We start from the raw sequence: 51,103 nt of genomic DNA on the forward strand, positions 1-51,103 counted from the left end.
CCCGCTCCCGCCCCCCCCCCCCCCCCCACCGCTGCGCGCGTCTCGCCGCGGCCGATGGGCCGCAGCGACGTCCACATGGCGTGGAAGCTCTGGCTCACGCGGAGGCCTCGTCCTCGGAGCCCTCACGCATCGGGATGCGGACCCCGCGCTCGTCGGCGACCGACTCGGCGATGTCGTAGCCGGCGTCGACGTGGCGGATGACGCCCATGCCGGGGTCGTTGGTGAGCACGCGGCGGACCTTCTCGCCGGCGAGCTCGGTGCCGTCGGCGACGGTGACCTGGCCGGCGTGGATGGAGCGGCCCATGCCGACGCCGCCGCCGTGGTGGATGGACACCCAGGAGGCGCCGGAGGCGACGTTGACCATGGCGTTGAGCAGCGGCCAGTCGGCGATGGCGTCGGAGCCGTCGAGCATGGCCTCGGTCTCGCGGTACGGGGAGGCGACGGAGCCGCAGTCGAGGTGGTCGCGGCCGATGGCGAGCGGGGCGGCCAGCTCGCCGGAGGCGACCATGTCGTTGAAGCGCTCGCCGGCCTTGTCGCGCTCGCCGTAGCCGAGCCAGCAGATGCGGGCGGGCAGGCCCTGGAAGTGGACGCGCTCGCCGGCCATCTTGATCCAGCGGTGCAGGGACTCGTTCTCCGGGAAGAGCTCCAGGATCGCCTTGTCGGTCTTGGCGATGTCGGAGGCCTCGCCGGAGAGGGCGGCCCAGCGGAACGGGCCCTTGCCCTCGCAGAACAGCGGGCGGATGTAGGCGGGGACGAAGCCGGGGAAGGCGAAGGCGCGGTCGTAGCCGGCCAGCTGGGCCTCGCCGCGGATCGAGTTGCCGTAGTCGAAGACCTCGGCGCCGGCGTCCATGAAGCCGACCATGGCCTCGACGTGCCTGGCCATCGACTCGCGGGAGCGCTGGGTGAAGCCGGCCGGGTCCTTGGCGGCGGCGTCGGCCATGTCCTCGAAGGCGACGCCGACGGGCAGGTAGGCCAGCGGGTCGTGGGCGGAGGTCTGGTCCGTGACGATGTCGATGGGCGCGCCCTCGGCGAGCATCTGCGGGAGCAGCTCGGCGGCGTTGCCGAGGAGGCCGATGGAGAGCGGGCGGCGGGCGTCGCGGGCCTCGGTGGCGAGCTGGAGGGCGTGGGCCAGGTTGTCGGCCTTCACGTCCAGGTAGCGGTGCTCGATGCGGCGCTCGATGGCGCGCGGGTCGCAGTCGATGCAGATGGCGACGCCGTCGTTCATGGTGACGGCGAGCGGCTGGGCGCCGCCCATGCCGCCGAGGCCGGCCGTCAGCGTGATGGTCCCGGCCAGGGTGCCGTTGAACTTCTTCGCGGCGACGGCGGCGAAGGTCTCGTAGGTGCCCTGGAGGATGCCCTGGGTGCCGATGTAGATCCAGGAGCCGGCGGTCATCTGGCCGTACATGGTGAGGCCGAGGTGCTCCAGGCGGCGGAACTCCTCCCAGTTGGCCCAGTCGCCGACCAGGTTGGAGTTGGCGAGGAGGACGCGCGGGGCCCACTCGTGGGTCTGCATGACGCCGACCGGGCGGCCGGACTGGACCAGCATGGTCTCGTCCTGCTTGAGGGTCCGCAGCGTGCGCTGCATGGCGTCGAAGGAGCGCCAGTCGCGGGCGGCCTTGCCGGTGCCGCCGTAGACGACGAGCTTGTCGGGGTGCTCGGCGACCTCGGGGTCGAGGTTGTTCTGCAGCATCCGGAGGGCGGCCTCCTGCTGCCATCCCAGGGCGCTGAGTTCCGTACCGCGCGCGGCCCGTACGGGGCGGGGTCCTGACATGGCGATGCCTCCTCGGAGTGGGGATCGGGACACGACACAACATGTGGTCCAGATATTCACATCCTGACCGGCTGAATAGAGTTAGTCAACAGCTGCGCGACGGCTGCGCCCGCGCCGCACCCGGTGGTGCCATGGATCCATGACCGCGACCCTCCGGGAAGACACCCGCGACCAGGCCGTCCGCGCCGCCGTCGAGCAAGGACTCCTCGACCCCGCGCAGCCCGTCGTCGCCCTCCTCGACACCGCCGGCATCCGCGCCGCCGCCACCGCTCTGACCAGCGCTTTCGCCGCCGTCACCGAAGCGCCCGTGCTGCACGCCTTCGCCGTGAAGGCGTGCCCGCTGGTGCCCGTCCTTCGCCTGCTGCACGACGCGGGGCTCGGCGTCGAGGTCGCCAGCCCCGGCGAGCTGGCCCTCGCCCGAGCCGCCGGGGTGCCCGCGGCCCGTACCGTCCTCGACTCCCCCGCCAAGACCACCGCCGAGCTGCGCCAGGCCCTCGCGCTCGGCGTGGCCGTCAACGCCGACAACCTCCAGGAGCTGGCCCGGCTGGACGGCCTGGTCGGCCGGACGCCCACCGCCTCACCGCTCGGGCTCCGGGTGAACCCGCAGGTCGGAGCCGGTTCCATCGGCGCGCTCTCCACCGCGACCGCCACCTCCAAGTTCGGCGTGGCACTGCGCGACGAGGGCGGCCGGGCAGCAGTCGTACAGGCGTATCTGGACCGCCCCTGGCTCACCCGGCTGCACACCCACACCGGCTCGCAGGGCGTGCCGCTCGCCCTCATGGCCGAGGGCGTCGGGGCGGCGTACGCGCTCGCCGAGGAGATCAACACCAAGGCCGGACGGCAGCAGATCGACACCCTCGACATCGGCGGCGGCCTCCCGGTGAACTTCGGCTCCGACGACGACACCACCACCTACGCCGACTACGCGCGGCTGCTCGCCACGACCGTGCCCGGACTGCTCGACGGGCGGTACGCGCTGGTCACCGAGTTCGGCCGCTCGCTGCTCGCCAGAAACGGCCTGATCCTCGCCCGCGTCGAGTACACCAAGACCTCCGGCGGCCGCCCGATCGCCGTCACCCACGCCGGCGTCCAGCTCGCCACCCGTACCGTCTACGCGCCCGAGTCCTGGCCGCTGCGGATCCTCGCGTACGACTCCGAGGGCCGCCCCCGGGCCGGCGAACCGGCCGTCGTCCAGGACGTCGCCGGGCCCGCCTGCTTCGCCGGGGACATGCTCGCCACCGGGCGGGCGCTGCCGCTGCTGCGCCCGGGTGACGTGGTGGCGGCACTGGACACCGGCGCGTACTACTTCGCCCACCACTACGCCTACAACAGCCTGCCCCGGCCCGCCGTGCACGGATTCACCCCGACGGAGGACGGCCGGATCGCCTTCACGACCGTGCGCCGGGCCCAGACCCTCGACGAGATCGTCGCGGAATCGGGCGGCGACCGCCCCGACGCGCTCCTGCGGGACACGGCGGACGGTGCTCCCATGGAGCCATGACAGGACTGGAGCCATGACAGGAACCACCTCCGTGGTCGTGGAGCGCAAGGTCGCCGCCTCCCCCGGGCGGGTCTGGGAGTCGATCACCGACCTGCGCGACCTGCCCCGGGTGCTCTCCTCCGTCGAGAAGGTCGAGGTGCTCACCCCGGGCGTCTTCGGCGTGGGCACCCGCTGGCGCGAGACACGCCGGATGATGGGCCGGGCGGCCACGGAGGAGATGACGGTGACCGTCTGCGAACCGGTCGAGCGGTACGTCACCGTCGCCGACTCGCACGGCATGCACTACGTCTCCGAGCTCTCCCTCGCCCCCGACGGCCCGGCCCTCACCGCCCGGTCCACCACCCTCCGGATGACCTTCACCGCCCGCCCCTCCTACGACCGCCCACCCGGTCTGCTGACCCGGCTGCTCAGCCGGCTCGGCGCGCGGGCGGTGGCGCGGGCGCTCACGAAGGACCTGAACGAGATCGCGCGGGCGGTGGAGCGGCGGGGGTGACCCGGCGGGGGTAAGGGTGTCCTGTCGCAGAGCAGCTGACAGATCGTGGGCCGCTGACCTGCTGGGTTGCCATGTCGTTTGAGAACGCCGCGGGCCGGCGTTCTCAAACGACATGGCTTTCACGGAAGCGCGCTGGTGGTGGGTAAGGGCAGCTCAGCCGCCTCGCTCTTCGGCAAGGCTGCCCGTGGCCGTCCGGAGACGGTGCCGGGCCGCTTCCAGACGTTCGGCGTGGTCGGCGGCGAAGATCCCAGGGAGCGCTTTGTCCAGTGTTCCCGCGATCTTGTGGATCGGGGCCCAGGCGGCCGGATCGTCGACCAGACGGCCGAGATCTGTCATCTGTACTCGCTCCAGCCAGTCCGAGAGGACCAGGGCCTCGTCGGGAGTGAGCTTGATCGTGATGTCGCTCTTCTCCATGACCGGAATCCAATTAGTCGCGCTTGGGCCAGATCGGGCCCTGGTCGGTCCAGATGACGCCCTTGTTGCGGCACAGGCAGAAGGGGTGGCCGATCGGGTCGGTGTAGACCTGCCAGCCGTAGCCGTTGGGGCCGATGAAGTCCTGCCTTAGCGTCGCGCCGAGGTCCAGGACGCGGCGCTGCTCGGACTCGATCTCGTCCACTTCGAAGTCGAGGTGGAACTGCTTGGGGTGCTCGCTGTCGGGCCACTGCGGAGCGCGATAGTCGTCCACCCGGATGAATGCCAGCTCGATCTCGCCGAACTGGATGCCAGCCCAGTCCTCGGAGCTGTCTTCCTTGATCGGACGGCCCGTCACCTCGGAGTAGAAGGCCGCCAACTTCATCGTGTCCGGGCAGTCGATAATGAAATCGGTGAGTCGCAGCATCCCGCGATCTTGTCACAAGCTCACACCCGACTGTCCTGTCGAAGCGCACCTGTCAGCTGACCAGCCGTTGACCTGGCGGTATGCCAGGTAGTCTGAGAAGTCGGCGGCTCCGGGTTCTCAGACCACCTGGCTTTCGAGGAAGTCGCGCTCTCGATGGAGGCAGAACCTCCGGTACGTGCCCTGGTGTCCTACCACGGTGCAAGGTGGCTGAGGCTGATCATGGTCCCGGGCTACCGAGGTTGAACTCGTGGTGTCGTAGGGGATGACCGACTCCAGTACGGTCAGGAGTACAGGATCCAACTCCGCGAGCCCCCGGTCGAGCACGTGTTCATGCCGACACGGTGATGGTCGTCGGATCCCGCGACCAGACACGTCTTCGTCGCCTTGTTCACCAGCTGCCACCCTGCCCCGCCGCCATCATGCAACGTCCACAGCGCCGCCTGGTCCCCGGCGATACAGTCCCGCATCACCGGCACCCCGTTGCGCGCCACCAGACACAGCCGCGCCCCGGCATTCTGCCGCAGCTCCGTCTCCGTCTCCGCGTACGGGGACATCAGCCACGTCTGGTACGCGCCCTCGTTGCACGTCGTCGTGTACGGCCCCCAGTCGGACCGGTAGTCCAGGCACTCACCCACGTCCGCGACGCTCTCGATGTGCACGTACTCCATCGACGTGGCCGCCGCGCTCGCCGGAGCCGTATTCAGCCCCCAGCACAGCACCCCAGCCGCCCCCATGGCTGCGATCTTCTTCAGCATGCGCCCTCCCCAGTGTCGACACACGGCAACCTACCCAGGAGAGGGGAAACGACTACACGGCACGACGGGGGCGTGCGCGAGTGCGACAGTCCCCGCACAACGAAGCCCCCTCCAGGGCCAGGAGGACGGGGCTCAAACCCCACGTACGGGGCAGACGTCGTCGCTCAACGCGCGATGCAGTGAGAATCCGACAGCACGAACGAGAAGCGGTGAGAATCCGACAGGCTCACTGCGACAGGACAGAGGGCAGGCCTGGTTCCGGGCGGTTGTACCACCCACTCGACAAATTCCACTGGAAAATGCCAGAACTCCTGCCCGCGCAGGCGACGTTGAGTAGCGTCACCGTTACTGCCACACGTCCGCACGCCGCGCTCGGGAGGGGATGACGCGTGCCCGGAATCGACGAGTGTCTACTGGAGGCGATGAGCCTGCCGGGGGCACGCGGGGCCTGGCTGGTCGACTGGACCAGTGGACTGGCCCTCGGGGCAGCGGGCGAGTCACCGGTCGGCGACCACGAGACGACGGCCGCGGAGAGCGCCGAACTGGCGCGCGCGGCTGCCGAGTTCGAGTCACCGGACCTGACGGAGGCGACCGGCGGCCCGCCCGTCGAGGACCTGATCGTCACCAACCGCGCCGGCTACCACGTGATCCGCTTCGTGGAGACGGCCTTCGACAGCAGCGTCTTCCTCCACCTGTGGCTCGACCGCTCCGTCGGCAACCTCGCCCTCGCGCGCATCAGGCTCGCCGATCTCGCCGAGAGGCTGGTCCTCGGATGACCGCGATACCGGCCCCGCCCGAGGCCCCGCCCGGAACGGCGCCCCTCGCCGCCCCCGTCTCCCCCATGCTGATCCGCCTCGCCGCCGAGCGGGCCACCGGCGCCCTGCTCCGCGACCACGGCACGCTCTACCTCGTCGACGGCCGGGTGGTGCACGCGGAGAGCCCCAGCGCCCCCGGCGTCGACGTCCTCCTCACCGCGGGCGGGCGGCTGCCCCGCGAGGGCTGGGAGGAGGCCGTGGACCGGGCCGGAGCCCAGGGAGCCGTCGGCCGCTTCCTGGTCGACAGCGGCCGGCTGCACGGCGGCGAGCTGGAGATCTGCCATCTCGGCGCCGTCTTCGACGCGGCCTTCTTCGCCCTCGCGCCCGCCAGCGGCCCGACCCGCTTCCGGTACGGGGTCGGGCACTGGTTCGGCGCGGTGCGGCCGGTCGACACCGGGGCCGTCGAGCGCGAGACCCGGCGCCGGCGCGACCTCCTCGACTCCGTCTGGCCCTACCCCGCCGTCGACACCGCGCCCGTCGTGCCCCGCCCCGCCGCCCCCGGCCAGCCCGTCGGCGCCCGCCAGCGGGCGCTGCTCAGGGCGGCCGACGGCGTCCGGACCCCGGCGGACCTGGCCCGGCTGCTCGGCCGGCCCGCCTTCCACACCCTGCTCGACGTACGGCGGCTCGCCGCGGCCGGCCTGGTCGAGACCCCCTACGAGGCACCGCCGCCCGCACCGCCGCCCGTACCGGCCTGGGTCGGCGCGGCGGCGGCGACCCAGGACCCCGACATCGCCCTGCTCCGCCGGCTCCGTGACGCCCTGGAGGCAGCTCTGTGATGAGGCGTGCTCTGCGCATGCGCGCCGAGAGGAGACAACTGATGACCGCAGAAGCCGACGTGCTCGGCGAGCTGAGACGGCTGCGGGCCCGGCTGCCACAGCTCACCGGGGCGCTCGCGGCCAGCGCCGACGGACTGGTGCTCGCCCAGGACGCCGTGGACGGCGAGGCGGAGAGCGTGGCCGCGCTGACGGCCGCCGCGCTCGGTGTCGGGCAGCGGCTCGCCGACACCACCGGCCAGGGCGGCTTCCGCGAGCTGCTCGTACGCGGCGAGCACGGCTATGTGGCGACGTACGCGGCGGGCGGCTCGGCCGTCCTCACCCTGCTCGCCGAGCCCCGCATCAACGTCGGCCGGCTCCACCTGGAGGCGCGCCGGTCCAGCGCCCGGATAGCCGAGCTGGTCGACGGCGCCCTGGACCGCGGCAACCAGAACTGACCCGTAGAGAAGCCCCACAGAAGCCCCAGAAACGCCCCAGAGAAGAAGGAAGAACCATGGCGAACACCGAGACCTCCCTCAAGGAAGCCGCCCAGATCGAAGGCGCGATCGGCGCCGCGCTCGTCGACTACACGAGCGGCATGGCCCTCGGCACGATCGGCGGCAGCAAGGACCTCGACCTGAACGTGGCCGCGGCCGGCAACACGGACGTGGTCCGCGCCAAGGTCCGCGCGATGGAGATGCTGGGCATCAAGGAGGAGATCGAGGACATCCTGATCACCCTGGGCAGTCAGTACCACCTGATCCGGCTGCTCAGGACCCGCGGCGCGGGCGGCCTCTTCCTCTACCTGGCCCTCGACAAGAACCGCGCGAACCTGGCGATGGCCCGCCACCAGCTGAAGAAGATCGAGTCCGAACTGGAGATCTGATCCCGGCCGGACGTCGGAGGGCCGGGCTCAGTCCACGAACAGGCCGCGGGCGGCCGCCTTCGTGTCGAACTCCTCCAGGCGCGCCTGCGCGTCCGGGAGCTCGTCCGCCATCGCCTCCAGGAGCACCCGGCCGAGCAGCATCGGCGCGCACGCCGTGTCGAAGGCGAGGCCGGTGCCGACGGCGGCCGGGATGAGCAGGTCGCTGTGGGCGGCGACGGGCGCGAAGGCGGACTCGGCGACGGTCACCACGGTGAGCCCGGCCCGGCGGGCGTAGGCGAGCGCGTCCACGACCTCGCGCGAGTGGCGGGGCAGCGCGAAGCAGAGCAGCGCCGAGGCGCCGGCCCGTACGGCCGCGTCGATGCGGTCGTCGAGCATCGTGCCGCCCTCGTCGAGCAGCCGGACGTCCGGGTGGACCTTGCCCGCGAAGTACGCGAAGCCGCGCGCCTGCGAGGACGCGGCCCGCAGCCCGAGCACGGGCAGCGGCCGGGACGCGGCGAGCAGCCGGCCGGCGCGCTCGACGGGCGCGGGGTCGGCGAGCAGCTCGGCGAGGTGCCGGAGGTTCTCGATCTCGCCGAGCACGGCCTGCTGGTACTCGTTGTACGCCGCGGCCTCCTCGGCGGCCGCGGGCACGCTCTCGCGCAGGTGCCGGCGCAGCGCCGGGTAGCCGTCGAAGCCGAGCGCGACGGCGAAGCGGGTGACGGAGGGCTGGCTCACGCCGGCCAGCTCGGCCAGCTCCACGCTGGACAGGAACGGCACGTCGGCGGCGCGCCGCACCATGCAGTGGGCGATCCGCCGCTGCGTCGGCGTGAGCCGCTGCCCTTCGAAGAGCGCCTGCAGCCGTCCGGCCGGGCTGTCGTTCATGCCTGCCGTCCCCCTTCCACCTCACCACCGGCTATTCATTAACCGCGAACTCTGCATGAGCATATGCAGAGGGGCAAGAGCGGGGCGACGGGAAGGACTGCGCGGGGACCGCCGCACCCCCGTTTCCGGGGGGCGGGACGACGGCGGTCCCCGCGGGGGACACGGGCCCGGGTCAGGGCCGGTCCGCGTCCAACGGCGTGGCCTGGAGGTCCGGGAGCCGCTCCGGAGGTCCGTGACGCCGACGGGGACTACTCTGCCGCCGCCTTGTTAAGGGGGTGCTGCGGGTACGTGACGCGCTCGTACCGTTTGCGCGAACGTACCCGCGGCACCTGCCCCGACCCCGAGGGGTCAGTGCTGCTTCGTGCCGCCGCTCGCGGCGAGGAAGGCCAGCAGGTCCTGGCGGCTGACGACGCCGGTCGGCTTGCCCTCGACCAGCACGATCGCCGCGTCCGCCTCACCGAGCACCGACATCAGGTCGGCGACCGGCTCGCCCGAGCCGACCTGCGGCAGCGGGGCGGACATGTGGTCCTCCAGCGGGTCCTCCAGGGCCGCCTTCTGGGTGAACAGGGCGCCGAGGAGCTCGCGCTCCACGACCGAGCCGATGACCTCGGCGGCCATGACGTCGGGGTGGCCGGCGCCCGGCTTCACGATCGGCATCTGGGAGACGCCGTACTCGCGCAGCACCTCGATGGCCTGGCCGACCGTCTCGTCCGGGTGCATGTGGACGAGCGAGGGCACCTCGCCGGACTTGTGGGTGAGGACGTCGGCGACGGTGGCGGAGCTGGTGTCCTCCAGGAAGCCGTAGTCGGCCATCCACTCGTCGTTGAAGATCTTGGACAGGTAGCCGCGGCCGGAGTCCGGCAGCAGCACGACCACGACGTCGTCCGGGCCGAGCTCCTTGGCGACCTCGAGGGCGGCGACGACCGCCATGCCGCAGGAGCCGCCGACGAGCAGGCCCTCCTCCTTGGCGAGGCGGCGGGTCATCTGGAAGGAGTCCTTGTCGGAGACCGCGACGATCCGGTCGGCGACGTTCTGGTCGTAGGCGGTCGGCCAGAAGTCCTCGCCGACGCCCTCGACCAGGTACGGACGGCCGGAGCCGCCGGAGTAGACCGAGCCCTCCGGGTCGGCGCCGATGACCTGCACCTTGCCCTTGGAGACGTCCTTCAGGTAGTTGCCGGTGCCGGAGATCGTGCCGCCGGTGCCGACGCCCGCGACGAAGTGGGTGATCTTCCCGTCCGTCTGCTCCCACAGCTCGGGACCGGTGGTCTCGTAGTGCGAGCGCGGGTTGTTCGGGTTGGAGTACTGGTCGGGCTTCCAGGCGCCCGGCGTCTCCCGGACCAGCCGGTCCGAGACGTTGTAGTACGAGTCGGGGTGCTCCGGGTCGACGGCCGTCGGGCAGACGACGACCTCGGCGCCGTAGGCGCGCAGCACGTTGATCTTGTCCGTGGACACCTTGTCCGGGCAGACGAAGATGCACTTGTAGCCCTTCTGCTGGGCCACGATCGCCAGGCCGACGCCGGTGTTGCCGGACGTGGGCTCGACGATGGTGCCGCCGGGCTTGAGCGCGCCGCTCTCCTCGGCCGCCTCGATCATGCGCAGGGCGATGCGGTCCTTGACCGAGCCGCCGGGGTTGAAGTACTCGACCTTGGCGAGGACGGTCGCCTGAATGCCGGCCGTGACGCTGTTGAGCTTCACCAGCGGGGTGTTGCCGACGAGGCTGATCATCGAGTCGTGGAATTGCACCGTAATCTCCGGGGTCTCCGTAATGGTGCTGCCAGCGTATTCCGTGGAATGCGTAGGCGGTGCCGCTTACGGGGCAGTAGACGGCAAGACGGCTTGTTACACCGCTTGGATGCGACGGACTGGAGGTGACCGTTCCGATGTCCAGAGCGAGGGTGGCGCGGCGGATCGCGGCGGGGGCGGCGTACGGCGGCGGGAGCATCGGACTGCTCGGCGTCGCCGCGGTCGGGGTGCTGCTCGCCGAGGCGGCACTGGCCAGGCGGTCGGTGGGCGGCGGAGTGGCGCCGCTGCCGCCGGGCGCGGACGGGCGTTACGGGCGGGAGTACGGCGGCCCGGAGGAGCCGCTGCGGCTGGCCCTTCTGGGTGATTCCACGGCGGCCGGACAGGGCGTGCGGCGCACCGGGCAGACGCCGGGCGCGCTGATCGCCTCGGGCCTCGCGGCGGTGGCCGAGCGCCCGGTGGACCTGCGGAACGTGGCGCTGCCCGGGGCGCGCTCCGACGACCTGGACCGGCAGGTGTCGCTGCTGCTCTCCGCTCCGTCCGGCGCCCCGGACGTCTGCGTCATCATGATCGGCGCCAACGACGTCACCCACCGGATGCCCGCCACCCAGTCGGTGCGCTGTCTGACGGCGGCGGTGCGGCGGCTGCGCACGGCCGGCGCGGAGGTGGTGGTCGGCACCTGCCCTGATCTCGGCACCATCGAGCCGGTCTACCAGCCGCTGCGCTGGCTGGCCCGGCGGGCCTCCCGGCAGCTCGCCGCCGCGCAGACGATCGTGGTCGTGGAGCAGGGCGGGAGGACGGTGTCGCTCGGCGACCTGCTCGGGCCGGAGTTCGCGGCCAATCCGCGCGAGATGTTCGGCGTGGACAACTTCCACCCGTCGGCCGAGGGGTACGCGACGGCGGCGATGGCGATCCTGCCGACGGTCTGCGCGGTGCTCGGCGTCTGGCCGGAGCCGGACCGGATCGACGTCGCGCGGAACGAGAACTGGCTGCCGGTCGCGAAGGCCGCGGCCGAGGCGGCCCGGGAGGCCGGTACGGAGGTCACGGCGGCCCGGGCGCCGTGGGCGCTGCTCAAGCACCGCAGACGGCGCCGGCTGCCGGTGCCCGGGGTCTCGCTCGTACGGGAGCAGGATGGAGAGAGGGAGACGACCGTGCCCCTCCCCGAGGACGAGGTCGCGACCCCGCGGGACGAGGCCGCCGCGGCACCGGACGAGGCCGCCGCGCCGCGCGACTGAGCGAGCGCTTAGAAAAGAGGTCCGCATCACACGCCGCGGCCGGTGACCCACGCGGTACGTGCAGGTAACTTCCCTTTCTGTCCGCCCACTCCGCACCCTTCTGGAGCCGTGATGCCCGAAGCCGTCATCGTCTCGACCGCCCGCTCGCCGATCGGCCGGGCCTTCAAGGGCTCCCTCAAGGACCTGCGGCCCGACGACCTGACCGCCACGATCATCCAGGCCGCGCTCGCCAAGGTCCCCGAGCTGGACCCGCGCGACATCGACGACCTGATGCTCGGCTGCGGTCTGCCCGGCGGCGAGCAGGGCAACAACCTGGGCCGCATCGTGGCCGTGCAGATGGGCATGGACCACCTCCCGGGCTGCACGATCACCCGCTACTGCTCCTCCTCGCTGCAGACCTCCCGCATGGCCCTGCACGCGATCAAGGCGGGCGAGGGCGACGTCTTCATCTCGGCCGGTGTCGAGATGGTGTCCAGCTTCGCCAAGGGCAACTCCGACTCGTGGCCGGACACCCACAACCCGCTCTTCGCCGAGGCCGAGGCCCGCACCGCCGCCGTCGCCGCCTCCGAGGGCTCCACCTGGCACGACCCGCGCGAGGACGGCCTGGTCCCGGACGCGTACATCGCCATGGGCCAGACCGCCGAGAACCTGGCGCGCTGGAAGGGCATCACCCGCCAGGAGATGGACGAGTTCGGCGTCCGCTCGCAGAACCTCGCCGAGCAGGCCATCAAGAACGGCTTCTGGGAGCGCGAGATCACCCCGGTCACGCTGCCCGACGGCACCGTCGTCTCGACGGACGACGGCCCGCGCGCCGGCGTGACCATGGAGGGCGTCTCCGGCCTCAAGCCGGTCTTCCGCCCCGACGGCCTGGTCACCGCCGGCAACTGCTGCCCGCTGAACGACGGCGCCGCCGCGGTCGTGATCATGTCCGACACCAAGGCGCGCGAGCTCGGCCTGACCCCGCTGGCCCGGATCGTCTCCACCGGCGTCTCCGGCCTCTCCCCCGAGATCATGGGCCTCGGCCCGGTCGAGGCGTCGAAGCAGGCCCTGCAGCGGGCCGGCCTCACCACCTCCGACATCGACCTGGTCGAGATCAACGAGGCGTTCGCCGCGCAGGTCATCCCGTCCTACCGCGACCTGGGCTTCGACCTGGACAAGGTCAACGTCAACGGCGGCGCCATCGCCGTCGGCCACCCCTTCGGCATGACCGGCGCCCGCATCACCGGCACGCTGATCAACAGCCTCCAGTTCCACGACAAGCAGTTCGGCCTGGAGACCATGTGCGTCGGCGGCGGCCAGGGCATGGCCATGGTCATCGAGCGGCTCTCCTAACCGCGCCGCGTCCAAGCCGTGACCGAATCTCCCCCAGGATGTGACATACATCCCGGGGGAGAGTCGTTTTCCCAGGTCACAGCCGTTTCGGGACCAAACACCCGGCCGAAATACCTGTCCATTTCGTGACGTAATGCACTGACAGGCGGTGCGCCCCCACGACAAGCTGATGTAGGAAGTCGGGGGATCGACTCGGAATCGGGAGTACGTCAGTGAGCGCACTGTCCATTGCCCTGCTGGTGAGCACGGCCGCTGCCACGGTCGTGGGCGCCGCCGCCCTGCACGCTGCCCACGGTCTCCGCAAGCAGGTCACCGCGCTGCGTGGCGAGCTCGCCACCGCGCACGGCCTCACGGTCCCCCAGGCCCGGCAGACCCCGGCCGCCGAGATACGGGCCGCTGTCGCCGAGGCCCTGGCCGAGGAGCGCGAGCGCGAGCTCGCCGAGGCGCGCGCCTTCTGGGCGGCGCAGGAGGCCCGGGACGCGGCCGACGCCCCGTCGCTGCTCGGCGGCCTGACCGGCCCGGCCGAGGAGGGCCCGTACTTCGTGCCGCGCCAGTCCGACTTCGTCGGCCTGGAGGCGATGGCCCTGGAGGCCATGGAGGCGGAGGCCGCCGCGCTCGAGAACCGCGAGCCGCGCGAGACCCGGGACGCGCTCGACGCCGTCGACCCGCTGGACGTCTTCGACACCTTCGACACCTTCGAGGAGTTCCCGGAGCCGGCCGCCGCCGGCGAGTACCCGGAGGACTCCCCCGAGCTGGCCGCGGCCCGCCGCCGCCACCCCTCGCACCCCGACTTCGTGCCGGTCCAGACCCCTGTGGTGACCGACCACGAGCGCACGGTGGCCCGCCTGGAGGAGCTGGCGGACACGCAGACCGCGCTGACCGACGTGCGGCCCGGCCCGCTGGGCACGCTCGACGTGTACGTGTTCGCCGACGGCACCACGCTCTGCATGACCCCCGGCCACCGCGAGACCGCCGAGCGCCTCGCCGAGGCCCTGCGCGCGGGCCGCACCCCGGTCCTGCTCGGCGGCTCGGGCGTCTCCGGCGCGTACGCGCTGACGTTCTCCTGCGGCGAGGCGGTCGAGGACAACGTGTACATCCTCGCGGACCGCGTGATCGCCAGCCTGTGACCCTCTGACGCCCCGTGAAGCGGGGCTAAAGCCCGGAGCGCGCCTCCGCCTCCCGTACCAGTCTCACGGCCTCGTGCAGCGCCCCCTCGGTCCCCGGGGCGTCCGCCGGGGCCGTTCGCAGTGTTTCGGCCAGATCCGTGGCGGCCACGACGAGTTGGTCGGCGACCACGAAGACGCCCGCGTCCGGCATGGGCGCCGGCTCCCGGCCGGGGAACTCCGCCCGCTGCGCCCGGTCGGCCAACTCCCTGGCCAGCGCCAGACCTTCGGCGGCGGCACCGCGCTGGAGGCGGCTGTGCGGGGCGGCCCGCAGCCGGTCGGCGAAGCGCTCGGCGGCGGCGGTCAGTTCAGTCGTATCAAGCACTCCGCGAGCCTATGCGTCCGCCGGGGACCATTGCCAACGGGCGAACGCTCGGGCACGGTGACGTGAAGGAGCACACGGCACAACGCGTCCGGAGGCGCCGATGTCCCACACATTCTCCGAAGAGACCCACCGCAACCTGCTCGCCCGCATCCCCCGCTGCACCGGTCGTGAGATCGCCGACTGGCTGAGGGCCGTGGAGGAAGGTCCCTCCCTGATCCGCTTCGAGGAGAAGGTCAGCTGGCTGCGCGGCGAGCACGGCCTCGCGTACGGCCACGCCAAGGCGATCATCCACGAGTACGACCTCCGGCGGGCCGCCCGCCGCATGCTCTGACGGGAGTCCCGCCGTAGAGTGGGAGAACGATGGTTCTCCCACTCTGGACCCACGGGTGATCGCCATGGTGGAAGCGGAATCCGCCGAGCTCAGGCTCCTGGAGACGGCCGAGGCGCTGTTCGACGAGAAGGGCGTCCAGGCCGTCGGCATGGACGCCATCCGCAACGGCTCCGGGGTCTCCCTCAAGCGGCTCTACCAGCTCTACCCGTCCAAGGACCATCTGGTCTGGGCGGTCCTCAAGCGCCGTGACGAGGCGATGCGCGCCGCCATCGCCGCCCACGGCGACACCCACGCCACCAACCCGTACCAGCGGGTCCTGGCGGTCTTCGACTACCTCGGCACCTGGTTCGCCGACCCCGGCTTCCGGGGCTGCGCCTTCATCAACACCTTCGGCGAGATGGGCGGCATCTCCCCGGACGTCGCCGAGATCGCCCGCGGGCACAAGCAGGCCCTGCGGGACTACTTCGCCGAGCAGACCGACGCCATGAACGCCCCGCCCGGCCTCGCCGACCAGCTGGCGCTGCTGGCCAACGGCGCGATGGCCGTCGCCGGCATCAACGGCACCTCGGAGCCGGCCGCGCAGGCGAAGGACGCGGCGCGGGTGCTGCTCGACGCCCACGTGGACTAGAGAAGCGGGAAGGGCCCGCCCGGCTGCTGCCGGACGGGCCCTTCCCGTCGGATCACTCGGTGGCGTCAGTCGTCGCCCTGGAGGATCGACAGGAGGCGCAGCGCCTCCAGGTAGATCCACACCAGCGTCATCGTCAGACCGAAGGCCGCCAGCCACGCCTCCTCGCGCGGGGCACCGTAGGTGATGCCGTCCTCGACCTGCTTGAAGTCGAGGGCCAGGAAGCAGGCGCCGATCACAATGCCGACGATGCCGAAGACGATGCCGAGGCCGCCGGAGCGGAAGCCCAGGCCGTCACCGCCGCCGAAGACGGCGAACAGCAGGTTGACCGCCATCAGGATCATGAAGCCGATCGCGGCCGCGATCACGAAGCCGTAGAAGCGGCGGGTGACGCGGATCCAGCGCATCTTGTACGCGACGAGCACGCCGGCGAAGACCGCCATGGTGCCGAGCACGGCCTGGGCGACCACACCGTCGGCGATGTACGTCGACACGGCGGCCGAGATGACGCCGAGGAAGACGCCCTCGAAGGCCGCGTAGCCCAGGATCAGCGCCGGGGTCGGGCGGCGCTTGAAGGACTGGATCAGCGACAGGACCATCGCGACCAGACCGGCGGCGACGCCGATGCCGTACGACTTGCCGAGGTTGGCCGGGTCCACCGGCAGCAGCAGCCAGGACAGCACCGCCGTGACGACGACCGTGCCGAGCGTCATGGCCGTGCGGCTCACGACGTCGTCGATCGTCATGGTGTTGGTGCGGACCTGCTGCGGGGCGCCGAACTGGGTGCCCTGCTGCGCGTACGGGTTGGTCGCGTACGGGTTCGCCGCGCCCTCGGCGTACGGGTTGCCGGTCGCGTACGGGTTCGTTCCGACGGCGGGGCCCCCGGCCTGCGGCTGCTGCGCGTTGAAGCCCGCGTAGCCGTTGTCGCGGCTGAACCCCCGTCGCGAGAAGACCGGGTTGCTGCTCCTCATCTCACTCCTCCATGGACGGCCGCACTGGCACGGCCTCGCGTCAAGAGTAATGCGACGGCAAAAGAATCTCCCTCGTGCGCAGGGAGGATCCTTTATAACGATCAGGTGAGCGGTGAGGAGGAGCCTGAATAGCGCTTGGTACGTCTGGTGCCCGGAGCCGGACTCGAACCGGCACGACCCGAAGGCCAGCGAGGTTTAAGCTCGCCGTGTCTGCGTTCCACCACCCGGGCGTGGCGCGAAGCTCCGCGTTGGCACAGGAGCCTATCTGGGCCCGTTCGCCCGATCAGTCGAACGCTGGCCCGATGTTGTCTTATTTTATTGACACCTGAGGGTGCGTCAGTGCAGGTGGGGGCCCCTCGGCCGAAGTGTGACGGGGATCGCGGCAGCAAAGCCCCCGGGGCCGGATTGACGGAAACTCGCCGCCGGATCGGGCGATGGTTCGTCACCTCGCCACCACGGGGCCGCCACGGCACCGCCACCGGCCGCCACCCTCCGCGCCAGGAATCTCCTCAGGGTCGCCGTCATACCTCAGGATGACGGCCCGCCGGCCCGGTCCGACTCCAGTCGCCCTCAGGAACGGGCACGTGGACGGACGATCCGCGCCGTAACGCTCGACACGATGGAGTGGTTCCCGAACAGACGTAGTGACAGGAGTCCACCTCGTGACCACCTACTCCACCGTGCCCCGCACCACCGCCGCGGTGGCCGCCCGTGCCACCGACCTCTCCAAGGTCTACGGACAGGGCGAGACCCAGGTGGTCGCCCTCGACCGGGTCAGCGTGGACTTCCGGCAGGGCGAGTTCACCGCGATCATGGGCCCCTCCGGCTCCGGCAAGTCGACCCTGATGCACTGCGTCGCCGGCCTCGACTCCTTCTCCTCCGGCTCCGTCCGGATCGGCGAGACCGAGCTCGGCACCCTGAAGGACAAGCAGCTCACCCAGCTGCGCCGGGACAAGATCGGCTTCATCTTCCAGGCGTTCAACCTGCTGCCGACGCTGACCGCTCTGGAGAACATCACGCTGCCGATGGACATCGCGGGCCGCAAGCCCGACAAGCAGTGGGTGCAGCAGGTCATCGACATGATCGGCCTGTCCGGCCGGCTCTCCCACCGTCCCTCGCAGCTCTCCGGCGGCCAGCAGCAGCGCGTGGCCGTGGCCCGCGCCCTCGCCTCCAAGCCGGAGATCATCTTCGGTGACGAGCCGACCGGAAACCTCGACTCGCGCTCCGGCGCCGAGGTCCTCGGCTTCCTGCGCAACTCGGTGCGCGAGCTCGGCCAGACCGTGGTGATGGTGACCCACGACCCGGTCGCCGCCTCCTACGCGGACCGCGTCGTGTTCCTGGCGGACGGCCGGATCGTCGACGAGATGCTCCAGCCGACGGCGGACGGCGTGCTCGACCGCATGAAGGCGTTCGACGCCAAGGGCCGCACGAGCTGAGCCGCCGGGCCCCCTCGCGGGGCCCCGCCCCGGCCCCCGGCCCCGTCCTCCGGCCCCGTCCTCCGTCCCACCTTCCGTTCAGGACCTCCCATGTTCCGTACCGCCCTGCGCAATGTGCTCGCGCACAAGGCCAGGCTGCTGATGACCGTGCTCGCCGTCATGCTCGGCGTGGCCTTCGTCTCCGGCACCCTCGTCTTCACCGACACCCTCTCCAACGCCTTCCGCAACCAGTCCGCCAAGAGCTACGACGACGTCGCCGTGGCCGTCACGGCCGCGCCGAACCAGAAGGACCCGAACGCCACTCCGGGCCTGTCCGAGCAGACCCGGCAGAAGATCGCCGCGCTCGACGGCGTCGCCTCCGCCACCGGCCGCGTCAACGGCTTCGCCGGCGTGCCGGACAAGGGCGGCAAGCTGATCGGCGCCGGCTGGTCCAACAAGGGCACCAACTTCTCGCCCGGCAAGGACGGCAAGGACTCCGCGTACGCCTTCACCGCCGGCACCGGCCCGGTGAAGGACGACGAGATCGCGCTCGACAAGGAGACCGCCGACAAGGGCGGCTACCAGGTCGGCGACCAGGTCCGCGTGGCCACGAACGGCCCCGTCCAGACGTACACCCTGGCCGGTGTCTTCACCACCGAGGACGGCGCCGTGAACGCCGGCGGCAGCCTGGTCCTGTTCGACACCGAGGTCGCGCAGAAGCTGTTCCTGAAGCCGGGTCACTTCCTCGACATCACCGTGACCGCCAAGCCGGGCGCGGACGCCGACAAGATCCTCGCCGAGGTGAAGCCGGTCGTCGGCGACACCGCGGACGCGCAGACCGGCCAGGAGCTGGCCGACCAGCAGGCCAAGGACATCGAGGCCGGGATGAGCGCCGTCAACCAGATGCTGCTCGGCTTCGCCGGCATCGCGCTCTTCGTCGGCATCTTCCTGATCTCCAACACCTTCACCATGCTGGTCGCGCAGCGCACCAAGGAGCTCGCGCTGATGCGCGCCGTCGGCGCCTCGCGCAAGCAGATCACCCGCTCCGTGCTCGCGGAGGCCGGTCTGGTCGGTCTGGTCGCCTCGGCGATCGGCTTCGGCCTCGGCATCGGGCTCGCGGCGGCGCTGCGCTCCGCGATGAGCACCTTCGGCCTGAAGGTCCCGGCCGGCGACCTGGTCGTCACGGCCACCCCGCTGCTCTCCGCGCTCGCCGTCGGTGTCCTCGTCACCATGCTGGCCGCCTGGCTGCCGGGCCGCCGCGCGGCCAAGATCCCGCCGGTCGCCGCGATGAGCAGCGTCCACGCGGTCGCCACCACGAAGTCCCTGGTCGTGCGGAACACCATCGGCGCGATCATCACCGCCCTCGGTGTGGCCGGCATCGCCGGCGGCGCGTCGAAGGGCGGCGACGACGGCCGGATGCTGATCGCGGGCGGCGCGTTCCTCGCCCTCATCGGTGTGATCGTGCTGATCCCGCTGCTGTCCCGCCCGGTGATCGCGCTCGCCCGGCCGCTGCTCAAGCCGTTCGGCGTGGCGGGCGCGCTGGCCGGCCAGAACGCGGTCCGCAACCCGCGCCGCACCGGCGCCACCGCCTCCGCGCTCGCCATCGGCCTCACCCTGGTCACGGGTCTGTCGGTGCTCGGCGCCACGGTCGGCTCGGCCGTGGACCGGATGACGACCGACCAGATCAAGGCCGACTACATGATCACCATGGCGAGCGGCGAGGGCCTGAGCCAGGCCGCGCTCGACGCCGTGGAGAAGACCCCGGGCGCGACGGCGGTCTCCCCGCAGCAGGCCGGATACGTCGACGTGAAGGGCCCGGGCTTCAAGTCCGTCTCCGGTGTCACCCCCGGTGACGTCGAGAAGGTGCTGAACCTCAAGGTCGTGGACGGTTCGCTCGGCTCGCTCGGCGGCGGCGAGGTCGCGGTCGGCGAGAAGACCGCGAAGTCGAACGGCTGGAAGGTCGGCTCGGAGCTGCGCGTGACCTACTCGGACCACAAGAAGGGTGCGCTGAAGGTCGGCGCGCTCTTCGAGGAGAGCGAGTTCGTCTCGGGTCTGGTCATGGACGCCAAGATCCTCAACAGGCACGACCCCAAGCCGTACATCCCGCAGATCTTCGTGAAGATGGACGGCGGCCCGTCGGCCTCCGCCGAGAAGGCCGTGCAGAAGTCGCTCGGCGACAACCCGGCGATCACGGTCATGGACCAGAAGGACATCCGCGACCAGTTCGGCGGCGCCATCAACATGATGCTGAACATCATGTACGGCCTCCTTGCGATGGCCCTGATCATCGCGGTGCTCGGTGTCGTCAACACGCTGGCGATGTCGGTGTTCGAGCGGCAGCAGGAGATCGGCATGCTGCGGGCGATCGGTCTCGACCGGCGCCGGGTGAAGCGGATGGTCCGGCTGGAGGCCGTGGTCATCTCGGTGTTCGGCGCGGTGGTCGGCATCGGCCTCGGCTCGTTCCTGGGCTGGGCGATCGGCGAGACGCTGCGCAGCAGCCTGCCGGACTACGCGCTGGTCCTGCCGTGGGGCCGGATCGGGCTCTTCCTGGTCCTGGCCGGTCTGGTCGGCGTGCTGGCCTCGCTGTGGCCGGCCCGCAGCGCGGCGAAGCTGAACATGCTCCAGGCGATCAAGGCCGAGTAGGACCGTACGAAACGGCGAAGGGCCGGTGTTCCCACGGGAACACCGGCCCTTCGCCATGCGTGGGTACGGGTCAGCTGCCCGCGCAGTAGGTCATCAGCTGGTCGTGGTTGGCCCGGTACAGGTCGTAGAGCGCCGGGACGTCGATCTTCAGCAGCGTCTCGTCGCCGGACCGCAGCGCCGGGTAGGTGTAGTTGTGGCTGCCGGTCCACACCAGCTTCTTGCCGGCCACCCCGGCGTACGTGCCCTCCACGAGCAGGTACTTGGAGTGCAGCCCCGCCTTGGCGACCCCGGTGCCCCGGTCCTCGTAGCACTGGACGCGCTTGCTGAGCCGCCCGTACAGGATCGACTCGACGTCCGAGCTCATCGAGCCGGGGGCGCCGTCCTGGGCGAGGATCACCGTGCAGCCGGCGTTCTTCAGCTCGACGAGCCGGGTCGCGACCTCGCGGCGGGTGAAGAGGTTGGCGGCCATCCGGACCTGGGTGGTGCCGCCGGCGCAGTCGACGTTGTCGAGGATCAGCTTGACGGTGTCGGTGCTCGCGTCGGCGTCGTAGGAGCCGCCGGCGGTCTCCTTGCGCGGGAAGAAGTACGCCTTGTACGGGCCGCTGGCCGGCGTCCGGTAGTAGTCGTCGAGGCCGGTCGGCGAGGTGCCGTAGGCGAGCAGGTCGGCGAAGTAGCTCTGGTAGATGCCGTAGAGGCCGGTGTCGACGATCGTGACGGCGTTGTTGAAGAGGTCGGTGCGCTGGAGGCCGGTCAGGTTGGCCGAGGTCTGCACGACGACGTCCTTCGCCCCGCCGGTGGACGAGAAGAGGAAGAACTTGTTGTGGTTGATGGCCCCGTCGGGGTCGTCGGGCAGCTGCCGGGTGCCGATGCAGCCGCGGCCGGCCGGGCAGGCGTAGACCCAGGAGCCCTGGGTGCGGTCGGTGCCGAGGTCGCGGGCGAGGTTGTCGTACTCGTTGCCGGACGTGGTGAGGGTGGTGTGGTCCAGGATCACCCGGACGTTCACGCCGCGGGTCTTCGCGGCGGCGAGGGCGGCGGCGACGGTGTCGTCGGTGAAGTTGTACATGCTGACCGAGATGGTGGAGCCCGTCTCGGCGCGGCCCACCAGGTCGGCGATGTGGTCGCGGATGCGGTTCTGGGCGGTCGTGTCGCCCGAGGGGTCGTTGAAGGTGGCGGTGGTGGTCACGGGGGCGGGCGCGGCGCCGGCGGGGGCCGGGGCGGCGGTGAGGAGGCCGACGGCGGCGGCCAGGGCGAGCAGGGGGCGGGTGAATCGGCTGCGCGGGCGCAAGGGTTCCCCTCCGGGGCGTAGCTGATCGTCATATGCATGACAATCCGGACACGTTGAAGAACGGGGCGCCGGTGAGAACACCGGCACCCCGTCCGCCGAAACGTATCCCTAACCGCTACGACTCGGTCCACTCCCGTGTCCGCAGCGGCAGCCCCGAGTCACCCGGACCCGGCGTCCGCACCGCCAGGAACTGGTTCACGCCGATCCGGTTGCGCTCGAACGACACCGCCGACGCCGCCATGTAGAGCCGCCAGATCCGCGCGCGGCCCGGCGAGGTGAGGCGGACCGCCCGGTCCCACTCCCGCTCCAGGTTGGCCACCCACTGGCGCAGCGTCAGCGCGTAGTGCTCGCGGATCGCCTCGACGTCCCGCACCTCGAAGCCCGCTTCCTCAAGGGTCGTCAGGGTGCTGCCCATCGGCGACAGTTCGCCGTCCGGGAAGACGTACGCGTCGATGAAGGCGTCCACCTCGTACGCCTCCTCGTCGGCCTCCGGGCGGCGCGCGATCTGGTGGTTCAGCAGCCGCCCGCCCGGCTTCAGGAGCCGGTACAGGATGTCCGCGTACTCCCGGTACCGGACCGCGCCGACGTGCTCGGCCATGCCGATCGACGAGATGGCGTCGAACGGGCCGTCCACGACGTCCCGGTAGTCCTGCACCCGGATCTCGATCCGGTCCGTCAGGCCCTCGTCGGCGATGCGCTTGCGGGCGTACGCGGCCTGCTCGCGCGAGAGCGTGATGCCGACGACCCGGGCCCCGTACTCCTTGGCCGCGTGGATGGCCATCGAGCCCCAGCCGCAGCCGACGTCGAGCAGCCGGTCGCCCTCCTTCAGGCGCAGCTTGCGGGCGATCAGGTCGAGCTTGGCGCGCTGGGCGTCCTCGAGGGTGCCGCCCTCGGTCCAGTAGGCGCACGAGTAGACCATCGACGGGCCGAGCACCAGCTCGTAGAAGTCGTTGCCCACGTCGTAGTGATGGCTGATCGCCTGCTTGTCCCGGCGCTTGGAGTGCCGGGTGCCGCTGCGGCCGCGGATCTCCTCGACGGGCGGCTTCGGCGGCGGGAACGGGCCGGCCAGCTTCAGGAGGGCCTTGGCGGCCGCCCGCACCTTCGGGTCGCGCACGGTCTCCAGGGCGCTCCGCGACTCCTCGCCGCGCTCCCAGATGAACCCGGCGAGCTTGTCCAGGACCTCGTACAGATCGCCCTCGACGTCGATCTCACCGGCCACCCAGGCCCGCGCGAGGCCCAGCTCCCCGGGCTTCCACAGCAGCCGGCGGAGGGCGCGGCGCTCGCGCACGATCAGTACGGGGCCGCCCGCAGGGCCGGCTTCGCTGCCGTCCCAGGCCCGCAGCCGCACCGGGATCCTCGCTCCCAGCACGTCCTCGGCCAGCGCGGTCAGCCGCGACGCGGCGTCGGCCATGGTGCAACACCTCCGTGATCTCGAAGCCCCAGAAATGCCTGTCACCAAGGGAACACCGTCAGTGGCCGATCCAGTCCCACGACGTCGAAATCAGTGCCGAAAAACACGCGAAGGGCCGTCCGCACCACGGATGGCGGACGGCCCTTGCGGGGGTACTGCTGGGTGCTGCGGGGTTACGAGGCCTTGGCCTTCTCCTGCGCCGGGGCGGCCGGCGCCGGGGCGGGCTTGGCCGCCTCGTAGAACTCCTCGCGCGGCGTCTCCATGGCACCGAGGGAGACGACCTCACGCTTGAGGAACATGCCCAGGGTCCAGTCGGCGAAGACGCGGATCTTGCGGTTGAAGGTCGGCATCGCCATGCCGTGGTAGCCACGGTGCATGTACCAGGCGAGGCGGCCCTTGAGCTTGATCTTCATCTTGCCCATGACGATCATGGCGACGCCCTTGTGCAGACCGAGTCCGGCCACCGCGCCCTTGTTGGCGTGGCTGTACTCCTTCTGCGGGAAGCCGCGCATGCCGGCCACGACGTTGTCGCCGAGGACCTTGGCCTGACGCAGCGCGTGCTGGGCGTTCGGCGGGCACCAGGCGCGCTCGCGCGGGACGCCGGCCTTGATCGAGGCCAGGTCCGGGACCTGGGCGTTGTCGCCCGCGGCCCACACGTAGTCGAGGCCGTTGACCTGGAGCTTCTCGTTGCAGTCCACGTGGCCGCGGGGGCCGAGCGGCAGACCGAAGCGGGCGAGCGCCGGGTTCGGCTTGACGCCGGCGGTCCACACGATCGTGTTGGCGTCGACCTCGAGGCCGTTCTTCAGCACGACGTGGCCGTCGACGCAGGAGTCCATCGACGTCTCGAGGTAGATCTCGATGCCGCGGCTCTCCAGGTGCTCCTTGCCGTACTGGCCGAGCTTGGGGCCGACCTCGGGAAGGATCTTGTCGGCGGCGTCGACCAGGATGAAGCGCATGTCCTCGCGCTTCACGTTCTGGTAGTACTTCGCCGCGTCGCGGGCCATGTCCTCGACCTCGCCGATGGTCTCCGCGCCGGCGAAGCCGCCGCCCACGAAGACGAAGGTCAGCGCCTTGCGGCGGACCTCCTCGTCGGTCGTCGAGTCGGCCTTGTCGAGCTGCTCGAGGACGTGGTTGCGCAGGCCGATGGCCTCCTCGATGCCCTTCATGCCGATGCCCTGCTCGGCGAGGCCGGGGATCGGGAAGGTGCGGGAGACGGCACCCATCGCGATGACCAGGTAGTCGAACGGCAGCTCGTACGCCTCGCCGACGAGCGGCGCGATCGTGGCGACCTTGCGGTCCTGGTCGATGGTGGTGACCCGGCCGGTGAGCACCTCGGCTCCGCGCACGACGCGTCGCAGCGGGACGACGACGTGGCGCGGCGAGATGCTGCCGGCGGCGGCTTCGGGGAGGAAGGGCTGGTAGGTCATGTACGACCGCGGGTCGACGACCGTGACGGTCGCCTCGCCGAAGCGCATCTTCTTGAGGATGCGCCGTGCCGCGTACAGACCTACGTACCCACCGCCTACTACGAGGATCCTGGGACGCTCCGTGGTGCTCATGCATCCGAGTATCCACCCCCTCAGGAGGGGTGGCTCGTGCGCCCCTTCACAAGCTTGGCGGGCACCTCTGCTACACTCCGCCGCCCACGTGACCCACGTCATGTTCGTGCAAAGGAACCAAGGGGTCGGCGCGAACGTTGTTCACCCCTTGTGAACTGGCCCGGAGAGCCTTCCTTAACGCCGAACCGCAGGGCGCGTTCACACGATGGAAACTTCGAGCGAAGTGGCCTCCGTGCCTGCGAAAGGACCGTGGGGAGCCCCTCGGAGGGACCAAAGGCCCTCCAGGAGGGCTCCTGGAGGGCCTTCCGAGCCCATTCTCTTGTGAAGAACTTCACGAAGCTTTTCGCCGGACCGCTCCAGAAGGTGCCCCGGAGGGGTATCGGAGGATCCTCAGAGGCTGTCTCACAGGGGCTTATAGGCACGCACTATGCGACGGATAGCGCGATCCCATCGAGGATGTCGTGCTCGCTGACGACGACCTCGGCGGCGCCGGTCCGCTCCATGATCTCCTCCAGCACGAGCGCGCCCGCGATGATGACGTCGACCCGGCCGGGGTGGATCACCGGGATCGCGGCCCGCTCGTCGTGGGTGGAGCCGAGCAGCCGGGCCACCACCTCGTCGACCTGGGCGCGCGAGATCCGTGAGTGGTGGACGCGCTCGGAGTCGTACTCCGGCAGGCCGAGCGCGATCGCGGCGACCGTGGTGACCGAGCCGGCCAGGCCGACCAGCGTCTCGGCCTCGGTGACCGGCACGGTCTCGGCGGCCAGGTCGAGCGCGGCCCGCACGTCGGCGCGGATCGCGGCGACCTCCTCGGCGGTCGGCGGGTCGTGCCGGACGTGCCGCTCGGTCAGGCGTACGCAGCCGATGTCGACGGACCGGGCGGCCTCGACGTGCTTGTTGCCGACCACGAACTCGGTCGAGCCGCCGCCGATGTCGACGACCAGGCGGCGGTCGTCGCCGTGCAGTTCGCCGGTGGCGCCGGTGAAGGAGAACTCGGCCTCCTGGTCGCCGGTGATGACCTCGGGCTCGACGCCCAGGATCCCGACGACCCCGTCGACGAACTCCTCGCGGTTCTCGGCGTCGCGCGAGGCGGAGGTGGCGACGAAGCGCAGCCGGTCGGCGCCGACGCCGTACTCCTTGACGACCTCGGCGTAGGCGCGGCAGGCGGCGAAGGTCCGCTCAAGCGCCTCGGGCGCCAGCCGGCCCGTCTTGTCGACGCCCTGGCCCAGCCGGACGATCGTCATCCGCCGGTCCAGCTCGATCAGCTCGCCCGTCACCGGGTGCACGTCGGCGACGAGGAGGCGGATGGAGTTCGTACCGCAGTCGATTCCGGCGACCCGGGTCACTTCTCGCCTTCTTCCTTGTCCGACTCGTCCACGCACGGCGTTACGCAGGGGCCCTTCGCCCACCACTCGGGCAGCATCGCGAGGGCCTCGTCGCCGAACGGGTTCACGCCCGGGCCGGCCACCAGCGAGTGCCCGACGAGCACGTGCAGGCACTTGACCCGGTCCGGCATGCCGCCGGCGCTCGGGAAGCCCTCCAGGACCTCGATGGCGTCGCGGCGCGCGATGTAGTCCTCGTGCGCGGCCCGGTAGGCGGCGGCCAGCTCCGGGTCGGTGGCGAGCCGGGCCTGCATCTCCTTCATGACCCCGTTGGCCTCCAGGGTGCCGATGGCGGAGGCGGCGCGCGGGCAGGTCAGGTAGTACGTGGTCGGGAACGGCGTGCCGTCGGGGAGCCGGGGCGCGGTCTCGACGACGTCCGGGTTGCCGCACGGGCAGCGGTGCGCGATGGCGCGCAGGCCGCGCGGCGGCCGGCCGAGCTGGGCCTCGAACGCGGCGACGTCGGCGGCGGTGGGCTCGGTGCGTTCGGTCTGCGGAGGGGGCGTTTCCATGTCTGCCTTGGTCGTCGGTGGTACGGGTGGGTCAGCGGCGGTCGGCGTTGTCGACGCCGCCCCACAGGTTGTCGTACCAGGGGCGGTCCGTGCCGCCCTGGTCGGTGCGCGGCCGGGCCTGCGCGTCGGGGTCGTTCACGGTGAAGCCGGTCTCGCCGGGCATCACGTAGTGCAGGTGCTCGCGGGCGAGCCGGCGCACATAGGCCGGGTCCTGGAGCCGGGCCTTCTCGTCCCGCAGCTCCTCGACCCGGCGGGCGGCGTCGGCCGCCTTGCGTTCCTGGTCGGCGATCTCGCCCTGCTGGGAGACGTACTGCCGCATCGGGTAGGCGAGCGCCACCACGAGCGAGCAGACGACGAGCGCGAGGAAGGCCGCGCGGCCGGTGAGCCGGGAGCGGGCGGCCTGGCGGCGGGTCTGGGAGCGGTAGACACGGGCAGCGGTCTGCTCGCCGAGCAGCCTGATCCGGGTCGCGGTCGAGAACCGGTCCCGGTCCTTCACGGCCATGTCCAGCGGCTCCCCTGCGTCGCGTGTCCTGATCAAACGTGCGTCCCCGCACACGGTACGGGACCGAGTGCGGGGACGTCCGTAACTACAGCGTCAGGGCAGGTCAGCCCGTGAAGCTCAGCCCTTGAAGCGCGGGAAGGCGCTGCGGCCGGCGTAGACCGCGGCGTCGTCGAGGATCTCCTCGATGCGCAGCAGCTGGTTGTACTTGGCGACGCGCTCGGAGCGGGCCGGGGCGCCGGTCTTGATCTGGCCGCAGTTGGTGGCGACGGCGAGGTCGGCGATGGTGACGTCCTCGGTCTCGCCGGAGCGGTGGGACATCATGCACTTGAAGCCGTTGCGCTGGGCGAGCTCGACGGCGTCCAGGGTCTCGGTCAGCGAGCCGATCTGGTTGACCTTGACCAGGAGGGCGTTGGCGGTGCCCTCCTCGATGCCGCGGGCGAGGCGCTCCGGGTTGGTGACGAAGAGGTCGTCGCCGACGAGCTGCACCTTGGCGCCGAGCTTCTCGGTGATGACCTTCCAGCCGGCCCAGTCGTCCTCGAACAGCGGGTCCTCGATGGAGACGAGCGGGTACGCGGAGACGAGCTCCTCGTAGTACTCGGTCATCTCGGCGGCCGAGCGGGCCTTGCCCTCGAACTCGTACGAGCCGTCCTTGTAGAACTCGGAGGCGGCCACGTCGAGCGCGAGCGCGACGTCCTTGCCGGGCACGTAGCCGGCCTGCTTGATGGCCTCGAGGATGAGGTCGAGGGCCTCGCGGTTGGAGCCGAGGTTCGGGGCGAAGCCGCCCTCGTCGCCGAGGCCGGTGGACAGACCCTTGTCCCTCAGGACCTTCTTGAGGGTGTGGTAGACCTCGGTGCCCCAGCGCAGGGCCTCGGAGAAGGACTCCGCGCCGATCGGGGCGATCATGAACTCCTGGATGTCCACGTTGGAGTCGGCGTGCGAGCCGCCGTTCAGGATGTTCATCATCGGAACGGGCAGCAGGTGCGCGTTCGGGCCGCCCAGGTAGCGGAAGAGCGGGAGGTCGGACGCCTCGGAGGCGGCGTGCGCGACGGCGAGCGAGACGCCGAGGATGGCGTTGGCGCCGAGCGAGCCCTTGTTCTCGGTCGCGTCCAGGTCGAACATCGCCTGGTCGATCAGGCGCTGCTCGGTGGCGTCGTAGCCGACGAGCTCCGGGCCGATCTGCTCGATGACGGCGAGGACGGCCTTCTCGACGCCCTTGCCGAGGTAGCGGTTGGGGTCCCCGTCGCGGAGCTCAATGGCCTCGAACGCACCAGTGGAGGCACCGGAGGGAACGGCAGCACGGCCGGTGCTGCCGTCGTCGAGGCCGACCTCGACCTCGACGGTGGGGTTGCCTCGGGAGTCCAGGATTTCCCGGGCTACGACGACGTCGATGGACGGCACGAGCATCTCCTTCTGGGATGTGACGCTGGTTGTGACGCATGCGGCAAGGTCTCGTTCGCCTTGCGACAAGAGCCTAACCGGCCCGGGGGCTCCGGCCAGCCGGGCGCCCGCCCCCTGGGACGAAAAAGGACCCAACGGCATGCATTGAGGGACGAAAGACCTCGGTTACCGATCGGTACGAAACGGGCCCGGAGCGCAGGCTCCGGGCCCGTTCCAGGGTCACCGCGGGGGGACAGTCGTCAGGCTCACTTGAGGTGGAGCTGCTGGCCCGGGTAGATCAGGTCGGCGTCCTGGACGATGTTCTTGTTCAGCTGGAACAGCTTCTGCCAGCCACCCTTGACGTGGTGCGTCTGGGCGATCTTGCTCAGCGTGTCGCCGGCCTTGACCTTGTACTCGCCGTCACCCTTGGCGACCTTCTTGCCGGTCGGGGTGGTGACGGTCTTCGCGGCCTTCGGCGCGGTGCGCTTCTCGCTGCGGGTGGTCGGCTGCTCGGCGGCGCGCTGGGTGGTGGTCGTCGGCGCGGCCGGCTTCGGGGCCGGGGCCGGGGCCTCGGCGGAGCCGCCGTCGTACGAGGCGCTGGACAGGCCCACGCCGCAGCTCGGCCAGGCACCCTTGCCCTGGCCCGCCAGGACCTTCTCGGCGACGGCGATCTGCTGCGACTTGGAGGCCAGGTCGGCGCGGGAGGCGTAGGCGGTGCCGCCGTAGGCGGCCCAGGTGGAGTTGGTGAACTGCAGGCCGCCGTAGAAGCCGTTGCCCGTGTTGATGGACCAGTCGCCGCCGGACTCGCACTGGGCGACGGCGTCCCACTCGGAGGCGGTGGCGGCCGAGGCGGTGCCCGCGGTCATCAGCGGGGCGGCGACGGCGACGCCGGCGACACCGGCGAGGGTGACGACGCGGGTGGCCTTGGACGGACGACGGTGTTTGCCCTTGCCGGAAAGCAGCATGGAAGTTCTCCTCACCGACGCCTACGAGGTGAGCTGTCGGGTTCGGGCGAGTGAGTTGCCCGGCCGCGTGTCCTTGCACGCGGCTCCACCCCAAGCCGGTCGTCGGCCGTCTGTCTCAACGGCCGGGGCCGGCACTTACCTTGGGTCCCCCGCTCCTGCCTTCGGCGCTTGCGCGACGACTGTTCCCGGCGTCCGGCGGCAGGATTCGGCGTACCGGTCGGCGGGGCCCGCGGTGGCGAGCGGTCACGACCGTAGACACACCGCCGGGGGAAGTTCAAAGCCCATCAACCCGGAAAAATCGCCCCTACTTGCACTCCGTCAGGTGACGTTTGTGCAGGTGAGGGGCGAAACGCGCAAAGTTTGCGGACGTGACACGGCCGTTCGGCAAGAGAGACTCATGTCTCACTTGCACAGAACCGGACATTCAGTCCCTAACTACCCCTCAGGCGTGGCCTCGGGCGCGGTCTTCCCGAGGCTCAACTCAAGGCTCTGACCAGGGATGATGAGGTCGGGGTCGGTGCCGACCGTCTTCTTGTTGGCGTCGTAGAGCGCGGTCCAGCCGCCGGGCAGGGCGTTCTGCTGTGCAATGTCCGACAGGCTGTCACCCGGCTTGACGGTGTATTCGTCCGTGCTGGGCGTGTTGTCCGTGTTGTCCGTAGCCGTGTCACCGGTCGCGTCGCCGGTCGGAGCGGCATGCCGTCCGGATTCGGACGTACTGTCCGTCTCGCCCGGTTCCTCCGTCGCGGCGTCACCGCGGTGCTTGCCCGTGCCGGCGGGGGCCGTCTCGGACGCACCAGGCGTACCGGACACACCGGACTCATCGGGCGTACCGGAAGTCCCGGGCGTCACGGGAGTGGTGGGCGAGGCGGGCGTGGTCGGCGTGGTCGAGGACGACGGGGCGGCCGGGGTGGTGGGCGCGGCGGGCGTCGTGGCGCTCGACGAGGGCTCGGTGGTCTTCGTGCCCGACTCGGTGGGCAGGCCCTCGGTGCGGTTCGACTCGTGGACGGGCGCCGTGGACTGCGTGGGCGTGGTGGCCGGGCCCGGGTCGACGGCGGGCTTCTTGCCGTCGTTCTTCAGGCCGGCGATCGGCGCGCAGGTGGCCCACTGGGTGTCACCGGCGGCGAGGGCCTTGTCGGCGATCGCGATCTGCTGGGCGCGGCTGGCGAGGTCGGCGCTGGGCGCGTAGGCGAGGCCGCCGTGCCGCTCCCAGCTCTCCTGGGTGAACTGGAGCCCGCCGTAGAGACCGTTGCCGAAGTTGGCGCTCCAGGCGCCGCCCGACTCGCACTCGGCGACCCGGTCCCAGGTCGGTGCGTCGGCGGCGGAGGCGGAGCCGGTGGCGAGCAGCGGCAGCGCCATGGCCGAGCCGGTGACTCCCGCGGCGACGACGATCGCGGGGGCCTGGCGGGGTCTGCGGTGACGTCCGTTCCCGGAGCGCATGCGGAGTGCCTTTCGCGTGACTGCTGAGACTGCGGGTGAACGTAGCGGCATTCGAACGCACGTCACAAGTCGATGCAGCGCAGATCACGCGAAGATCACAGTATTGACGCTCCGTCAGTTCCGGACGGTTTTGTGGGAAGCGCTGAACTCGACCGGAAGCGTGCGCAGGCCACGCATGATGAGCCCGCCGCGCCACCGCAGTTCCGCCGGATCGGCCCCAAGTCGCAGGTCTGGCAGGCGAGTCAGCAGCGTCGCGAGGGCCGTCTGTCCTTCGAGGCGCGCCAGCGGGGCCCCCAGGCAGTAGTGGATGCCGTGCCCGTATCCCAGGTGCTGGTTGTCGCGGCGCGCCAGATCCAGCGTGTCCGGCTCGTCGAAGCGCGCCGGGTCGCGGTCCGCGGCCGCGAGGACCACCAGGACCGGGTCGCCGGCCGGGATGTCCTGGCCGCCGATGGTCAGTGCCTCGGTGGCGAAGCGCCAGGTCGCGAGCTCCACCGGTCCGTCGTACCGCAGCAGCTCCTCGATGCCGGTCTCCAGGAGCGCCGTCTCGCCCGCCGCGATCGACTCCTGGAGGCGGCCGCGCTGCTCGGGGTTGCGGAGCAGGGCGTACACCCCGTTGCCGATCAGGTTGACCGTGGTCTCGAATCCGGCGAAGAGAAGGATGAAGGCCATGGCGGCGGCCTCGTTCTCGGTGAGGTGCTCGCCGTGGTCCGACGCCTTGATCAGCCCGGAGATCAGGTCGTCCCCCGGCTCCTCCCGCTTCTTGTGGATGAGCTCGGCGAGGTAGCCCCGCATCTTCTTCACCGACCGCGCCACCCCGCCGCGCGGCCCGCCGCCGTGCCGGATCATCATCCCGGCCCAGTCGCGGAAGTCGTCCTGGTCCTCGGCCGGCACGCCGAGCATGTCGCAGATCGCGTAGATCGGCAGCGGGAACGCGAACTCGTGGATGAGGTCCGCGCTCCCCCGCTCCACGAAGCCGTCGATGAGCCGGTCGGTCAGCTCCTGCACCCGCGGCGCGAACTCCGCCACCCGGCGCGGCGTGAACGCCTTCGACACCAGCCGGCGCAGCCGGGTGTGGTCCGGCGGGTCGATGTTGAGCAGATGCGTCATCAGCTCGGCCTTGCGCTCGCCCGGAATCCCCGTCTTGCCCTTGGCGTGCGCCGGCTCGTCGTGGTGCGCCGGGTTCTTCGAGAGCCGCTGGTCCGCCAGCGCCTGCCGCGCGTCCGCGTACCGCGTCACCAGCCACGCCTCGACCCCGCTCGGCAGCGTGGCCTTGTGCACGGGCGCGTGCTCGCGCAGCCAGGCGTACGCCGGGTACGGATCGGTGGCGAACTCCCAGGTGAAGAGCTCGGGGGCGGGCGAAGGAGCCGGGGCGGCGCCGGAGGGCGGGACGGGGGACGTACTCACGTCTCCGACCGTACAAGGCCCCTCGGCGCGGCCGCTCGGCGGCAGGCTGCCCGGTGAGCATGGACACGTCTACCCAGGACTCGCCGAACGGCGCGCGTGCGCGGTATCGCGTCGCCTAGATTCAGCACGTGGATGCCCAGTTGCCCCAGTTGCTCAGAAGCTCGTTCGCGGTCGTCGAGAGACGGGCGGAGCACGCCGTCACCTTCTTCTACTCGCACCTCTTCTGGCACAACCCCGGCATGCGCGGGCTGTTCCCCGAGAACCTGGCCCCCCAGCGCGACCGCCTCTTCGCCGCGCTCGCCCATGTGGTGACCCACCTGGAGGACCCCGAGCTCAGCGGCTACCTCGGGCAGCTGGGCCGCGACCACCGCAAGTTCCTGGCCACGCCCGCGCTCTACGCGGCGGTCGGCACCAGCCTGCTCGCCGCCTTCGCGCACACGGCGGGCGCCGCCTGGACGATCGAGGCGGAGAAGGCGTGGACGGAGGCGTACGCCGTGGTCGCGGGGGCGATGCAGGCGGGCGCCGAGGAGTCGGTGCGGGCCGGGCAGCCGGCCTGGTGGGACGCGGACGTGATCGGGCACGAGCGGTACGGGGACGACCTGACGCTGCTGACCCTGCGCCCGCGCCGGCCCTATCCCTACCTCCCCGGGCAGTACGTGAGCGTCAGCACCCTCCACGTCCCGCGGGTCTGGCGCACCTACTCGCTGGCCAACGCGCCCCGCGCCGACGGCACCGTGGAGCTGCACGTCAGCCGCGTCGAGGGCGGTCTGATGAGCACCGCGCTCACCGAGCTGCTCCGCCCGGGCGAGACGCTCCGGCTCTCCGCCCCGGGCGGCGCGCTCACCGCCCGGACCCCGCCCGGCAAGCCCCGCACCTACATAGCGGCGGGCACCGGCTGGGCACCGGTCCGGGCGCTGCTCGAAGAGGCGGCGGTGGACGAGCCGGACCTGGAGGGGCGGCTCTTCGTCGTGGCCCGCGCCAAGGAGTACCTGTACGGGCGGGCCGACGCCGAGCAGTTCCGAGAACGGATACCCGGGCTGCACGTCACCTACATCACCGCGGCCCCGCGCCGCCCCCGCGACCAGGCCACCGAGCGGCTCGTCCAGACGCTGCGCGCGACGGTCAACTGGCCGGCCCACGACGTCTACCTCGCCGGACCGCCCGGCTTCCTCAACGAGGTCGCCGAGGAGCTGGAGGATCTCGGCGCCGCCCCGGACCGGGTCTTCCACGACCGTCTGCCGAACGTGGGCCGCTTCACCACCCGCCCCGGCTCCCGCGCCGAGTGGCTGATCGAGCCGCCCCAGCTCCACTGGCACGACCCGGACGCGCGCGCCCCGCGGACGTACTAGAGCCTGGGGCTACGCCAGCCCCTCCGCCGCGCGGATCGCGTCCCGGTAGATCCGGCCCGCCGCGCGCAGCGCCGCCTCCGGGTCGATCCCGGCGGCCTCCGCCCGCACGGCCAGGGCGAGCAGCTCGTAGCCGATGCCGTCACCGGCCGGCGGCGCCACGTCGAGCCCGGCCGTCCGCACCCGGCCCGCGAGCTTGGCCGCGAGCGCGAGGCCCGGCTGGCCGAGCGGCACCCCGTCCGTCACCGAGTCACGCTGCTTCTCGGCGGCCTTGGTGCGCAGCCAGTGCGCCTTGACGTCCTCGGGCGTCTCGGCCGTCGCGTCGCCGAAGACGTGCGGGTGGCGGTGGATGAGCTTCTCGACGATCGTGCCGGCGACGTCGTCCACGGAGAACGGCTCCTCGGCGTCCTCCTCGGCGATCCGCGCGTGGAAGACGACCTGGAGCAGGACGTCGCCCAGCTCCTCGCGCAGCGCCTCGCGGTCGCCCTCCTCGATGGCCTCGACGAGTTCGTACGCCTCCTCGATGCCGTACTTGGCGAGCCCCTTGTGGGTCTGCTGCGAGGTCCACGGGCACTCGCGGCGGATCCGGTCCATGACCTGGACGAGGTCGAGCAGCCGGGCCCCCGGCAGGTCGTACGAGCCGGGCAGCAGCTCCAGGTCGGGCATGGCGAAGCGGCCGGAGCCGGCCATCCGCGCGAGCCCGTCGGTCAGCGCCTGGTCGCCCTCGCCGGACGGCAGCACGACGACCGTGCGGCCGCCGGCGCACGCCTCGACCAGCTCGTCGGCGGCGGGCCGGAGGATCTCGACGGCGACGCCGGCCTCGCGCAGGTACGGCAGCTGGGGGTGGCCGGCGTCGGGGCAGAGGACCCGGTCGGCCGCGTGCAGCGCCTGCCACGCGGGCCAGGACAGCAGTCCGGGCGCCACGCGGTGGCTGGCGGTGAGCAGGACGATTCGACCGGGGTTCTCAGCGTTCACCCCTCGAACCTACCTCGGTCTACGCACCGGCCTCGGGGGTGGACCGGCTGATCTGCCGCAGCCACGGCGGGGTGTAGGCGGCGAGCTGGATCTTGGTGTCGTCCCAGGTGCCGTAGCGCGGGTTCACGTCGATCCGCAGCTCCTTGGACGCCTTGCCGAAGGCTTCCTGGAGCTTCTTCTGGCCCTCGGGGGTGTTGGTGACGCCGAGCTTGGCCGCGATCTTGTTCATGAGGACGGCCCGGCGGGCGACGCCGTCGATCTGGTCGGGTGCCACGCTCTGCTGCTGGAGCAGCACGGCCGCCATCTGCGTCTCGCCGCCGCCCTGCCGGGCGAACTCCTGGCGGGTCTGCCGGATCTCGCCGCGGCTGGCGCTGATCCCGTTGTCCTCGGCGACCTGGTCGACGACGCGGTCGAAGATCATGCCGTGCAGCTTCTGCCGGCTGAGGTCGCCGGTCTCCTTGACCAGGCGCGCGGCCTCGGGCGACGCGGCCTGGGCCGCCCGCACGTCCTCGACCTGCGCCTGCAGGCTGGACACCTCGATCCGCCGGCCGCCGACGACGGCGGCCGTCCCCGGGTGGGCGTCGCTGCCGCAGGCGGTGAGGAGCGGGGCCGCGGCGAGCAGGGCAGCGGCGGCGGAGACGGAGAGCGCAGTGCGGCGGTGCAAAGGAGCCTCCCGGCGTGGGTCGTGCGTCAGTGGGACGACCGTGCGGTGATCGATGTTAGGCAGTCACCGTGGCGCGGGCCACTACTTGGCGGCGACTGTCTCGGTTGATTCCGATGTTCCGGTCAACGACTCACGCGTTCGGGTGGTGTCGGGTCCCAGCATGATCGTCCGGGAGAGGACGAAGGTGACGGGGATCGCGGCCGCGGCGGCGATCAGCGGCGCGTAGGTGCTGTCGACGCCCACGAGGCCGACGAGGACGTACACGCCGACCGTCGTGATGACGAAGTTCGCCGCGTTGGTGAGCGGGAAGAGCAGGAACTTCTTCCAGGTCGGGCGGGTGCGGTAGGTGAAGTACGAGGTGAGGAAGAAGGACCCGACCATCGACAGCGCGAACGCGAGCACGTGCGCGACGATGTACGGCACCCAGCGCCCGAAGAGCAGGTAGAGCCCGTAGTACGTACCGGTGTTGACGACGCCGACCAGGCCGAAACGCACCACCTGCCAGGTCGTCCTCATCGACGCAGGAGCTCCTTGTCCGTGCTCGTACGGGGTCGCGGCACGGCCGCGTTGGTGGCCTTCACCAGGTAGTGCGGCCGCCGCTTCACCTCGTAGTAGATACGGCCGACGTACTCGCCGACGAGTCCCAGCATCACCATCTGTACGCCGGCGAGGGCCGTGACCGTCACGAGCAGCGTGACATATCCGGGCGTCTTCACGCCGTTCACCATGGCGTCACCCACGATCCAGGCGGCGTACGCGAATGCGACGGCGACCAGGATCATTCCGAGGTAGACGGCGGCACGAAGTGGCTTGTTGTTGAAGGAGAGAAGGCCGTCGAGACCGTAGTTGAGGAGCTTTCCGAAGGTCCATTTCGAACGGCCCTCCTCGCGCACCGCATTCTCGTACTCGAAGGTCGTCGTCCTGAATCCGACCCAGGCGAAGAGGCCCTTGGAGAAACGGTTGTATTCGGTCAGTTCGAGAATCGCGTCGACCGTGCGGCGGGAAAGCAGCCGGAAGTCGCCGACGCCGTCGACCAGCTCGACGTCCACCAGGCGGTTGATGGCCCAGTAGTAGGCGCGGGCGGTGACGGTTCGGGTGACCCGGTCGCCGGCGCGGGTGCGGCGGGCGATGACCTGGTCGTATCCCTCGGCGTGCAGGGCGAGCATGCGGTGCACGAGCTCCGGCGGGTGCTGGAGGTCGGCGTCCATGATCACGACGGCGTCGCCGGTCGCGTGCTGGAGACCGGCCAGCATGCCGGCCTCCTTGCCGAAGTTGCGGCTGAAGGAGACGTAGCGCGCCCGGGGATCCTTTGCGGCGATCTCCTCCAGGAGCGGCAGTGTTCGGTCACGGCTTCCGTCGTCCACGTAGACGATCTCGAATTCTCCGTCGATGCGGGAGAGTTCCTTCGTCACATGGTCGTGGAAGCGACCGATGATCTCTTCTTCGTTGAAGCACGGGACCACGATCGAGAGCAGCACGCACGACACGACAACGGCTGTGGATGTCGGTGCCGGATTCGCGTGGTGAAGGGCAGACGACCATTGCGTGAACTGCCCAACGCCGGCTCCTGATTCGACATCTTCCCTGTCATATTCGACCCGAGATGAAGACCAGGACCAGATGAAGACCAGGATCATTCGTGCCGAAGGCCGGCCGCCGGCCGTGGCGGCGCTGCTCGTCGCCCTCGCCGTGTGCGCCGGGGACGCCGTCGCCACCACCTTCCCGTTCGGTCACCACCGGCGCAGCGTCAACGACCTGGGCAACCAGTTCCTGCCGTTCCACGCCCGGCTGTGGGACCTGCTGCACGGCCGTGCGGACGGCGGGCTGCTGCTCAACTGGCAGTCGGGCTGGGGCACCAGCTTCCTGCCCGACCTGGGCACGTACCTGACCAGCCCGTTCGCCCCGCTCGTCGCCCTCTTCCCGCGCGCGGACCTGGACTGCGCCCTCTACGTCGTCACGGTCCTGAAGATGGCGGCCGCCGCGGCCGCCATGGCCTTCGTGCTGCCGAGGCTCCGGCCGGCCGCCGACCCTCGCATGCGGTGGGGCGCGGGGCTGCTCGGCGCCGCGTACGGGCTGTGCGGCTGGGCGCTCCTGGAGGCCGTCTACAACCCGATGTGGCTGGACGGCCTGATCGCCTTCCCGCTGCTCTGCCTGGTGGGCGTGTGGGTACGGGAGGGGCGGCGGCCGCTGCTCGGCCCGCTGGTCGTCGCCGTCTGCTGGGTCGCCAACTTCTACACCGCGTACATGGCGACGCTCGGCGCCGCGCTCGTCCTGATCGTCACGGTGCGGCAGTGGCGGGTGGTGCTGCGGGGCGCGGTGACGGTGCTGCTCGGCGTGGCGCTCGCGTCGCCGCTGCTCGTCCCGCTCTTCCTGGGCACGCGGTACGCCTATCCCGGCGTCGTCCGCGACTTCGCACCGGCCGGCGGGGCGGACCTGGCGGCCCGGCTGATGCCGGCGACGTACGGCTTCTCGACGCCGGCGCTGTTCGTCGCCACGGCGGTGCCGGTGCTCGCGGCCTCGCTGCTCTTCCGGCGGCAGTGGCTGTGGCCGTGCGTGGTGGCGGGCGTGGCGCTGTCGTTCCAGTTCACGCCGACGCACCTGGTGTGGCACATCTTCGCGACGCCGAACGGCAGCCCGTACCGCCAGACCTTCGTCCTCACCGGCGTGCTCGTCATCGCCGCGTGGACGGCGATCGCCGACGGCGTCCCGGACTGGCGGTCGCTGCTCGGCGGCGCGGGTGTGGTGGCCGCGCTCGGGCTGTTCGCGCTGGGCAGCGGGGAGGCGACGCCGGTGGGCTGGGCGCTGTTCGGGCTCGGCCTCGTCGCGGTGGCGGCGGTCGTCTCCGCTCGCCGGGCGACGGTGCTGGTCCTCGCGGCGGTCCTGGTGGCGCAGGCGGCCGCGACGACGGCGTGGGGCGACAAGGAGCGGCTCGCCCGGCTCGACGACTATCCGGCCTGGAGCGCCGCCGACACCCGCAAGGCCGCCGCGCTCGCCGAGGCCGACGGCTGGCCCGCGTACCGCACCGACTCCGGCCGCCCCCAGGTCACCGGCAACGAGCCGATGTACCTCGGCGGCCAGGGCGGCTCCTACTACAGCAGCCTCACCCCCGACGTCCTCACCCACACCATGGCCGCCCTCGGCGTCGGCTGGACCTCCCGCGGCCGCAACCTCCAGAGCCTCGACAACCCGGTCACCGACGCCCTCTTCGCGGTCGGCGCGCGCTGGCGCGACGGCAGGGTGGTCCGCACGGACCGGCCGCCGCTCCCGCTGGTGACGGTACGGCCGCCCGGCCCCGCCCCGGTCTACGGCCCGTCCCCCTTCCGCAACCAGGAACTCCTCCTCGGCGCCCGCGTCTACGAGCCCCCGGCCGCGAACGGCGCCTGCCGCGTCGGCACCGAGGTCTTCCTCTGGTCGCCCGACTACACGGGCACGGTCCGCTTCGGCGACCGCACGGTGAAGATGCGCGGCCAGTTGCTGAAGTGGCGCGCCACGCTCACGTCGCTCGGCGTGCAGCGCGTCCCGGGCCTGCGCCCGCAGCTCCCGCCCAAGGGCGAACTCGCCTGCCTGGACCACGCGCGGCTCGATTCCGCGGTGGACGCCCTGCGCGCCCAGGCCCCGGCCTCGATCGACGTCACGGACACCGGCGTCCGCGCCACCCTCCGTCCGGGCACGACCGGCACGGTCGTCCTGTCCGCCCCGCGGATCCCCGGCTGGACCTGCGACGGCCATCCGGCGGCCTCGTACGGCGGCCTGGTCGCGACCACGGTCACGGCCGGCCGGCGCGAGGTCGGCTGCGCCTTCCGGCCGCCGGGCCTGAAGGCGGGCCTGGGCGGCGGCGCGGCGGCGGTGCTGCTCCTCGCGGTGTGGGTGGGGCTCGACCGGCGTCGCCGGCGCCCGGGTCCCGCACCCCGCGCCACGCCGGGCCGCAACCATGCGGTCGCGGAGGCGCCGTCGTTGCATGCTCGTTGATCAGTTGGATCATTGCGATCCGTGATGACGAGCGGCCGGGGGGAACGCTGTGTGGTCAGTGGTGTCGTCGGGAGGTCTCCTGCCGAAGGAGCGGTTCGAGTGGTTCTCGGACCTCATCTCGCGGGAGGTGATCCCCACCGTGCTCAGCACCGAGTGCCCCGCCGCCTTCGAGGCGGAGGCCGCCGTGCTGGAGCTGGGGGACGTCCGGGTGGCGAGGTTCGCGTTCTCGCCGCTGCGGTCGCGGCGCACGCCGGCCCTGATCCGGCGGGGTGACCCCGAGCAGTACCAGCTGGGGCTGATCCGCGCGGGCACCGCGTCCTTCTCCCAGCACCGCAACGACTGCAGCGTGTCGGCCGGGGACCTCGTGTTCTGGGACACCTCGCGGCCCTCCGACGCGGAGATACCCGTCCAGGCCCGCTCGATGGAGCTGCTCATGCTGCAGCTGCCCCGGCACGCGCTCCCGCTGGGTGAGCGGCACGCCGACCGCCTGCTCGCCAGCCGTATTCCAGCGGACCGGGGAACGGCGGCGGTCCTGGCCGGCTTCCTGCGGTCCCTCGAAGCGCACGCCGCCCAGTGCGCGTCGCAGCGGGAGCTCGGGCGGCTCGGCTCGATCGCCGTCGACCTGCTGGCCGCCGGCCTCGCGCAGCAACTGGCCGTCGAGGAACAGCTGCCCGCCGAGGTGCGCACCCAGGCACTCCTGCGCCACGTCCACACCTTCGTCGACGACCACCTCGGCGATCCGGGCCTGACCCCCGCCACGATCGCGGCCAGGCACAACATCTCGTTGCGGACGCTCCACCAGCTCTTCCAGGGGACGGGCGAGACCGTCCAGGCCCGCATCCGCCGACGCCGTCTGGAGCAGTCCCGGGCCGACCTCGGCAAGGCCGGTTCCCTCGGGCATCCGGTCGCGGTGATCGCCGCCCGGTGGGGGTTCAGCGGCCCGACCGTGTTCAGCCGGGCCTTCCGTGAGGCGTACGGGATGAGCCCGACCGAGTTCCGCGCGCTGAGCGTCCGGGAGCGGGGACCGAGCTGATCGGCGGCGGAGCGCTGCGGCCCCGCACCGCCACAGGGGCAGTGCGGGGCCGCGGGGGGGGAGGGGCGAAGGGGCGCGTCAGTCGCTGATGGTGAACCAGTCGGAGTTGGCCTGGTACTCGGGGACCGGGCCGTCGGCGGGGTGGGTGAAGATCAGGTGCCCGCCGCTTCTGCCGCAGTTCGCGTCGCTGTATCCGCCGACCGCGACATAGCCCTTCCACCACCAGCCGCCTATGCCGTTGTCGATGTTGGGGGTGGAGAAGCAGCCCGAGACGTACTGGCCGTTCTGGTTGGACCCGGCGATGTCGACGGAGTACACGGTGCCGAGCCGGTCGTGGAAGTTGATCTGCTGGCCGTTGCCGCCCGCGAAGGCGGCGCCGGAGCCGAGGGTGAGGGCGGCGGCACCGAACGCGGTGATCACACCGGCCTTGGCGAGCTTGGTCTTCATGCTCATGGAAGAACTCCTGTTCAGTCGCTGAAGGTGGTCCAGTCGCCGGACTGGCTGAGGGGGACCCAGACGGACGTGGCGAAGGTGACGCCGCCGGTGGGCTTTCCGTCACTGCCGCAGCCACCGCTGTAGCCGGTGACGTCGACGTTGCTCTGCCACCACCAGCCCGAGAGGTAGTTGTCGGTGTTGGGGGTGTTGAAGCAGTGGGCGACGGCCTGGCCGTTCTGGTTGTGGCCGTCCACCCACACCGAGTAGGTGTTGCCGAGCCGGTCGTGGAAGGCGAGCTGCTGGCCGTTGGTCCCGGCGAACGCGGAGCCCGAGCCGAGCACGGTGAGGGCGGCGGCGGTGGCGAGGACGCCGGCGGCGGCGCCCGTCTTCCTGCGGAGTTTCACAGCGCACTTGAAGGTCATGGGGCTTCCATCAGAAGTCGTAGATCTTGTACCAGTCGGATGCCTGCGAGACGGGGATGGTGAAGGTCTCCGGGCTGGGCTCGATGGCGGTGCCGTTGCATCCGCTCTGCGGGTACCAGGTGATGCGCAGGTCGCCCTTCCACCACCAGCCCGAGAGGTAGTTGTCGGTGTTCGGGGTGTTGAAGCAGCCGGCGACCGTCTGCCCGTTCTGGTTGGTGCCGTAGAGGAAGACGGAGTAGACGTCGCCGCGCTGGTCGTAGAACTCGATCTGCTGACCGTTCGATCCGGCGGAGGCCGTCCCGGAACCCAGGACGCACAGGGCCGCACCGGCGACGGCCGCGGCGCCGGCCCGGGTGAGCCTGGACCTCAGGCTCGTGTTCGTCTCCCCGACGAGGCGACGGATCACAGGTCTCTCCTCTCGACGTGAGGGCAGGTGGCCCGGCCCGTTCGGACTTCGTGAGGGAGCCTAGGCATCGGCGAGAGACGCCTGTTTACGGTGCGTGCGGCCCTTCTTGACGATGCGTGCAGCCGCGGCGCGGCGGCAGCGCCGTCACAACAGCACGACGCAGCCCCGGCGCTCCAGCGCGGCCACCAGCCCGTCCTGCGGCTCACACCGGTTCCAGCGCAGGTCGAGCTTCTCCAGGGACGGCAGTCCGTCCACGACCCACTCCGGGATCCGCTCGATCCGGTTCCCGCGCAGGTCGAGCCGGCGCAGCAGCGGCAGCCCGGCGAGGGCGGCGGGCAGCGCGGCCAGGGCGTTCTCGCGGAGCTCGAGGACGCGCAGCTCGCGCAGCTCGGCGACGGAGGCGGGCAGGCCGGTGAGCGCGTTGCCGCGCAGCCACAGCTCCCGCAGCCGCGCCAGCCTCCCGATCGAATCGGGCACCGCGGTCAACTGGTTGTTCTGCGCCCGCAGTTCCACGAGCCCGGCCATCCGCCCGACCTCGTCCGGCAGCGCGGTCAGCCCGTTGTCCCCGACGTTGAGGTACCGCAGCCGCGTCAGCCGTCCCAGCGACCCGGGCAGCTCGCGCAGCTCGTTGTCGTGCACGTAGAGGTAACCGTCGAGGCCGACCAGGTCCCCCAGCGCCTCGGGGAGAGACGCCAGGCGGTTGTGCCCGAGGTCCAGCGTCGACAGTCCGCGCAGCCGCCCGATCGCCGCCGGCAGCTCCGTGATGCCCGTGTCGGCGAGGATCAGCACCCGCAGATCCCCGCCACGCTCCCACACCGATTCCGGCACGGCGTCCAGCGGCTGCCGCCAGAGGTTCAGTACGTCGTCGGTCACTCCGCTCCGGCCCTCGCCAGCGTCACCAAGACCTCGCCAAGGGCCCGCTTCACGTCCCCGTCCGCCGGCACCCGCACGCACGCCGCGTCCACGATCCGCGCGCCCGTGTACCCGAGCACCGTCCGCAGCGTGGCCCCCGCGCCCTCGCCGCGCCCCGGCGCCGCCGCGTTCACCCAGGCGGTCGGCTTGTCGCTGATCTCGACGCCCCCGACCGTCCAGTCGAGCAGGTTCTTGAAGGAGCCGGGCAGCGTCCCCGCGTACTCCGGCGTACAGATGAGGAGGGCGTCCGCCTTCTCGATCGCCGAGCGCAGAGCGGCGACGGCGGGCGGCAGCGGATCACGGTCGTCGTCGGGGTTGAAGTGCGGCAGATCGGCGAGACCGTCGAAGCGGACGGCCTCCACGCCCACCGTCGGCGCCACCTCGTACGCGGTGCGCAGCACGGCCTCGTTCGTGGAGGCAGCGCGCAGGCTGCCGGACAGCAGAAGGACCACCGGTCGCGTCGTCGTCATGCGCCCAACGTACGTGACGGGGCGGGTGACGCAGGTCACTTCCAGGGCTGTCACAACTCGGCGGGCTACGCCGTCGTATGGGTGGAAGCGAACGCAGGACAACGGCAAAGGAGCCCGCCATGGAACCCCGCCTCAACCCCCTCGGCAACCCGGCCGTCGCCAAGATCTTCAAGCACTTCGCCGGCGCGGGAATGGCGCTGGCGGACACCACCCTGCCCATGTCGACGCAGGAGCTCGTGAAGATCCGCGCCAGCCAGATCAACGGCTGCGCCGGCTGCCTCGACATGCACACCAAGGAGGCCGCGGCGGCCGGTGAGACCGCGGTCCGCCTCGCCCTCGTCGCCACCTGGCGCGAGGCCACCGTCTACACCGACGCCGAACGCGCGGCCCTCGCCCTCACCGAGCACGGCACCCGCCTGGCCGACGGCTACGGCGTGCCGGACGACGTCTGGGAGAACGCGGCCAAGCACTACGACGAGGACCAGCTCCTCGCCCTCACCTCGCTGATCGCCCTCATCAACGCGTACAACCGCCTGAACGTCATCCTCCAGGTGCCGGCGGGCAACTACGAGGTCGGCCAGTACGCCCACATGCACTGACGCTCACCCCTTCACTCCCTCCCTTCCCCCTCCGACGTGCTCCTCCGCCACATGACGGCGGAGGAGCACGTTCGCGTCCGTCTCCGCGCTCCCGTCGTACGCGAGGCGCGCCGCCCGGCGGCGTTCCGCCAGCCCGTCACACACCGCACACCCCGGTACGGGTACGGGCGGAGCCGGCACCTCCACGTCCAGGAACGCCACCGCCGCGGCGCGCGCCCGCTCGTTCACGGCGCGCACGCCCGCGCTCAGCCGTTCCGCCTGCGTCGCGAGCCGTACGTGCACGGGATCGGCCTGCCACTCGCGCCCGCCGCCGATGGGGCGGAGCATGGCGTAGGGCCCGGTGTGGCCGCGGAACTCCCCTACCACACAAGCCACTTCGTCGTACGCGAAATCACCGCGCTCCATGACAACCCTTCCTCTCGCTGGCTACCCTCCGTGATGGGGCATGTCGAGAATGGACCCGGGGCAGATTGGGACAGCCGGATTCGTGGTTGTAGTTCCCGCACTCGTTCCGGTACTTCCACACCTTCCACGAAGGAGTGCGCTTTGCCACCGAGACGGGTGATCACGGGCCGCAGCCAGGAACCAAGGAAGCGGTTCGCGGAGGAGCTGAAGAGGTTAAGGCTGGAGCGCAGGCTGAGCTTCCGCGCGCTGGGGGCGGCGGTGGGCTGGGACGGATCGCTGTTCTCCAAGATGGAGAAGGGCGAGACGCTGGGCGGGCCGGAGGTCGTCCAGGCGCTGGAGACGTATTACGGCGTGCCGAAGGACATGCTGCTGGCGCTGTGGGAGCTGGCGGTCGGGGACACGACTCAGTTCAAGGAGCGGTTCCGCAAGTACATGAGCCTGGAGGCCGAGGCGCAACGCCTCTGGCACTACGCGGTGGGCATGCTGCCGGGCCTGCTCCAGACGCGGGCCTACGCCCGAACCGTTCTTGCCGCGAGCGGCATGGTCGACGAGGAGCTGGAGACGCAGGTCGATGCCCGCATAGGGCGACGCGAGCTGCTGACGTCGGAGGTCGCACCGACGTTCCGCACGATCCTGTCCGAGACGGTCCTGCGGACCGCGCTGGCTGACGAGGCCGAGTGGCGTGAGCAGTTGGAGTATCTGCTGACAATGTCCGAGCACCGGAACGTCACCATTCAGGTCATGCTGCACAGCGCGGGTCACCACGCACTGATGAGCACGGATGTGATGTTCCTGTCGCTCCCGGACGGCCGGGATGTGGCCTGGGTTGAGACCTCGAACTCGGGCACGCTGGTCCAGGACGCGGCCGACCTCCTTGCCCTCCAGCTCAAGTACGATCGGGTCCGTGATCTGGCCCTTTCCCCGGGCGAGACACGGGAGTTCATCCTGGAGATGCTGAAGGAGAAGCCGTGCGATCTGTCGACCTAAGCCATGTCACTTGGCGGAAGAGCTCGTACAGCAGCTCTGAGGGCGGGCAGTGCCTCGAAGTCGCCGACAACCTTCCCCTCGTCCCCGTCCGCGACAGCAAGAACCCCACCGGTCCCGCCCTCGTCTTCGCCGCCACCGCCTGGTCCGCGTTCGTCGACGAGGTCAAGGCCGGTCGCTGAGGGACGTATCCCGCCGGGCGGCCTCTCGTTGGTCACGCCGTATCCCGTCGTGACTCTCGGAAGGCTGTCCCATGAAGTCCAAGCTCGTCAGTGGCGTGCTGTTGGCAGGGGCCATGGCCCTCGGCTCCGCCGGAGTGGCCTCGGCCGACGGGCCCGGCGACGGGGACGCGCCCGCGCCGCGTCCTGCCGTGGCTCCGGATGCGGTGCCGTCGGCGGCGCAGGGCGTGCCCGCCCTCGACGGGCTGCCGCTGTCGGGCAACCAGCTGTCGCCGCTCGGCACGCTGCTCGGCGCCTGAGGGCTCAGCCGAAGATCGCGGTGGGGTCGCCGGTGTACCAGGTGTTCTCGATGCGCAGGCGCCGGATGACCCACCGCGCGCCGTCACGGACGAGGTCGACCTCGTAGGGGTTCTTGAGCAGCGCGTGGGTGGCGTGGTCGGCGGTCAGCAGGTGCTGGGCCTCGACGAGGGCGGTGGCGTGGGCGGTGTCGCCGTCGACGGCGATGCGGACGTTGGTGACCTGGTGGGTGGTGTCGACCCGGCCGGTGAACATGGCCAGGATGGTCGTGACGATGGTGTCGCGGCCGGACATCACCGGCGGCGCGGCACCCCATTTGGCGGCGGCGGGGCGGAAGTCGAGCTCCGCGTCCGGGGCGAAGGCGGAGGCGAAGAGGTCCTTGTCCTTGAGGTCCTGGCCGAGGCCGAAGCGGTAGAGGGCGTCGGTGATCTCGGCGCGGTCCTTGAGCTCGGCAACGGCGGTGGCGAGGGCGGCGACGTCGGTCATGATGTTCTCCCGTTGCAGGTTCGGTGGGGGCTTTCGGTTCGTCTGATCCTGCTGCGGGCGACAGGAGGCATCAACGCGCACCTGCGCAACGATCGTGAAGCCTCGATTAACGAATGACGGGGGCGGGCCGGGATGCTGGAGCGGCACGAGCTGGAGGCGTTCCTGACGCTCGCCGAGGAGCTGCACTTCGGCCGCACCGCCGAGCGGCTGCACGTCTCGACGGCCCGGGTCAGCCAGACGATCGCGAAGCTGGAGCGCCGTATCGGCGTTCCGCTGTTCCAGCGCACCAGCCGCCGCGTCGCGCTGTCACCTCTCGGGCGGCAGTTGTACGAGGAGGTCCGGCCGGCCTGGTCGCGGATCACCGACGCGGTCGAGCGCGCGGTCGAGGCCGGACGGGGTGTGACCGGGGTGCTCAGGGTCGCGTTCACGGGGCCGGCGGCCGGGCAGTTGCTGATCGGCGCCACGCAGGCGTTCCGGGCCCGGCATCCGGAGTGCGAGGTACAGATCAGGGAGGCGCGGCCGTCGGACGTGCTGCCGTGGCTGCGCGCGGGCGAGGTGGATCTCGCGCTGGCCGGGCACCCGGTGCGCGAGGAGGACATGACGGCGGGGCCGGTGCTGGTGCGGGAGGCGCGGATGGTCGCCGTGCCCGTCGGCCATCCCTTCGCCCGCCGTACGAACATCGCCCTCGCGGATCTGGCGCGCGTGACCGTGCTGCAGGATCCCGAGACGCCGGGCGCGGCGGCCCTCACGTACAACGAGGTCCTGACGCTCGTCGGCGCCGGCGCGGGCGTCTTCGTCGTCGGTGCGCACGTGCGGCGCTACTTCGCCCGCCCCGACGTCGCCTACGTCCCGATCGCGGACGCCGGGCCGGTGGAGTGGGGCCTGGTGTGGCTCGCGGAGGGGGCGACGGCTCGGGTGCGGGCGTTCGGTGAGGCGGCGCTCGGCCTGGTGGCCTGACACCGGCCACCAGCTACCGGCTGACCGGCTGACCGGCTGACCGGCCTGGGCATGCCTCCTAGGAGTGGAACGACCCGAACTTCACGTCCTTGCCGCAGACGTTGAAGACACCGGCCGAACCGTTCGCCTTGGTGACGTTGACGGTGCGGGCGATGTCCTTCGGCAGTGCGATCTCGACCTTGGACGCCTGCACCGCGCAGACCTCGCGCGCGGACGCGCTGCCCTCGAAGTTGAGGTCCGTGTAGAGGACGTCGGCCGTGGCGGAGGCGCCCGCGGCGATGTCGACGGCGTCGGTGCCGGACGCCGAGTTGTCGGTCTCGACGGGGTCGGACTTGCCCTGGTCGTCCTTGGCCGTCAGGGTGGTCGCGCCCACGAGGGTGCAGGTGCTGCCCGAGGTGTTGGTGACCTTGACCGTGGCGGCCGCCGGCTCCGACTCGCTGGCGTGCGAGGCCGAGGCGATGAACGTGACGGTGGTCGTCTTGGTGGTGCACGCTCCGGCGGCACCGCCACCGGAGCGGGAGCCCTTGCCGGCGCCCGTGGTCGCGGAGGCGTGGGTGCTGCCCGTCTTGCCCTTGGACGTGCCCGCGGTGCCGGAGCTCGTCGATCCGGTGGTGCCGGTCGAGCCCGTAGAGCCCGTCGAGCCCGTCGACGTCGGCGACGCCGTGGTCCCCGAGACGGAGGTGTCGTTGGCCTTGGCCTGGTCGTCGCCCGAGTTGCAGGCGGTGAGGCTGAGGCCGGCGACGAATACGGCGGCCGTCGCGAGGGTGGCGGTACGCAGGCGCATGAGTGGTTGTTCCCCTGGGTCAGTCCGGCACAGTGCCGGTGGGCTTTGACGTGTGCAGCACGTCGAACGCTCCCTCCACGGTTCCGCAGGCGGCCGGTCATCCGCCTGTGAATCAACTCACCGGCAGCACGGACAACCGGGGCTCACAGGAAGCCATCTGACAGGCAATCGCCTCCTTCGGAAGCCGGCGCGGGCGAGGGCGTTCGGGAAGGCGGCCGTCGGCCTGGTGGCCTGATCTCGGCTCACTCGTTCGGGTGCCGTGCCGGGCTTGTCGGCGAAACCCGCGCCCCGGCCCGCGAGGCTCTCCGTCGGTAGTGCCATGCACGTGCAGATGACGGAGGTATCCCGATGAGTGGCGAGACCTACGAGTCCCTGAACATCGAGCCCAAGCCGATCCGCCCGCACCTCCTCGGCGCCGTGACGGTGGTCCTCGGCGACGACTTCTACGCCGGGCGCCGGGAGACGATCACCTTTTCCGGGTTCACGCAGATCAACAAGTGGCCCATGCCGGGCTTCGAGCACCGGGTCGACGAGAAGGGTCACGCGACGTTCGACGTCGAGCTGATCTCCGCGCCCGAGGTCGGGATCAAGGGCTTCAGCTACGAGTTGAACGACCGCGTCCAGATCCTGACGAACCCGTTCCTGCCGAACACGGGCCACATCAGGCAGATCGCGCCCGGCAAGAACTTCCCGGCGGAGTTCCATCTCCGCCGGTTCGGAATCCTGGAGACCAGCACGCTGCGGCTGACCCACCGCGGCGTCATCGAGACCTTCGGTGTCGTGGACGGTGTGCCGCCCTTCAAGCAGCCGCTGACCGGCCCCTACCTGGGTGCTCCGCGCGGAGAGGTGTCCGAGGTCGCCGCGGCGCCCGGCGTGGTGCGCGCCACCGGCCTGCCCGAAGCCTGGTACCCGGCCAACGACGAGAACGAGCCGGTCGGCATCACGCCGTCGCTGTTCTTCGCCGCGAGCCCGAGCCCCTTCATGACCATGATGGTCGACCCGTCAATGATCATGCAGTCCACGCTGGAGGGATCGCTGACCCTCGCCGTGAACGGCAAGACCGTGAAGGTCGAACTGGCAGGCGAGCGCGCCAAGGCCGCCGGCGCGGAGATCCTGCTCTTCGGCCCGGAGAAGCACGACGGGGGCAGCGGGGTCCGGGCTCAGCTGTCCCGCCTCGCCGTGGTCGGCGAGTGCGCCGAGCTGGGCGGGCGCGTCATGCTGCGGACGAGCTGGGCGCGGCCGTCGGGCGGCAGCTTCGGCAAGGGCGACGAGGACAGCCTCAGCCGCCTGCGCCACCCGGCTGACCTGCACCTCGACACGTACCTCGAAGTGTGCACCCCGAAGGGCACCCTCTACGCCGGCGCCGCCGTCCCGCTCGCGGGCCGCCCCGCCGACATCGACCCCACCGGCACCGAACTGCGCGCCGAGAGCGACGTCCCGCTGGTGGCGGAGGACGGCACGACGAAGGCGCGGCTCACCGACGTACAGCTGGTCGTGCGCGACAGCTACGTCGGCGAGACGGCGCCGGTCAACGACTGACCCGCTGGACCGGCTGGACCGGCCTGACCCGGGAGCGCAGCAGGCAGAACTCGTTGCCTTCCGGGTCGGCCAGCACGTGCCAGCTCTCGTTGCCGGTCTGACCCACGTCGGCCGGCCTGGCGCCGAGGGCGAGCAGCCGCTCCAGCTCGGCGTCCTGGTCGCGGTCGGTGGCGTTGACGTCGATGTGCAGCGGGAGCTTGCCGGGGCGCGGGTCGGTGGTGTGGCTGAGGACGAGGGTCGGCAGCGGGTTGCTCGCGTAGTCGGCAGCCGCGCCGGGCGGCCCGATCTCGATGCTTCCGTCGTCTTCCCGGTTCAGTTCGACGTAGCCGAGGACCTCGCTCCAGAAGGCGGCGAGCCGCTCGGGGTCGGCGCAGTCGAGGACCAGTTCGGTGATGCGGCATGCCATGCGCGGCAGTGTACGGAGCCAACTCGCGCGGACGCGAAGGCATTTCACGCCCGTGCGGCCGGTCGGGCTCGCGCTGGGGCGGGGAGGATGCCGTCGAGGCGGCTGGCGAGGAGCCCGGCCGGTGGGCGGGTCGGTCGGTGGTTTCCACCGGCACTTGGCTTTTGCCTCGCGTCTCGCCTTCACGCGGACGACCGGGCCGCGTCCTCCGACGACCCGGTCTCACGGCAGCACCGCACAAACGCCTGGACAGCGGGGTCGGCGTCGGCCGCCGGAGCCCAGGCGATCGCGAGCCGGGTCGGGGAGACACCGTGGACAGGGCGGTAGACGACGCCGGGGCGGGCGTAGAAGCGGGCGGCGGAGGCGGGGGCGAGGGCGATCCCGTAGCCGTTGGCGATGGCGCTGAGCCAGTCGTCGGGGTGCTCGGTGACGGCCCCGACACGGGCCGGGTGCCCTTCGCGCTCGTCCGTCGCCAGCCAGTGGTCGCGCCACTGGCCCGTCTCGGCCGGGGCGGCGACGAAGGGCTCGTCCCACAGCTCGCGGAAGTCCAGCTCGTGGCGGTCCGCGAGGCGGTGCCCGGCGGCCAGGGCCACGCAGCGGGGCTCGCTGAACAGGACGTGGGTACGCAGGTCTTCCTGGCCGGGGAACGGGAGCCGTACGAAGGCGGCGTCGACGTCGCCGTCCGCGAGCCCGGCGCTCGGGTTGGACCAGACGGCCTGCCGCATCTCGACGCGCCAGCCGGGCAGGGCGCGGGCGAAGGCGGCGATGACGGCGGGCGTGGCCTCGTTGGCGGCGCTGGCGACGAAGCCGACACGGAGGGTCCGCGCCGTCCGGGTCGCGGTGCGGCGCGTCTCGGCGAGCAGCCGCTCCCATGCGTCGAGCAGCGGCGAGGCCCCCTCGACCAGGGCCCGGCCGGCCTCGGTCGGGGTCATGCCCTCGCGGGAGCGGGTGAAGAGCCGGACCCCGAGGTCCGTCTCCAGGCGTCTGATCTGCTTGGTGAGTGCGGGCTGGGAGACGTAGAGCCGTTCGGCGGCGCGGGTGAGGCTGCCCTCGCGCGCGACGGCGACGGCGTAGCGCAGCAGCCGGGTGTCGACGTCCATTCCGCCAGGTTATAGAAGCAGGTATTGGACGCCGTTCGGGGTGCGCGAGGAGGGTTGAGGCATGTTCCTCGCCTACGTCCTCGTGACCGCTATGGCCGTCGTCGCGAACGCCGGGATCGTCGCTGCGGATCTCGCCCGCGCCGACTTCGTCCTCGCCAACTCCGCCGAGGTCCGGGTCCCCGCCTCCTGGATCCCGGGCCTCGCCGCCCTGAAGGCCGCGGGGGCGGCGGGCCTCCTCCTCGGCTTGCTGGGGGCCCGGCCGCTGGGCCTCGCCGCCGCTGTCGGCCTGGTGCTCTTCTACGTCGGTGCCGTGGCGACCCATGTCCGGACGCGGGTCTTCCACAGCATCGCGTTCCCGGTGACGTTCCTGCTCCTGGCCGCGGCCACGCTCGCACTCACGCTCACCGCCTCCGACGGACCGGCCCGGGGCCGCGTCAGGGGGTTTCCGGTTCCTC

General features: G+C 71.3%; 55 protein-coding genes, 1 tRNA gene and 1 riboswitch. Of the genes, 23 read left to right on the plus strand and 33 right to left on the minus strand.

Annotated elements, in window-relative coordinates; genetic code table 11:
• Positions 1-94 precede the first annotated feature (94 nt).
• Positions 95-1,771 carry a urocanate hydratase gene (gene hutU, locus ACWEV0_RS23070; RefSeq protein ID WP_453151291.1) on the minus strand — a complete coding sequence of 559 codons (1,677 nt, stop codon included), beginning with the start codon at positions 1,769-1,771 and terminating at the stop codon, positions 95-97.
• Positions 1,772-1,910: 139 nt separating this feature from the next.
• On the opposite strand from hutU, the gene ACWEV0_RS23075 reads away from it, so the two are divergent.
• Together ACWEV0_RS23075 and ACWEV0_RS23080 are read left to right on the plus strand one after the other, a co-directional pair.
• Complete coding sequence (locus tag ACWEV0_RS23075; RefSeq protein WP_453151292.1) at positions 1,911-3,272, plus strand: diaminopimelate decarboxylase; 1,362 nt, start codon at positions 1,911-1,913, stop codon at positions 3,270-3,272.
• Positions 3,273-3,285: 13 nt separating this feature from the next.
• Positions 3,286-3,765: an SRPBCC family protein gene (locus ACWEV0_RS23080; RefSeq protein WP_453151293.1), complete on the plus strand. Its 480-nt coding sequence runs from the start codon at positions 3,286-3,288 to the stop codon at positions 3,763-3,765.
• Between the two features lie 153 nt (positions 3,766-3,918).
• Here the strand turns inward: ACWEV0_RS23080 and ACWEV0_RS23085 are convergent, their stop codons facing one another.
• The 3 genes from ACWEV0_RS23085 to ACWEV0_RS23095 all read right to left on the minus strand — a co-directional run bounded on the left by ACWEV0_RS23085 (position 3,919) and on the right by ACWEV0_RS23095 (position 5,358).
• Positions 3,919-4,179, minus strand: a complete 261-nt coding sequence (locus ACWEV0_RS23085) for a hypothetical protein (protein WP_453151294.1) — start codon at positions 4,177-4,179, stop codon at positions 3,919-3,921.
• A gap of 13 nt (positions 4,180-4,192) precedes the next feature.
• Positions 4,193-4,603 carry a VOC family protein gene (locus tag ACWEV0_RS23090; protein WP_453151295.1) on the minus strand — a complete coding sequence of 137 codons (411 nt, stop codon included), beginning with the start codon at positions 4,601-4,603 and terminating at the stop codon, positions 4,193-4,195.
• A gap of 281 nt (positions 4,604-4,884) precedes the next feature.
• Positions 4,885-5,358, minus strand: coding sequence for an RICIN domain-containing protein (locus ACWEV0_RS23095; protein WP_450929255.1), 474 nt, complete (start codon positions 5,356-5,358; stop codon positions 4,885-4,887).
• Positions 5,359-5,747: 389 nt separating this feature from the next.
• Between ACWEV0_RS23095 and ACWEV0_RS23100 the strand changes: the two genes are divergently transcribed.
• The 4 genes from ACWEV0_RS23100 to ACWEV0_RS23115 are packed head-to-tail and all read left to right on the plus strand — an operon-like array spanning position 5,748 to position 7,811.
• Positions 5,748-6,134, plus strand: a complete 387-nt coding sequence (locus tag ACWEV0_RS23100; protein ID WP_453151296.1) for a hypothetical protein — start codon at positions 5,748-5,750, stop codon at positions 6,132-6,134.
• Entirely contained in the window at positions 6,131-6,949 is an 819-nt protein-coding gene (locus ACWEV0_RS23105) for a transcriptional regulator (RefSeq protein WP_453151297.1), read from the plus strand. Before ACWEV0_RS23100 ends, ACWEV0_RS23105 begins: the two co-directional genes overlap by 4 nt.
• Positions 6,950-6,990: 41 nt before the next feature.
• Positions 6,991-7,383, plus strand: coding sequence for a roadblock/LC7 domain-containing protein (locus ACWEV0_RS23110; protein WP_451606597.1), 393 nt, complete (start codon positions 6,991-6,993; stop codon positions 7,381-7,383).
• A 56-nt stretch (positions 7,384-7,439) separates the two neighbouring features.
• Complete coding sequence (locus tag ACWEV0_RS23115) at positions 7,440-7,811, plus strand: hypothetical protein (protein WP_453151298.1); 372 nt, start codon at positions 7,440-7,442, stop codon at positions 7,809-7,811.
• A 27-nt stretch (positions 7,812-7,838) separates the two neighbouring features.
• Here the strand turns inward: ACWEV0_RS23115 and ACWEV0_RS23120 are convergent, their stop codons facing one another.
• Together ACWEV0_RS23120 and ACWEV0_RS23125 are read right to left on the minus strand one after the other, a co-directional pair.
• Positions 7,839-8,672: a MurR/RpiR family transcriptional regulator gene (locus ACWEV0_RS23120; RefSeq protein WP_453151299.1), complete on the minus strand. Its 834-nt coding sequence runs from the start codon at positions 8,670-8,672 to the stop codon at positions 7,839-7,841.
• A 348-nt stretch (positions 8,673-9,020) separates the two neighbouring features.
• Positions 9,021-10,415 carry a cystathionine beta-synthase gene (locus ACWEV0_RS23125; RefSeq protein ID WP_453151300.1) on the minus strand — a complete coding sequence of 465 codons (1,395 nt, stop codon included), beginning with the start codon at positions 10,413-10,415 and terminating at the stop codon, positions 9,021-9,023.
• 137 nt (positions 10,416-10,552) lie between these two features.
• On the opposite strand from ACWEV0_RS23125, the gene ACWEV0_RS23130 reads away from it, so the two are divergent.
• From ACWEV0_RS23130 to ACWEV0_RS23140, 3 genes are all read left to right on the plus strand, one after another.
• Complete coding sequence (locus ACWEV0_RS23130; RefSeq protein WP_453151301.1) at positions 10,553-11,647, plus strand: SGNH/GDSL hydrolase family protein; 1,095 nt, start codon at positions 10,553-10,555, stop codon at positions 11,645-11,647.
• A 111-nt stretch (positions 11,648-11,758) separates the two neighbouring features.
• On the plus strand, positions 11,759-12,979 hold the full coding sequence (locus tag ACWEV0_RS23135) for an acetyl-CoA C-acetyltransferase (protein WP_453151302.1): 1,221 nt from the start codon (positions 11,759-11,761) through the stop codon (positions 12,977-12,979).
• 212 nt (positions 12,980-13,191) lie between these two features.
• On the plus strand, positions 13,192-14,106 hold the full coding sequence (locus ACWEV0_RS23140) for a hypothetical protein (RefSeq protein ID WP_453151303.1): 915 nt from the start codon (positions 13,192-13,194) through the stop codon (positions 14,104-14,106).
• A 25-nt stretch (positions 14,107-14,131) separates the two neighbouring features.
• Here ACWEV0_RS23140 and ACWEV0_RS23145 read toward each other — a convergent pair whose 3' ends face one another.
• The gene (locus tag ACWEV0_RS23145; RefSeq protein WP_453151304.1) at positions 14,132-14,467 is read right to left on the minus strand and encodes a hypothetical protein; all 336 of its coding nucleotides are present in this window, start codon (positions 14,465-14,467) and stop codon (positions 14,132-14,134) included.
• A 100-nt stretch (positions 14,468-14,567) separates the two neighbouring features.
• Between ACWEV0_RS23145 and ACWEV0_RS23150 the strand changes: the two genes are divergently transcribed.
• Both ACWEV0_RS23150 and ACWEV0_RS23155 read left to right on the plus strand, forming a co-directional pair.
• Positions 14,568-14,798, plus strand: a complete 231-nt coding sequence (locus tag ACWEV0_RS23150; RefSeq protein WP_453151305.1) for a DUF4287 domain-containing protein — start codon at positions 14,568-14,570, stop codon at positions 14,796-14,798.
• Between the two features lie 67 nt (positions 14,799-14,865).
• On the plus strand, positions 14,866-15,426 hold the full coding sequence (locus ACWEV0_RS23155) for a TetR/AcrR family transcriptional regulator (RefSeq protein ID WP_453151347.1): 561 nt from the start codon (positions 14,866-14,868) through the stop codon (positions 15,424-15,426).
• Positions 15,427-15,491: 65 nt separating this feature from the next.
• On the opposite strand, the gene ACWEV0_RS23160 is transcribed toward ACWEV0_RS23155, so the two are convergent.
• Both ACWEV0_RS23160 and ACWEV0_RS23165 read right to left on the minus strand, forming a co-directional pair.
• Positions 15,492-16,394 (minus strand): Bax inhibitor-1/YccA family protein, encoded by a 903-nt coding sequence (locus ACWEV0_RS23160; RefSeq protein WP_453151306.1) that lies wholly within the window; start codon positions 16,392-16,394, stop codon positions 15,492-15,494.
• A 145-nt stretch (positions 16,395-16,539) separates the two neighbouring features.
• Positions 16,540-16,624 (minus strand) — tRNA-Leu (locus ACWEV0_RS23165).
• A gap of 432 nt (positions 16,625-17,056) precedes the next feature.
• On the opposite strand from ACWEV0_RS23165, the gene ACWEV0_RS23170 reads away from it, so the two are divergent.
• On the plus strand, positions 17,057-17,830 hold the full coding sequence (locus ACWEV0_RS23170; protein WP_453151307.1) for an ABC transporter ATP-binding protein: 774 nt from the start codon (positions 17,057-17,059) through the stop codon (positions 17,828-17,830).
• A gap of 90 nt (positions 17,831-17,920) precedes the next feature.
• Positions 17,921-20,452, plus strand: coding sequence for an ABC transporter permease (locus ACWEV0_RS23175; RefSeq protein WP_453151308.1), 2,532 nt, complete (start codon positions 17,921-17,923; stop codon positions 20,450-20,452).
• A 70-nt stretch (positions 20,453-20,522) separates the two neighbouring features.
• Here the strand turns inward: ACWEV0_RS23175 and ACWEV0_RS23180 are convergent, their stop codons facing one another.
• The 10 genes from ACWEV0_RS23180 to ACWEV0_RS23225 form a co-directional block, all read right to left on the minus strand.
• The gene (locus tag ACWEV0_RS23180; RefSeq protein ID WP_453151309.1) at positions 20,523-21,737 is read right to left on the minus strand and encodes a phospholipase D-like domain-containing protein; all 1,215 of its coding nucleotides are present in this window, start codon (positions 21,735-21,737) and stop codon (positions 20,523-20,525) included.
• A gap of 115 nt (positions 21,738-21,852) precedes the next feature.
• Entirely contained in the window at positions 21,853-23,148 is a 1,296-nt protein-coding gene (locus tag ACWEV0_RS23185) for a class I SAM-dependent methyltransferase (protein ID WP_453151310.1), read from the minus strand.
• Between the two features lie 173 nt (positions 23,149-23,321).
• Positions 23,322-24,707: an NAD(P)/FAD-dependent oxidoreductase gene (locus ACWEV0_RS23190; protein WP_453151311.1), complete on the minus strand. Its 1,386-nt coding sequence runs from the start codon at positions 24,705-24,707 to the stop codon at positions 23,322-23,324.
• A gap of 425 nt (positions 24,708-25,132) precedes the next feature.
• Positions 25,133-26,053, minus strand: coding sequence for a Ppx/GppA phosphatase family protein (locus tag ACWEV0_RS23195; protein ID WP_453151312.1), 921 nt, complete (start codon positions 26,051-26,053; stop codon positions 25,133-25,135).
• Positions 26,050-26,598 carry a DUF501 domain-containing protein gene (locus ACWEV0_RS23200; protein ID WP_453151313.1) on the minus strand — a complete coding sequence of 183 codons (549 nt, stop codon included), beginning with the start codon at positions 26,596-26,598 and terminating at the stop codon, positions 26,050-26,052. Before ACWEV0_RS23200 ends, ACWEV0_RS23195 begins: the two co-directional genes overlap by 4 nt.
• Before the next feature lie 31 nt (positions 26,599-26,629).
• Positions 26,630-27,100, minus strand: a complete 471-nt coding sequence (locus tag ACWEV0_RS23205; protein ID WP_453151315.1) for an FtsB family cell division protein — start codon at positions 27,098-27,100, stop codon at positions 26,630-26,632.
• Between the two features lie 117 nt (positions 27,101-27,217).
• Positions 27,218-28,504: a phosphopyruvate hydratase gene (eno, locus tag ACWEV0_RS23210; RefSeq protein ID WP_453151316.1), complete on the minus strand. Its 1,287-nt coding sequence runs from the start codon at positions 28,502-28,504 to the stop codon at positions 27,218-27,220.
• A 239-nt stretch (positions 28,505-28,743) separates the two neighbouring features.
• The gene (locus ACWEV0_RS23215; RefSeq protein WP_453151317.1) at positions 28,744-29,442 is read right to left on the minus strand and encodes a transglycosylase family protein; all 699 of its coding nucleotides are present in this window, start codon (positions 29,440-29,442) and stop codon (positions 28,744-28,746) included.
• 3 nt (positions 29,443-29,445) lie between these two features.
• Positions 29,446-29,619, minus strand: a riboswitch (cyclic di-AMP (ydaO/yuaA leader).
• A gap of 258 nt (positions 29,620-29,877) precedes the next feature.
• Complete coding sequence (locus ACWEV0_RS23220) at positions 29,878-30,879, minus strand: transglycosylase family protein (protein ID WP_453151319.1); 1,002 nt, start codon at positions 30,877-30,879, stop codon at positions 29,878-29,880.
• Positions 30,880-30,993: 114 nt separating this feature from the next.
• Positions 30,994-32,283 (minus strand): cytochrome P450 family protein, encoded by a 1,290-nt coding sequence (locus ACWEV0_RS23225; protein ID WP_453151320.1) that lies wholly within the window; start codon positions 32,281-32,283, stop codon positions 30,994-30,996.
• A 128-nt stretch (positions 32,284-32,411) separates the two neighbouring features.
• Between ACWEV0_RS23225 and ACWEV0_RS23230 the strand changes: the two genes are divergently transcribed.
• Positions 32,412-33,632 carry a globin domain-containing protein gene (locus tag ACWEV0_RS23230; RefSeq protein ID WP_453151321.1) on the plus strand — a complete coding sequence of 407 codons (1,221 nt, stop codon included), beginning with the start codon at positions 32,412-32,414 and terminating at the stop codon, positions 33,630-33,632.
• 9 nt (positions 33,633-33,641) lie between these two features.
• Here the strand turns inward: ACWEV0_RS23230 and ACWEV0_RS23235 are convergent, their stop codons facing one another.
• The 4 genes from ACWEV0_RS23235 to ACWEV0_RS23250 form a co-directional block, all read right to left on the minus strand.
• The gene (locus tag ACWEV0_RS23235; RefSeq protein WP_453151322.1) at positions 33,642-34,604 is read right to left on the minus strand and encodes a nucleoside triphosphate pyrophosphohydrolase; all 963 of its coding nucleotides are present in this window, start codon (positions 34,602-34,604) and stop codon (positions 33,642-33,644) included.
• Between the two features lie 19 nt (positions 34,605-34,623).
• The gene (locus ACWEV0_RS23240) at positions 34,624-35,268 is read right to left on the minus strand and encodes a SurA N-terminal domain-containing protein (protein ID WP_453151323.1); all 645 of its coding nucleotides are present in this window, start codon (positions 35,266-35,268) and stop codon (positions 34,624-34,626) included.
• A gap of 81 nt (positions 35,269-35,349) precedes the next feature.
• Positions 35,350-35,784, minus strand: a complete 435-nt coding sequence (locus ACWEV0_RS23245) for a GtrA family protein (RefSeq protein ID WP_453151325.1) — start codon at positions 35,782-35,784, stop codon at positions 35,350-35,352.
• On the minus strand, positions 35,781-36,746 hold the full coding sequence (locus ACWEV0_RS23250) for a glycosyltransferase family 2 protein (RefSeq protein WP_453151326.1): 966 nt from the start codon (positions 36,744-36,746) through the stop codon (positions 35,781-35,783). Before ACWEV0_RS23250 ends, ACWEV0_RS23245 begins: the two co-directional genes overlap by 4 nt.
• A 142-nt stretch (positions 36,747-36,888) precedes the next feature.
• Between ACWEV0_RS23250 and ACWEV0_RS23255 the strand changes: the two genes are divergently transcribed.
• Complete coding sequence (locus ACWEV0_RS23255) at positions 36,889-39,237, plus strand: YfhO family protein (RefSeq protein WP_453151327.1); 2,349 nt, start codon at positions 36,889-36,891, stop codon at positions 39,235-39,237.
• Between the two features lie 58 nt (positions 39,238-39,295).
• Complete coding sequence (locus ACWEV0_RS23260) at positions 39,296-40,270, plus strand: AraC-like ligand-binding domain-containing protein (RefSeq protein WP_453151328.1); 975 nt, start codon at positions 39,296-39,298, stop codon at positions 40,268-40,270.
• 78 nt (positions 40,271-40,348) lie between these two features.
• Here the strand turns inward: ACWEV0_RS23260 and ACWEV0_RS23265 are convergent, their stop codons facing one another.
• The 5 genes from ACWEV0_RS23265 to ACWEV0_RS23285 all read right to left on the minus strand — a co-directional run bounded on the left by ACWEV0_RS23265 (position 40,349) and on the right by ACWEV0_RS23285 (position 42,915).
• The gene (locus ACWEV0_RS23265; protein ID WP_453151329.1) at positions 40,349-40,723 is read right to left on the minus strand and encodes a hypothetical protein; all 375 of its coding nucleotides are present in this window, start codon (positions 40,721-40,723) and stop codon (positions 40,349-40,351) included.
• 14 nt (positions 40,724-40,737) lie between these two features.
• Entirely contained in the window at positions 40,738-41,127 is a 390-nt protein-coding gene (locus tag ACWEV0_RS23270) for a hypothetical protein (RefSeq protein WP_453151330.1), read from the minus strand.
• A gap of 10 nt (positions 41,128-41,137) precedes the next feature.
• On the minus strand, positions 41,138-41,533 hold the full coding sequence (locus tag ACWEV0_RS23275; RefSeq protein ID WP_453151331.1) for a hypothetical protein: 396 nt from the start codon (positions 41,531-41,533) through the stop codon (positions 41,138-41,140).
• Between the two features lie 144 nt (positions 41,534-41,677).
• A complete protein-coding gene (locus ACWEV0_RS23280; protein WP_453151333.1) occupies positions 41,678-42,406 on the minus strand; it encodes a leucine-rich repeat domain-containing protein in 729 nt (242 codons plus the stop codon).
• Positions 42,403-42,915, minus strand: coding sequence for an NADPH-dependent FMN reductase (locus tag ACWEV0_RS23285; RefSeq protein WP_453151334.1), 513 nt, complete (start codon positions 42,913-42,915; stop codon positions 42,403-42,405). Before ACWEV0_RS23285 ends, ACWEV0_RS23280 begins: the two co-directional genes overlap by 4 nt.
• A gap of 119 nt (positions 42,916-43,034) precedes the next feature.
• Here ACWEV0_RS23285 and ACWEV0_RS23290 point away from each other — a divergent pair, with 119 nt between their 5' ends.
• The gene (locus tag ACWEV0_RS23290) at positions 43,035-43,514 is read left to right on the plus strand and encodes a carboxymuconolactone decarboxylase family protein (protein ID WP_453151335.1); all 480 of its coding nucleotides are present in this window, start codon (positions 43,035-43,037) and stop codon (positions 43,512-43,514) included.
• Between the two features lie 3 nt (positions 43,515-43,517).
• Here the strand turns inward: ACWEV0_RS23290 and ACWEV0_RS23295 are convergent, their stop codons facing one another.
• Positions 43,518-43,919 carry a hypothetical protein gene (locus tag ACWEV0_RS23295; protein ID WP_453151336.1) on the minus strand — a complete coding sequence of 134 codons (402 nt, stop codon included), beginning with the start codon at positions 43,917-43,919 and terminating at the stop codon, positions 43,518-43,520.
• Between the two features lie 141 nt (positions 43,920-44,060).
• Here ACWEV0_RS23295 and ACWEV0_RS23300 point away from each other — a divergent pair, with 141 nt between their 5' ends.
• The 3 genes from ACWEV0_RS23300 to ACWEV0_RS23310 all read left to right on the plus strand — a co-directional run bounded on the left by ACWEV0_RS23300 (position 44,061) and on the right by ACWEV0_RS23310 (position 45,381).
• A complete protein-coding gene (locus tag ACWEV0_RS23300; protein WP_453151337.1) occupies positions 44,061-44,906 on the plus strand; it encodes a DUF5753 domain-containing protein in 846 nt (281 codons plus the stop codon).
• Positions 44,888-45,085, plus strand: coding sequence for a DUF397 domain-containing protein (locus ACWEV0_RS23305; protein ID WP_453151338.1), 198 nt, complete (start codon positions 44,888-44,890; stop codon positions 45,083-45,085). The genes ACWEV0_RS23300 and ACWEV0_RS23305 overlap by 19 nt, the downstream gene beginning before the upstream one ends.
• A 71-nt stretch (positions 45,086-45,156) precedes the next feature.
• Positions 45,157-45,381, plus strand: a complete 225-nt coding sequence (locus ACWEV0_RS23310; RefSeq protein ID WP_453151339.1) for a hypothetical protein — start codon at positions 45,157-45,159, stop codon at positions 45,379-45,381.
• Between the two features lie 4 nt (positions 45,382-45,385).
• On the opposite strand, the gene ACWEV0_RS23315 is transcribed toward ACWEV0_RS23310, so the two are convergent.
• Entirely contained in the window at positions 45,386-45,865 is a 480-nt protein-coding gene (locus ACWEV0_RS23315; protein ID WP_453151340.1) for a nuclear transport factor 2 family protein, read from the minus strand.
• Between the two features lie 132 nt (positions 45,866-45,997).
• Between ACWEV0_RS23315 and ACWEV0_RS23320 the strand changes: the two genes are divergently transcribed.
• The gene (locus tag ACWEV0_RS23320) at positions 45,998-46,822 is read left to right on the plus strand and encodes a LysR family transcriptional regulator (RefSeq protein ID WP_453151341.1); all 825 of its coding nucleotides are present in this window, start codon (positions 45,998-46,000) and stop codon (positions 46,820-46,822) included.
• 58 nt (positions 46,823-46,880) lie between these two features.
• Here the strand turns inward: ACWEV0_RS23320 and ACWEV0_RS23325 are convergent, their stop codons facing one another.
• Positions 46,881-47,606, minus strand: coding sequence for a DUF4232 domain-containing protein (locus tag ACWEV0_RS23325; RefSeq protein ID WP_451606562.1), 726 nt, complete (start codon positions 47,604-47,606; stop codon positions 46,881-46,883).
• A gap of 348 nt (positions 47,607-47,954) precedes the next feature.
• On the opposite strand from ACWEV0_RS23325, the gene ACWEV0_RS23330 reads away from it, so the two are divergent.
• On the plus strand, positions 47,955-49,145 hold the full coding sequence (locus tag ACWEV0_RS23330; protein WP_453151343.1) for a DUF6004 family protein: 1,191 nt from the start codon (positions 47,955-47,957) through the stop codon (positions 49,143-49,145).
• Here ACWEV0_RS23330 and ACWEV0_RS23335 read toward each other — a convergent pair.
• Both ACWEV0_RS23335 and ACWEV0_RS23340 read right to left on the minus strand, forming a co-directional pair.
• Positions 49,135-49,551, minus strand: coding sequence for a VOC family protein (locus ACWEV0_RS23335; RefSeq protein ID WP_453151344.1), 417 nt, complete (start codon positions 49,549-49,551; stop codon positions 49,135-49,137). The two genes, ACWEV0_RS23330 and ACWEV0_RS23335, sit on opposite strands and share 11 nt — an antisense overlap.
• Before the next feature lie 179 nt (positions 49,552-49,730).
• Positions 49,731-50,648: a LysR family transcriptional regulator gene (locus ACWEV0_RS23340; protein ID WP_453151345.1), complete on the minus strand. Its 918-nt coding sequence runs from the start codon at positions 50,646-50,648 to the stop codon at positions 49,731-49,733.
• Positions 50,649-50,709: 61 nt separating this feature from the next.
• Between ACWEV0_RS23340 and ACWEV0_RS23345 the strand changes: the two genes are divergently transcribed.
• Positions 50,710-51,103: DoxX family protein (locus ACWEV0_RS23345; protein WP_453151346.1), on the plus strand; the 394-nt coding region annotated here is incomplete at its 3' end.

Source organism: Streptomyces sp. NPDC003943 (assembly GCF_053605265.1).

Bases quoted from the DNA above. Each gene is read 5' to 3' on its own strand.
- ACWEV0_RS23115 (WP_453151298.1), top strand. From the start codon at position 7,440: ATGGCGAACACCGAGACCTCCCTCAAGGAAGCCGCCCAGATCGAAGGC.
- ACWEV0_RS23080 (WP_453151293.1), top strand. From the start codon at position 3,286: ATGACAGGAACCACCTCCGTGGTCGTGGAGCGCAAGGTCGCCGCCTCC.
- eno (WP_453151316.1), bottom strand. From the start codon at position 28,504: ATGCTCGTGCCGTCCATCGACGTCGTCGTAGCCCGGGAAATCCTGGAC.
- ACWEV0_RS23185 (WP_453151310.1), bottom strand. From the start codon at position 23,148: ATGGCCGACGCCGCGTCGCGGCTGACCGCGCTGGCCGAGGACGTGCTG.
- ACWEV0_RS23150 (WP_453151305.1), top strand. From the start codon at position 14,568: ATGTCCCACACATTCTCCGAAGAGACCCACCGCAACCTGCTCGCCCGC.
- ACWEV0_RS23290 (WP_453151335.1), top strand. From the start codon at position 43,035: ATGGAACCCCGCCTCAACCCCCTCGGCAACCCGGCCGTCGCCAAGATC.
- ACWEV0_RS23330 (WP_453151343.1), top strand. From the start codon at position 47,955: ATGAGTGGCGAGACCTACGAGTCCCTGAACATCGAGCCCAAGCCGATC.
- ACWEV0_RS23265 (WP_453151329.1), bottom strand. From the start codon at position 40,723: ATGAGCATGAAGACCAAGCTCGCCAAGGCCGGTGTGATCACCGCGTTC.
- ACWEV0_RS23310 (WP_453151339.1), top strand. From the start codon at position 45,157: ATGAAGTCCAAGCTCGTCAGTGGCGTGCTGTTGGCAGGGGCCATGGCC.
- ACWEV0_RS23205 (WP_453151315.1), bottom strand. From the start codon at position 27,100: ATGGCCGTGAAGGACCGGGACCGGTTCTCGACCGCGACCCGGATCAGG.
- ACWEV0_RS23175 (WP_453151308.1), top strand. From the start codon at position 17,921: ATGTTCCGTACCGCCCTGCGCAATGTGCTCGCGCACAAGGCCAGGCTG.
- hutU (WP_453151291.1), bottom strand. From the start codon at position 1,771: ATGTCAGGACCCCGCCCCGTACGGGCCGCGCGCGGTACGGAACTCAGC.
- ACWEV0_RS23095 (WP_450929255.1), bottom strand. From the start codon at position 5,358: ATGCTGAAGAAGATCGCAGCCATGGGGGCGGCTGGGGTGCTGTGCTGG.
- ACWEV0_RS23135 (WP_453151302.1), top strand. From the start codon at position 11,759: ATGCCCGAAGCCGTCATCGTCTCGACCGCCCGCTCGCCGATCGGCCGG.
- ACWEV0_RS23160 (WP_453151306.1), bottom strand. From the start codon at position 16,394: ATGAGGAGCAGCAACCCGGTCTTCTCGCGACGGGGGTTCAGCCGCGAC.
- ACWEV0_RS23110 (WP_451606597.1), top strand. From the start codon at position 6,991: ATGACCGCAGAAGCCGACGTGCTCGGCGAGCTGAGACGGCTGCGGGCC.
- ACWEV0_RS23090 (WP_453151295.1), bottom strand. From the start codon at position 4,603: ATGCTGCGACTCACCGATTTCATTATCGACTGCCCGGACACGATGAAG.
- ACWEV0_RS23315 (WP_453151340.1), bottom strand. From the start codon at position 45,865: ATGACCGACGTCGCCGCCCTCGCCACCGCCGTTGCCGAGCTCAAGGAC.
- ACWEV0_RS23130 (WP_453151301.1), top strand. From the start codon at position 10,553: ATGTCCAGAGCGAGGGTGGCGCGGCGGATCGCGGCGGGGGCGGCGTAC.
- ACWEV0_RS23335 (WP_453151344.1), bottom strand. From the start codon at position 49,551: ATGGCATGCCGCATCACCGAACTGGTCCTCGACTGCGCCGACCCCGAG.
- ACWEV0_RS23120 (WP_453151299.1), bottom strand. From the start codon at position 8,672: ATGAACGACAGCCCGGCCGGACGGCTGCAGGCGCTCTTCGAAGGGCAG.
- ACWEV0_RS23085 (WP_453151294.1), bottom strand. From the start codon at position 4,179: ATGGAGAAGAGCGACATCACGATCAAGCTCACTCCCGACGAGGCCCTG.
- ACWEV0_RS23295 (WP_453151336.1), bottom strand. From the start codon at position 43,919: ATGGAGCGCGGTGATTTCGCGTACGACGAAGTGGCTTGTGTGGTAGGG.
- ACWEV0_RS23320 (WP_453151341.1), top strand. From the start codon at position 45,998: ATGCTGGAGCGGCACGAGCTGGAGGCGTTCCTGACGCTCGCCGAGGAG.
- ACWEV0_RS23075 (WP_453151292.1), top strand. From the start codon at position 1,911: ATGACCGCGACCCTCCGGGAAGACACCCGCGACCAGGCCGTCCGCGCC.
- ACWEV0_RS23255 (WP_453151327.1), top strand. From the start codon at position 36,889: ATGAAGACCAGGATCATTCGTGCCGAAGGCCGGCCGCCGGCCGTGGCG.
- ACWEV0_RS23190 (WP_453151311.1), bottom strand. From the start codon at position 24,707: ATGAGCACCACGGAGCGTCCCAGGATCCTCGTAGTAGGCGGTGGGTAC.
- ACWEV0_RS23340 (WP_453151345.1), bottom strand. From the start codon at position 50,648: ATGGACGTCGACACCCGGCTGCTGCGCTACGCCGTCGCCGTCGCGCGC.
- ACWEV0_RS23220 (WP_453151319.1), bottom strand. From the start codon at position 30,879: ATGCGCTCCGGGAACGGACGTCACCGCAGACCCCGCCAGGCCCCCGCG.
- ACWEV0_RS23105 (WP_453151297.1), top strand. From the start codon at position 6,131: ATGACCGCGATACCGGCCCCGCCCGAGGCCCCGCCCGGAACGGCGCCC.
- ACWEV0_RS23215 (WP_453151317.1), bottom strand. From the start codon at position 29,442: ATGCTGCTTTCCGGCAAGGGCAAACACCGTCGTCCGTCCAAGGCCACC.
- ACWEV0_RS23245 (WP_453151325.1), bottom strand. From the start codon at position 35,784: ATGAGGACGACCTGGCAGGTGGTGCGTTTCGGCCTGGTCGGCGTCGTC.
- ACWEV0_RS23270 (WP_453151330.1), bottom strand. From the start codon at position 41,127: ATGACCTTCAAGTGCGCTGTGAAACTCCGCAGGAAGACGGGCGCCGCC.
- ACWEV0_RS23200 (WP_453151313.1), bottom strand. From the start codon at position 26,598: ATGGAAACGCCCCCTCCGCAGACCGAACGCACCGAGCCCACCGCCGCC.
- ACWEV0_RS23325 (WP_451606562.1), bottom strand. From the start codon at position 47,606: ATGCGCCTGCGTACCGCCACCCTCGCGACGGCCGCCGTATTCGTCGCC.
- ACWEV0_RS23285 (WP_453151334.1), bottom strand. From the start codon at position 42,915: ATGACGACGACGCGACCGGTGGTCCTTCTGCTGTCCGGCAGCCTGCGC.